The sequence below is a fragment of the Erythrobacter sp. genome (assembly GCF_024305245.1).
In the GTDB taxonomy this organism is placed as follows: domain Bacteria; phylum Pseudomonadota; class Alphaproteobacteria; order Sphingomonadales; family Sphingomonadaceae; genus Erythrobacter.
The window spans coordinates 1-56,684 of the sequence record NZ_JAMWYX010000009.1; the positions used below are offsets into that span (position 1 = coordinate 1).

The window sequence follows — 56,684 nt, forward strand, 5'->3', positions numbered from 1 at the left end:
TGCCCAGCCAAGGAAACCTACGGCAGAAAACTCTAGCCGCGAATGGTCCGGTTTTCAGGTGGCAGAGCACAGCGCGCCAAGCGGCCCTCGATCTGGAATCGCGCATAGGCGACAGCGCTTTGGCTCATCTGAACCATCGAGGTGTGGATCAGTCGCAGCACAATTTGCCGTAAGCTTTGGCTCTGCTCGAAGGCAGCCGCAAACCGGCCGGAATCTATCCGCAGCGCATGCGTGTCACCGATTTGCATGAAAGTTTCATGCGGGGAGCAGTTCGATCCGAGCACCTGCGAAAGGCCGGAGACACCTTCGAACCCGATCACACCAATCTCGGTCCGCTCGCCATCAGTCGAAAGCGCGGTCATCGATGCGACGCCGCCCTCAAGGAAATACATGTGCCTGATGTGTTCGTTCGTGCGCGCCAGCACGTCGTCACGTTCAAGCGGAACCCGCTCAAGATGGGGCGCCAACAGTTCCTGGTCCGGATGCGACAAGGCTTTGATTATCAGATTTGGGCTTTCAATCAGCGGATCGTGAGACACTTTCCTGCCCCTTGGTTGGGGCGAGAGTGCGAAAGCCAAACAGCCGCCCGCGCCCTGGTAGATCAGCGAACGATGCATTCGATGTGGCGATAAAGAGGTAGAAGGCAAGCAGTCGGCGACCTCCTCGAGACGCCCGAACCCGATTTTCTCTCCGACGAGCGCAATCCTCACCGCTACCCATCGTCTAGGTTCGCTATCGAACCGACAGCTTCTTTGTTGCGATTTATTCATCCTGCTAGAAGGCGGGTAAAAACCGTCATTGATGGTGGAGGGAAATCGCGGTGGAAAGCAGGATATCGGCCCTTGTGGTGGAGGACGATTTCTTCATTGCTCTCGAGCTGAAGGAGCATTTGGAGAACCGCGGGTTCGATGTCATCGGGCCGACTTCAAGTCTTTCAGCTGCTCGTGACATTCTCGCAAGACACTCGCCCGATGTCGTCCTGCTCGACATCAACATGGGAAGCGACGGGCTTTCATACGATTTTGCCTTGCATGCAAAACGCCTCGGAGTGCCGTTCGTTTTCATCACCGGCTATGATGCTGTCGCCGTCAATCATGCTGCGTTCGATCATACCCCGCTGATGGTCAAACCAGTCGATCTCGATCAGGTGGTGAAGCAGATCGAACTGGTGTGTTCCTGAGCATGGGGCTGGCAGATTGCGTGTAACCGGCCGTGCCTGCTGCCGCCGCATAACCTAGGAATCCGCCAACCAGCTTCGGCAGGTCAGTCCCCAGGATCCAAAATCTTGAAATGCGATCCGTCGGGGCTTTTCGGTCAACCATGAGCTTCCGAAGAGATCTAGCCGGTGCGAAACGGCCGCTCGATCGCTTGGTTTATAGCCTCATGAAGCGTTGCGGTGGTCCACGGTTTATCTACAACAGGCACCGCGGGTAATCTTTGCTGCACCTGTGACCGGCTGGAGGTGACGAACACCACAGGAACGGGCACGTCCGAGCAGATCGTAGCGATAGCTTCGGCTCCAGTCCCGCCGACGATCATGTGGTCGGCGATGATAAGATCAGGGCACTGCTGCTCGGCATAAGCAATCGCCTGCCGCATGCGAGTGGCCAAATCGAAAGTGGCATAGCCGAGTTCCCCCAGAGCCTCTTTCATTTCGACGGCAAGCCAAAAATCGTCTTCGATTATCAACGCGTGGGAAACGACACCGCTCCATTTTGCAGGGGGAGCACCATGTCTCTCAGCCATCAGCTCCCTGAAATTCGGCTGATGATGTAGCCTAGTTAACACGATACGGGCCAGATGTCCTCCCCCGTCGCTTTTCCACCCACATGCGGTCATAGCGAAATCGGTTGCTAGCCCCCAAAAGCAGACCAAGCGCAACGCTAGCCTATCTTCACACTGGCAATCGGGTTGGCCAAATTGAATCATTCTCTGCGCTATCGCTACGCCCCCGGATCAATTCCGGGGCGACATCGTTGACAAGCGGGTGAACGCCAAACCAACCCGGTTCCCGCCGCCACGATTGATAAATCCGATCTTCGCAATCGCAACAATCACCTTTTGTGCAGCGCAGAATACCCTATCTGGGCAGCATCAGTTTCAACCCTCTCTCTCAACCCCATCAAAAGGAAAATTCCCATGGGTATTATCGGTTCGACTCTCCAGCCGTTCAAGGCGACCGCGTTTCAGGCGGGCAAGGATTTCTTCGACGTCACCGACGCCGATCTCGCCGGCAAGTGGTCGGTGTTCTTCTTCTACCCGGCCGATTTCACCTTCGTGTGTCCGACCGAGCTTGAAGACATGGGCGAAAAGTACGGCCAGCTTCAGGCGATGGGCGTTGAAGTCTATGGCGTCAGCACCGACACGCATTTCAGCCACAAGGCCTGGCACGACACTTCGGACAAGATCGGCAAGCTGACCTTCCCGTTCCTGGGCGACCAGAACCACGTGCTGTCGAACCAGTTCGGCGTGCTGCGCGAAGGCGTTGGTCTGGCCGACCGTGCGACCTTCGTGGTCGATCCGGACGGCGTGATCCAGATCATGGAAATCACCTGTGAAGGCGTGGGCCGCAATGCCAACGAACTGACCCGCAAGATCAAGGCCGCGCAGTATGTGCGGGCTAACCCCGGTCAGGTCTGCCCGGCAGCGTGGGAAGAAGGCAGCGACACGCTGGCTCCCTCGCTCGACCTCGTCGGCAAGATCTGACGTAACAAGACCGGCCAGCGCGGGGGATCCCCTCCCCCCCTCGAAACCTCGCGCTGGCCGTAAAATCCCGATGGCGCCAAGCCCTCGGGTCGTAGCCGGGACCGGATGTGCCCGCCCACTCCCCCCCCCCCTTGTCGGGCAGGTGGCATCCGGTTCCGCGTTACCTCACCTACGAATTATCCCAGAATTCACGCGCGCCCGCCGCGCCCGGAGGACATCATGCTCGACGCCGCAATGCAGGCCCAGCTGAAGCAATATCTCGGCAATTTGCGCGAAGGGATCGAACTGGTCGCCTCGCTCGATGATAGCGAGAAGTCGCGCCAGACCCGCGCCCTGATCGAACAGATCGCCGCGCAGCACGATCTGGTGTCCGCACAGTTCGACGGCACCGATGATCGCAAGCCCAGCTTCGTGATCCGCCGCGCCAGCGACCCGGCCAAGTGGGTGCGCTTTGCCGGCCTGCCGATGGGGCATGAATTCACGTCGCTGGTGCTCGCGCTGCTGTGGGCCGGCGGCCACCCGCCCAAGGTTGACGCCGACCTGATCGAACAGGTGCGCGCGCTGGAAGGCGATTTCAATTTCGAGATGTTCTTCTCGCTCAGCTGTCACAACTGCCCCGACGTGGTGCAGGCGCTGACGCTGATGGCATTCGAAAACCCGCGCATCACCGTAACCCTGATCGAAGGCGGCACGTTCCAGGACGAGGTCGAGCGCCGCGACATCATGGCGGTGCCCGCGACCTTCCTGAATGGCGAACCGTTCTACGACGGCAAGATGGAACTAGCCGAGATCCTGTCCAAGCTTGACGTCAATGCCGATGCGCGTGCGGCGGAAAAGCTTGCCTCCAAGGCTCCGTTCGAGGTGCTGGTGGTGGGCGGCGGCCCTGCCGGTGCGGCGGCGGCGGTCTATACCGCGCGCAAGGGCTTCAGCACGGGGATCGCGGCCGAACGCTTTGGCGGGCAGCTGATGGACACGCTCGGGATCGAGAACCTGCCCGGCACCTCCTATACCGAAGGGCCGAAGCTGACCGACAGCCTGAAAGCCCACGTCGGTGAATACGAGATCGACCTGATGGATCTGGCCCGCGCGGTGGAATTGAAGCCCGCGAAGGACGTCGGCGGCTATCACGAAGTGGTGATGGCCAATGGCGCGACCCTCAAGGCGCGTTCGCTGGTGCTTTCCACCGGCGCGCGCTGGCGCAATCTCGGCGTGCCGGGCGAAGCGGAGTATCGCAACAAGGGCGTGGCCTATTGCCCGCACTGCGACGGCCCGCTGTTCAAGGGCAAGCGCATCGCGGTGATCGGCGGGGGCAATTCCGGCGTCGAAGCGGCGATCGACCTCGCCAAGATCGTCGGCCACGTCACACTGATCGAATTCGACACCAAACTGCGCGCCGACGAAGTGCTGCAACGCAAGCTGCGCTCGATGCCGAATGTCGAGATCATCACCAACGGCCAGACCACCGAAGTGCTGGGTGACGGCACCCGCGTGAACGGGCTGGTGGTGAAGGACCGTGCGAGCGGCGATGAACGCCGGATCACGCTCGAAGGCGTGTTCATCCAGATCGGCCTTGTTCCCAACACCGAATGGCTGCGGGAAACCGGACTTGAACTCAGCAAGTTCGGCGAGATCATCATCGACGATCACGGCGCGACCAACCTCCCCGGCATCTACGCCGCGGGCGATTGCACCACTGTGCCGCACAAGCAGATCGTGGTGGCGATGGGCGAAGGCGCGAAGGCCGGCCTCGGCGCGTTCGACTTCCTGATCCGCAACGAGCCGGTCGAGGATATCGCGCAAGCCGCATAATTTGTAGGGGCGCGCTCGCATCCGCGAGTGCGCTTCCTCGCTCACGCGACCTGAAGGTCGCATCGCTGCGGGCGGCCAGTCGGCCTTGCGGGCTCCCCTGCGGGAGCCCGTTTTTTCATCCCGCCACGGCTCGCTTGATCGCAACTTCGGCCCGCGAATGCGGACCGCAAGGGCGACTGCCCGCCCGCAGGCCCGCAAGGGCCGAGGATTTCGCACGCCGGATGGCGTGCGGAGTATAATCGCCTTACTCAATCAATCGCCGCGCATTAATCGATTGGACGCACCATCCTGAAAGCGTAATCTTCTCGCCATAGGCTCTCCCCCTCGGGGCGAGTCTGACAAAACAACGGCTGAGAGGAGACACGATCATGGATGCCAAGACCGGAGAAATGAGCGGCGGCTGCCCGTTCCACGGATCGAGCGAAATGCGCAACCTGCTGGGACGCACCAACCGCGACTGGTGGCCCGATGCGCTGCAGCTCGACATTCTGACCGAGCAGGGCAAAAGCGCCAATCCCTATGGCGAGGATTTCGATTATGCCGAGGCCTTCAACGCGCTCGATTACAATGCACTGAAGGCTGACCTGACCGCGCTGATGACCGATAGCCAGCCGTGGTGGCCGGCGGATTACGGCCACTACGGCCCGTTCTTCATCCGCATGGCGTGGCACGCCGCAGGTACTTACCGTACCGGTGATGGACGTGGTGGGGCTGGAAGCGGCCAGCAGCGGTTCGCTCCGCTCAATTCCTGGCCCGACAACGGCAACCTCGACAAGGCGCGCCGCCTGTTGTGGCCGATCAAGCAGAAATACGGCAGGAATATCAGCTGGGCCGACCTGTTCATCCTCACCGGCAATGTCGCCATCGAAAGCATGGGCGGCCCGGTGTTCGGTTTCGGCGGCGGACGCAAGGACGTGTTCGAGCCCGAGTCGGTCTACTGGGGCACCGAAGAGCAATGGGTCAACGAAGGCGTTGCCACCCGCATCCACCCCAAGGAAGGCCGCGCGCTCGAAAACCCGCTCGCCGCGATCCAGATGGGCCTGATCTACGTCAATCCCGAAGGGCCGCAGGGCAACCCGCATGACCCCGAAGGCATGGCCCGCGACATGCGCGAAACCTTCGCCCGGATGGCGATGAACGACGAGGAAACCGTCGCGCTCACCGCAGGCGGTCACGCCTTCGGCAAGTGTCACGGCGCGCACCCGGCCGATACCTTCGGCGGCGCTCCGGAAAGCGAAGACCTGCACCTGATGGGCTTCGGCTGGCTGAACGACGAGGAGGAGATCGCCAACGGCAACATCACCACCTCCGGCATCGAAGGCGCCTGGACCCCCAACCCGACCGCGTGGGGCAACGACTACTTCCGGCTGCTGTTCAAGTACGAATTTGAGCTGGTGCAGTCGCCTGCCGGGGCCAACCAGTGGACCCCGATCAATCCCGATCCCGAGGACATGGCCCCCGATGCGCGCGACCCTTCGAAGAAGGTGCCGACGATCATGACCACCGCCGACATGGCGCTGAAGCGTGATCCGGAATATCGCAAGATTTCCGAGCGTTTCCTCAACGATCAGGCGGCGCTGGACGATGCCTTTGCGCGCGCATGGTTCAAGCTGTGCCACCGCGATATGGGGCCGAAGATCCGGTACATGGGCCCCGAAGTCCCGGCCGAAGACCTGATCTGGCAGGACCCGGTTCCCGCCGGCACCGCGCCTTCGGATGCGGAGGTCGCCCGCTTCAAGGACGCGATCCTCGGCAGCGGATTGTCGGTGCGCGAACTGGTCAAGGCGGCATGGGCTTCGGCCTCGACCTACCGCAATTCGGACCACCGCGGCGGCGCCAACGGCGCGCGCGTCCGGCTGGAACCGCAGCGCGGCTGGGCGGTCAACGATCCCGAGGAACTGGGCAAGGTGCTCGACACCATCGAGGCGCATCGCGGTTCGCTGAGCATGGCCGACGCGATCGTGCTGGCAGGCTCGGCAGCGGTCGAGAAGGCTGCCAAGGACGCCGGGTTCGACGTGACCGTGCCATTCATGGGCGGGCGCGGCGATGCGACCGAGGAACACACCGATGCGGCCAGCTTCGAACCGATGGAGCCGCTTGCCGACGGCTTCCGCAACTACCTCAAGACCAAGGCCAGCGTGAAGACTGAGGAAATGCTGATCGACCGCGCGCATCTGCTCGGCCTGTCGATCCCGGAAATGACGGTGCTGGTCGGCGGGCTGCGTGCCTTGGGCGCAGTGAGCAAGCACGCGCATCACGGCTACAAGATCGGCGTCCTCACCGACACCCCGGGCAGGCTTACCCCCGATTTCTTCCGCAACCTGCTCGACATGGGGACCAAGTGGTCGCCCGTCGATGAAAGCGGGGACGAGGAATATGTCGGGGTGGACCGCGCCACCGGCGAGGAAAAGTGGCGCGCGACCCGCACCGATCTGGTGTTCGGATCGAACTCGCAGCTGCGCGCGCAGGCCGAGGTCTATGCCGAAAACGGATGCGAGGGCAAATTCGTGTGCGACTTCATCTCGGCCTGGAACAAGGTGATGAACGCGGACCGCTTCGATGTGAGCTTCGCAAAGTATCACGCGTAATACCTGATGCACCCTCATCCATCCTGACCTTCTCCTTGTGGTCAGGGTCGCAATCGGCCCCCGGCGCATTACCCATGCGCCGGGGGCCTTTTTCGTGTCTGTTTGCGATCCTGCGCCGTGCTTCTATGCTGGCAATCGGTCATGCGCCGGGGGAGGACATAATCGATGCAGATGGTCGGAGTTGAAACGGCAAGCGAAGGTCGCCGCGCGGCGATTTTGCGTACTATCACCCTCGGCTTCGCCACCGATCCGGTCGCGCGCTGGGTGTGGCCCGATCCGGCCCAATATTTCGAGATCCAGCCGCAATTCGCCGACGCCTTCGGTGGAAACGGGTTTGTGCATGGCAGCGTCTACGAGACCGACTGTCGGCGCGCCGCCGCGATGTGGTTGCCGCCCGAGGTCGAGCCCGATTCCGACCGCATGATGCTGCTCGCCGCGCAGAGCGTCGCGCCGGAACGGCTGGAGGAAATCGGCGCATTCATGGCGCAGATGGACGATTTCCACCCGAAAGCGCCGTGCTGGTACCTGCCGATGATCGCGGCCGATCCGTTCGCAACCGGACAGGGCCTAGGGGCCGCCCTGATGAAGCACGCCTTGACGGTCGTCGACCAGGCCGGTCTGCCCGCCTATCTGGAATCGTCGAACCCGCGCAACATCTCGCTGTATGAACGGCACGGGTTCGCGGTGATGGGCGAGATTCAGGCAGGTACATCGCCGGTCATGACGCCGATGTATCGCGCCGCGAGGGGTTAGGCACACGGCCTAAATCCAGCGCGCATCCTTCAGGTCGGCGACCTTGGCGCGGGCCACAGGCGCCTCCAGATCACGCGCCAGCTTCAGGCGAATATTGCGCCCGTCGCGCAGCACATCCTCCACCGCAGCGCGGGCGACCCACCAGCTGCGGTGGACCTGCATCCCTTCCAGATCGCCCAAAAGCTGCATCGCATCGCGCAGCCGCATCAGCACCAGCGCCGATCCCAGCGCAGTATGGACGCGGACATAATGATCCTCCATCTCCAAGGCGACGATATCGCTGCCCAGTTCCGGCGGCAGCTGGTCGTATAGCGGGTTGGAAGTGCTTGAAGACAGGCTCACCTGCGATGGCACCGGCGCGGCGGGCCGCCGCGGAATGCCTTCGGCGCGTTCCGCATACCGGCCCAGAACATTGAACAACAAGGTCACAGCGCCGCCGATAACGAAGACGTAGAAATAGCTCGTTAGCGCCTGCTCGGGCGTAGGCAGTGGCGGCAGGTCGGGCATGAACTGGATGAAATAGATCACCACGGTCATCGGCACGGTGCCGATCACGACAGCGACAAGCCACAAGGGCGCCTTTGGCAACGCCAGCGCATCGTGCGCCCGATCAACCCAGTACCCCATCGGCGAATAGATCACGTAGCCAAGGTAGGCAAAGGCGAGCCAGGTGAGCAGCCGAACCGGAAAGGGTTCGCCGATCGATCCGAACGGTCCGATGATGGCGAGGAAGACGGCAATCACAGTCATGATCGCGAGGTCGGTCAGCGTCCTGCGCCAGAACAGTGCACGATTGCTCATTGCCGGTTCGCCTGATCCCACTGCCATACTAACCCGAATGCCTGCCCATTCGCGCTTCGTAAAGTGGCAAAGGGGCACCGAACCACCGAACCGGCGTGCATTTCACGAACGGCCCGGCCGCATGGCGTAGTGAGCGTTGCTGGCGAACAGGCGCGCTTCATTGTGGCTCCAACAGCAATTCGCAACGGAGCTTTCGCCATGACCAGTGCAACCTTTTCCAACCCGATGGCCGCGTTCAAGCGCTTCAACCGCTCCGCCGGTGCGATGGACCTTGCGCCTTTCACCCGCTCGATCGTGCTGGTGTCAGGGACGGTGATGACAGCCGTGTGCATCCTTGCGGTTGCGCGGGCGCTGTTCGGTTTTGCGCCGGACTTACCGCATCTGGGCAATGCCGCGGTGATGTTCCATGTCGCCACCGTCATCCCCTGCGTGCCGCTGGGCCTGTTCCTCCTTGTCGCACCCAAGGGCACGCCCATGCACAAGCAACTCGGCAAGCTGTGGATTGCCCTGATGGTGATTACCGCGACTTCGACGTTGTTCATCCACGAAGGCATGGCGATGTCATGGATCCATATCTTCGTGCCCTTCACCTACCGTGCTGCGTGGCTGACGGTCCGCAAGGCGCGGGCGGGCGACATCAAGGGGCACAAGGCCGAGATCGTGAGCCTGTTCGTGGGCGCATTGATGATCCCCGGTATCTTCGCCTTTATCCTGCCCGGCCGCCTGATGAACGTGATGCTGCTGGGTTGAGCGCATTGCCGGGCCGGTGCCGCGCGCGACTTGTCCTGCCAGCCCGAAGCCGATAGCCTTCCGGTTCCGAGCATTAAGGGCTTTCGTCATGCATGTCCGGCTTGTGATCCTGATCGCGATGGCGATCGCGTGGCTGCCTTTGGCGCCTGCCAGGGCGGCCCAATCTGCTGTCTTGCCCGACGAACTGGCGCTGCCCGACGAACTGGCGCTGCCCGACGAACTGGCGCTGCGCGGCGGTGCCATTATCGAAGTCTTGCTGAACGGCGCGCCGGTCCAGCTTGAGGTCAGCGCCGAGGCGTTCGGCCCGCCGATCGTCAATCCCGATCTTGCCGCCCGGCTGCAACTGGTCGCGACGGGCCAGCGCGGGTGGCTGTTCGGCCCCGTCTCGGTACCCGGCTGGAGCGGCGTGGAAACGATCGATTTCGGCGCCGGGCCGCAGGCGATGACGATCAGCTGGGCGGATCGTCCAGTATCGACCCGCGCCGATGGCGTAATCGGCGTGCACAACCTGCCGCACAAGCGCATCACCTTCGAACTTGCGGCACCCGTTCCCGGCGAGCGGACACATATCTTCACGCTGGCACGGGCAGGCGGGCGCAATAATGCCCGGCTCGGCACCGAGGTGACGGTGGGCAAGAGGCGGCTGATGATGGTGTTCGTGCCCGAACGGGCCGAAAACCTGATCACCGCGCCCACTGCCAATTTCATCGCGACCCATCTCGACGGCGGGTTCGTGCCGGGTTCGGATGGCACCGCGATCATGGACTTCGCGGTCGAACGCCCGACCCGGACCATGCGTATCGCCCGGCCGCTGGAACTGGGCGAGTTGCTGATCGATACCTTCGCGGTGCGGGTGGAGGATTACGGTGACCCCAAGCGGGTGGGCGAGATCGGCGAAGACGATCCGCGCTTCCGGAAAGGCCAGATCCTCGTCAGCCGCCGCAAAGGGCGCGGCAAGCCCGATCTGCTGACCCGGATCGGCCGCGACCAGATCGCGCATTGTTCGCGCCTGACCTATGATGTCGAGCGGCGCGAAATCCGGCTGTTCTGCGCTGACCGGCAGGAATAGGGCGCCGGTCCGGCTCAGCCGCCACGTGCGATCCGGTAACGCCGCGCACGCGGGTCGCCGCCAGTGGTGGCCTCGACACAGCAGATGCAATCCTCGGCGACCAGACGCTGATAGAACCGCGTGAACACCGCCGCGTACCAGAGAAACAGGCTCTCTGGCGGCGGGATGACGTCACCGGCGGCGCTGCGATCTATGCTGAAACGCCACGCCCCTTGCGGCGCGAACACCCCCGCCCCGATGAAGGTCCACGCATGTTTGCGGATCGCCGCCATCAGCAGCGGTGCGGCAAGGCGCGCGGGCAGGTGCCGCAGCAGCCAGACGGCGGGTCCGGGGATGCGGTTGGCGATGATGTAATCGGCGGTGCGACTGCCCGCCTCCTCCGCGATGGTGAAACTACCGAGCGGATCGTGCAGCGCCAGCCAGCGGTGCAGCCTGAGCGCATGCAATTCGGGTATCATGGACTCGCCCGACGGCAGCAGGTCGATCTGCGCGTCGGCAAGGATCGCCAGCGTTTCGGCATGGCCCAGCCGTTCTTCCATCACCGTCACCGCCTGCAAGACGGCGTTCGGCCCAATCAGCGCTGCGGCAGGTGCGCCGCCCACATCACAGCTCCAGCCGGTCCTGTGCGCGTTCTTGCCCTCTGGCTTTCATCTGTGCCCGCACCGCATCGCGCCGTTCCTGCGCCTGCGCGGCCTTGTCGGCATTAGTTTCCCAATCGGTCGCGGCATCGGCCGCCGCTGCGCGGCTTTCGTCGAAGTGGAAATCGAGCCTTTTCGATGTCTGCGGCCCCCAATACCCGGCTTTGCCGAGATCGTAGAACGTCCGCTTGAACCCGGCCCTGAGGAAGGCATAGAGGCACCCTAGCAGGTACCGCCGCCGGAAGCCGGTGCCGCGCCACGGATAGTGGAACAGCGCCTTTTGCATATAGAACCGGCGGTAGTTCTTCATCACCCCGTTGAGCAGTTCCCCGCGCTCCATCGCTGCGGGCTTCATGATCGGGGTGACGAAATTGTACTTGCTGAAATCGTGGACCTCGACCTGATCCTTCAGTTCCTCGAACAGTGGGGTGTAGGGCCAGGGCGTGTACATCGCCCAATTGGCAAGATCGGGCTGCCAGTCCCACGCCATCTGGTAGGTTTCCTCCAGCGTCTCGGGCGTTTCATTGTCCAGCCCGACGATGAACTGGGCCTCGACGAAAATGTCGGCCTCGCGCAGCAGGCGGATTGCTTCCTTGTTCTCGCCGACCTTGGTTTCCTTGTTGAACCGGTCGAGCTTCATCTGCGCTGCCGCCTCGGTGCCGAGGCTGACGTGGACGAGCCCAGCCTTGCGGTAGAAGGACAGCAATTCCTTGTCGCGGTAGATATCGGTGACGCGGGTGTTGATGCCCCACTTGACCTTGTCGGGCAGGCCGCGATCAATCAATTCCTGACAGAACCTGATGAATGTCTTGCGGTTGATCGTCGGTTCCTCGTCGGCGAGGATGAAGAACCCGACGCCGTGCTTTTCATGCAGCTCCTGAATTTCGTCGACCACGTCCTTGGGATCGCGCACGCGGTAGTCGCGCCAGAACTTCCACTGCGAACAGAACGAGCAGGTGAAGGGGCAGCCGCGCGCCAAGTTAGGGATGGCGACGCGGGTGCCCAAGGGGATGTACTTGTACTGGTCCCAGTCGAGGATGTCCCAATCGGGCTTGATGCTGGCCATGTCCTTGATAGTGGGCGCGGCTTCGGTGGCGATGATCTGCTCGCCGTCGCGGTAGGCCAGACCCTGAATGTTGCGGCGGTCGGCAATCCAGCGGCCTTCCTTGATCGCGGTGAACAGCTCGACCGCGATCTCCTCGCCCTCGCCGCGCACGATCACGTCGATATGCGGGGCTTCGGCCAGAACCTGCCCGTACATAAAGGTCGCGTGGATACCGCCCAGCACCCGCACGGCCGTAGGCACGGTCAGCGCGGCGACTTCGAGCACGCGCTCGGCAGCGTAGATTGACGGGGTGATCGCGGTGGTGCCGACCACATCGGGTTGGAGCGCGGCAATGCGCGCCGCGAGGTCATCATCCGACAAGCCTTCGGTCATCGCGTCGATGAAGTGGATATCGTCGAACCCGGCGCGGCGCAGCGGGCCGGTGAGGTAGGGCACCCATGCAGGCGGCCATGTGCCTGCAATCTCTGCCCCGCCGGAACGGTAATTGGGATGAACGAACAGAATGCGCATGGGCCGACTCCCCCTCTTGGATGGTGCCAAGGTGGGGGAAGAAGCGACGGTGCGCTTTGCGTCAGATCAAATTAGCGCAACAGGCGATCAGCCCTGCTTTTCAGCATGTTCCTTGCGCGCCAGTTCATGCAGCCAGTCCGCGTGGCGGGGGGCTTTCTTGGTCTGCGACCATTCCTCCAGCATGACAGGCGCAACGCGGGCGAGTTCGGCATATTGTTCGTCCGTCCCGATATCGGCGGCGAGTTCCACGCGGTGGCCGTTGGGGTCGAAGAAGTAGATCGACTTGAAGATGCCGTGATGCGTCGGGCCGAGCACGTCGATGCCCTGCGCCTCGATATGCGCCTTGGCGGCCAGCAGCGCAGCCTCGTCCGGCACCTTCAGCGCCAGATGCTGCACCCATACAGGGGTATTGGCGTCCCGGCCCATGTCCGGCTGATTCGGCAGTTCGAAAAAGGCGAGGATGTTGCCGTTCCCCGCATCGAGGAAGATATGCATGTAGGGATCATACTCGCCCGTGGACGGCACGTGATCCTCCGCAAACGCGGTGGTGTAGGTCATGCCAAGCACGCGGGCGTACCACTCCACCGTCTCCTTCGCGTCCTTGCAGCGATAGGCGGCGTGGTGGATTCCGGCGAGATTAACGGGGTGGGTCATGTTCATTCCTCTCCTCTCGTCATTGCGAGCGCAGCGAAGCAATCCATAGACTGCCCTAGCGCCCGGATGCGACGGCAATCCATGGATTGCCACGTCGCCTTCGGCTCCTCGCAATGACGAAATCAGTTACTCCGCCGGTTCCTCGACATTCAGCACGCCGCGGATGATCTGGTCGCGTTCGAGGCTTTCGAACAGGGCTTTGAAATTGCCCTCGCCAAAGCCGTCATCGCCCTTGCGCTGGATGAATTCGAAGAACACCGGACCGACCTGCGCCTGCGCGAAGATCTGCAGCAGCAGACGGGGGCTGCCGCCTTCGGTGGTGCCATCGAGCAGGATACCGCGCATCTGAAGATTGCTCACGTCCTCGCCGTGGCCGGGCAGACGTTCGTCGAGCATCTCGTAATAGGTCGCGGGCGGCGCGGTCATGAAGGGAACGCCAAGCTTCTGGAGGCGGTCCCAGCACGCCGGGAGATCTTCGCAGATCAGCGCGATGTGCTGAATGCCTTCGCCGTTGAAGGCCTTCAGGAACTCGTCGATCTGGCCCTTGCCGCCTTCACCTTCCTCGTTGAGCGGGATGCGGATCTTGCCGTCGGGCGCGGTCAGCGCTTTCGAGGTCAGGCCGGTATATTCGCCCTTGATGTCGAAGAACCGGATCTCGCGGAAGTTGAACAGGGTCTCGTAGTAATCGGCCCAGTACTTCATCCGACCCGAATAGACGTTGTGGGTGAGGTGATCGATGGTGTGGAAGCCCGCGCCTTCGGGGTGCTTTTCGGCGCCGGGCAGGTATTCGAAATCGATGTCGTAGATGGTGAGGCCGTTGCCGCTTGCCGCACCGTCATAGCGGTCGACGAGATAGAGGATCGCGCCGCCGATTCCGCGGATCGCGGGAATGCGCAATTCCATCGGCCCGGGATCATTGGCGACCGGCTCTGCGCCCTGGGCGATCAAGTGGTCATAGGCCTTGGCCGCATCGCGCACGCGGAAGGCCATCCCGCAGGCCGACGCGCCATGTTCGCGCGCGAAATACCAAGCCGCGCTGCGCGGTTCGTAATTGGCGATAAGGTTGATGCCGCCCTGCCGCCACAGGTGCACGTCCTTCGACCGGTGCTGTGCCACGCGAGTGAAGCCCATCGCCTGAAAGACCGGCTCGAGCACGCCCTTTTCGGGTGCGCAGAACTCGACGAATTCGAACCCGTCGAGGCCCGCGGGGTTTTCGAACAGGTCTTTGGTGGGCGCATTCATGACAGTGATCCCCGCTGGCTGGCAGTTAGTTTCAATTGAAACCAAATACCCCAAATCGCCGGTTCGCGCAAGGGTGGGAGGGCTGGCTAGACGACCCGCCCGATGTTCCGCTTGCTGTCATCGCGGCTCACCGCCAGCTGCGCTCCGAATGGCTGCCCACCTTCGAACGCCGCTGCTGTGGCCGGATCAGCGAGGTCGGCATTGCCGCACACCCGCTCGCCCGCCGGATTGCGCCCGATGAAAATCGCCGCGTCACCCTTTGGCGAACGGTTGATGGTGTAGGTTTCGACCGTGGCTCGATCGAACGGTGCGGTGGCGACAGGAACGGCGTCACTTGCCTTCGGAAGCTTGGCGAAGCGGTCGTTGGCGCTCCAGTCGGCGGGCGTGGTGGAGTAAATGCCGGTGGCATATTTGCTCATCCACCCGCCATTCGCGCCGACCAGTGCGAAACTGCCCCGGTCGGCCCGCACCCGATGCACCGCCTCGGCGATGGCATGGGCCGAGTAGTTGTTCCCCGCCCCGCCGAAGAACGGAAGGCCGCCAGTCAGCGTCAGCCCGCGCGGGTCGTCGGCGGAAAGGCCGAAGTGGTCGCACTGATTGAACACGGGGATCGCGAAGCAGGAATAGAAATCGATGTAGCGCATGTCGGCCATCTCCTTCCCCGCCCGCGCCAGCGCCGCATCGACGCTGGCGATGGAGGCGGGGTTGGCCGCAAGATCGGGCCGCTCTGACAGCTTGAGTTCGGTGGCGGCGGTCACGGCGTGGATGTGCACCCACTTGTCCTCCGGCACGCCCAGCGCACGGGCCAATCCTGCGCTGGCGACGATGATCGCTGCCGCCTGATTCACCTGATCGCGCGCCACGGTCATGCGCGGATAGGGTTCGGCAACGATGCGGTTGCGGTCGGTAACCGTCGCCAGTTCCTCCGCGCTGCGCTCCACCGGCGCAGCGGAGTGCGGGTTCGCCGCCGCCACCTTGGTGAAGGGCGCGAATAGTGTGCCGATTTCGCGGCGGTAGTCGTCCAGTCCCAAGCCAAGCTTGGCCCGCCGTGCGTTTTCCGCCAGCGCATAAAGCGGGATCGCCCCGCTTGCGCCGTGGGCGAACAGCGCAGGCTCCAGCAATTCCTCCACCCCGAAACCCTGATCCTCAAAGTCCCCTGCGACCTCCTCCGACCAGTCGGGCTTTTCGCCCTTGGCCGACAGCGCCAGCACGGTCGAGATCGCTTCGGCACCGACGATCACCGCACATTGGCTTTCACCCGCCGCGATGGCCGCCGCGAATTCGCCGACCAATTGCTGGTTGGTCTGCCCGCCGGTGGTGGTCAGGATCGCCCGCTTGGGGTTCGCGCCGACGCGCTGCGCCAAGGCGCGCGGCACATTGTTGGGCGCGCCGAACGGCGGCACCCGATCCGGGCGCGACATTTCGAAGGCCCGGATCGCGGCGAGCGTATCGATCGCACCCGCCACGTTTCCGCTCGCTCCGGCATCGGCAATCGCCGCGGCCAGCGCCCGCCCGCCAAGGTCCATATAGGAGAGGGCGGCATAGCCAGGCTCGCCCACCCTCTCCGAATACTGGCCCACCCCGATGATCACCGGAGTGGAATCAGGCACCTCAGTCGACAAAGCCGTCGACCCGCTCGACGATGATCGCCGGCGCCATCCCGCCCGCCGCGCACATCGTCACGAGGCCATAACGCCCGCCGCGCCGTTCCAGCTCATCGACAACAGTGCCGATCAGGATCGACCCGGTTGCGCCAATCGGGTGGCCCAGCGCAATCGAGCCGCCATTGACGTTGACCTTGTCCCAATCGAGCCCGAGATCGCGCACGAACTTGGCGGCGACGACCGCGAAGGCTTCGTTGATTTCGAACAGGTCGATGTCGTCGGTGGTGAGGCCCGCCTTGGCCAGCACCTTCTTCGCCGCAGGCACCGGTGCATTCAGCATCAGCGTCGGATCATCGCCCATATTGGCGGTGGCGACGATGCGGGCGCGCGGCTTCAGCCCGTGCTTCTGGGCGTAATCCTTGCTGGTCACCAGCACGGCGGCTGAGCCGTCTACGACGCCCGAAGAATTGCCCGCATGATGGAAATGCTCGATCTCCAGATCGGGGTACTTCTGGTTGATCAGCTTGCGGAAGGTGGTGCCATTGGCGTCCAGCGGCACGTCGGCAATCTTGGTGAAGGCCGGTTCCAGCTTGCCCAGATCCTCCATCGTCGTCTGCGGCCGCGGATATTCGTCATGGTCGAGCAGCACGGTGCCATCATCCGCTACGACCGGCACCACCGACTTGGCGAAGCGCCCTTCGGCCATCGCTTCGGCAGCGCGCTGCTGCGAGCGGTAGCCGACTTCGTCCAGTTCGGCGCGAGTGAAGCCTTCCATGCTGGCGATCGCATCACCGCAAATGCCCTGGTGCGACTGCGGGTGCACCGCCTGCAGGCGTTCGTTGTAGCTGCCCATCATCGGCGGCTTCAATCCGGCCTGCATCTTGTCCTTCGCCATCGCGGCGGTGAGGCTCATCATTTCGGTGCCGCCGGCGACGACGCAATCCTCCATTCCGCTCATCACCTGCGCGGCTGCCAGCGCCACGCTGGTGATCCCGCCGCCGCAGAACCTGTCGAGCGTGGTGCCCGACGACGTGATGTCATAGCCTGCATCCAGCGCCGCCATGCGGCCCAGATCGCCCGCCTGCATCCCGTCTTGCGTGCTGACCGACCAGATCACGTCATCGACGGTCTTGGTGTCGAGATTGTTGCGATCCTTGATCGCCTTCATCACGGTCGCGGCGAGGTGCTGCGGGTGCTGCGCGGCAAGCGCACCCTTGCCCTGCTTGCCGATCCCGCGCGGGGTGCGCACTGCGTCGATGATGTAAGCGTCTGCCATGGTGATCCTCTCCGATCTATTGAAAATGCGGTTGACGCGTTCGTAAAGCGCCTGCACCACTCGCACAAGAATTGAGTTTCAATTCGAAATGCCAATTTCGATAGGGCCCAAGCTGTCAGGGCCAAGCCACCAAGGGAGAGAACCGTGAGCGAAACCGCCACACAAGAAGTTTTGACCGAAGTTCAGGACGGCGTCCTGATCGTCACCATCAACCGCCCCGAAGCCAAGAACGCCATGACCAAGGCCGCAGCCGAGGGAATCGCGGCAGCGATGGACCGGCTGGATGCCGAAGACGATCTGCGCGTCGGCATCATCACCGGCGCGGGCGGCACGTTCTGTTCGGGCATGGATCTGAAAGGCTTTCTGCGCGGCGAAACCCCCAGCGTCGAAGGGCGCGGGTTCGGCGGCGTGGTGCAGGCTCCGCCCGCCAAGCCGCTGATCGCAGCGGCCGAAGGCTATGCCTTGGCCGGCGGGCTTGAGCTGATGATCGCCTGCGATCTGGTCGTCGCGCACAAGGACGCAAAGTTCGGCATTCCCGAAGTGAAGCGCGGGTTGGTGGCAGCAGCGGGCGGTGTGATGATGCTGCCCGACCAGATCCCCGAACGGATCGCGCTCGAACTGGCGCTCACCGGTGATTTCATCGGGGCGGAGCGCGCTTACAGCCTCGGCATGATCAATGAGGTGACCGACGGCCCAGCACTCGATGCAGCCAAGGCGCTTGCCGCGAAGATCGCCGCCAACGGCCCGCTGGCGGTGAAGGTGTCCAAGGCGGTGATGAAGCAATCGCGCGGTTGGGCGATGGAAGACCGCTACGCCAAGCAGGGCGAATTAATCGGCCCCGTGTTCGTCAGCCACGACGCGCGCGAAGGCGCGGCGGCGTTTGCTGAAAAGCGCAAGCCCAACTGGACTGGCAAATAGCGCAATTCTCCGTTTGCCCTGAGCCTGTCGAAGGGCTGCCCTGCTCTTCTGCCAATGGTGCAGAAGAAGGCAGTGCTTCGACAAGCTCCCCGCGAACGGTTCTGTAGTCTGAGAGAGAGGAACCAAAATGCCCGTCATCGATGTGCCGCAGCCGGCCTTCATGGAAGAAGAAGAAATCGCCATCTTCGCCGACGCGGTCGGCAAGTTCTATCAACAACACGCGCCTGAAAAGCGCGTTCACAAATGGCGTGATGACGGGCAGGTCGAACGCGAATTCTGGCGCGAGGCGGGCGCGGCGGGTCTGCTCGGCGTGTCGGTTCCCGAAGCCTATGGCGGCCACGGCGGCGATTTCCGGCATGACATGGTGGTGATCGACCAGCAGGCCAAGCACGGCGTCGAAGGCTTCGGCGCGTCGCTCCACAACACCATCATCCTGCCCTATCTGGTGCGCCACGGCACCGAGGAGCAGAAGCAGAAATACCTGCCGCGCCTCGTCACCGGCGACCTCGTCAGCGCGATCGCGATGAGCGAGCCGGATGCCGGGTCCGACCTTCAGGCGATCAAGACCACCGCGCTGAAGGACGGCAACGGCTACCGCCTCAACGGCTCGAAAACGTGGATCTCGAACGGGCAACTGGCCGATTTCATCATCGTCGTCGCCAAGACCGATCCGGCGGAAGGTGCGAAGGGCATTTCGCTGCTGTTGCTCGAAACCGAAGGCGCGGAAGGCTTCGCACGCGGCAAGAAGCTCGACAAGATCGGGCTCGATGCGCAGGACACCAGCGAGCTGTTCTTCGACAACGTGTTCATTCCGGCCGACAATCTGCTCGGCGGCGTGGAAGGGCGCGGGTTCTACCAGTTGATGGGCGAACTGCCACAGGAACGGTTGGTGATCGCAATGAACGCCATTTCGGGGATCGAAAAGGCGCTCGACGTGACGGTCGAATACGTCAAGAACCGCAAGGCTTTCGGCAAGACGATCTGGGATTTCCAGAACACCCAGTTCGTGCTGGCCGATCTGAAGGCGCGCGGAACCGCGGCGCGGGTGTTCGTCAATGATTGCATTGCCAAGCTGCTCGAAGGCAAGCTCGACGTAGCGACTGCCAGCATGGCGAAATACTGGGTCACCGAATTGCAGTCCGAAGTGGTAGACAAGTGCCTGCAATTCCACGGCGGCGCGGGCTATATCAATGATTACGCCATCGCCCGCATGTACCGCGACACCCGTATTGCGCGGATTTACGGCGGATCGAACGAGATCATGAAGATGCTGATCGCAAGGAGTATGTGATTTGTTTGCGTGCCCGCCTCCGCGGGCACGTCCTCGCTAGACGTCCTCCGCTACGCTACGGACCCGCTGCGGGCGGGCGGTCGCCCTTGCGGTCGCTAAAGCGACCGTTACAGCGCCCAGTTCGAAGAATGGAAAGGCGGCCCCGCAGCGGGCCGCCTTTTTCGTGCCCACCTCAAGCCTTGCACGTCGCGGTGTAACGACGCCGAAGGCGTCGCAAGCGCGACTGCGCGCCCGCAGGTGCCCCGACGCAAAGCGGCGGAAACGCACCGAGGACGCACCCGCCGAGGCGGGTGAGAAAAACAAAAAAGACAAAGGGCAGCTCGCTTATCGCGAGCCGCCCCCTCTCCCGCTCCGTTTCGGAGCTAACTGGTTACAGCCGTCAGAACCTGGCGCGCAAAGTCACACCATACTGGCGCGGCGGCAGGGTAAAGGCCGAACGCGAGTTGGCCGCGCCCGAACCGCGCAAAGTGGTGTTGAACGTCACCCCGCGCACCACTTCATCGGTCAGGTTCGTCACCCAGCCTTCGATTGCATAGGCGCCATCAGCAAAGCGAAGTCCTGCGCGAAGGTTTACGAAAGCCTTGCCGTCCTGAATGTCGGCGATGATCGGCGGCGCGGTGTCGATCGCTTCCTGCAGGCCGCCCGCTGCGGCGATCTCTGCAGCACCGGGCAGAATGATCGCCTGGGTCGAGGTGCGCTGATCGTCTTCGATACGAACTTGTCCCGAGAGGAAGAATTCGGTCGAATCGTTGATCGGCTTCTCCCACAATCCACCCATCAGCGCGATCACGTGCGGCGCGTTGGTCAGATCGTTACCGCACAGCGCCAGCACCTGCACCGAGGTTTGCGTACCGGCGCAATCATCGGGATAGCTGGCCTTCAGGAACGTCGCCCCGAGGTTGAAGGTCAATTCATCACTGGGCCGGATGCGGCCTTCGATTTCGACCCCGCGCGTTTCTGCCACGGGCACGTTGAAGGTGGCGAACGCGGTTCCGGTGAATTCGAGCACCTGGAAGTTGCTGAACTCTTCATAGAACGCCGCGATATTGACCGTGGCATTGCCGTTTGCCGTCTGCGCCTTGAGCCCGATTTCATAAGCGTCGACCTCTTCCGAGAGGAAGGTCGGATCGGCCCCCGCCACCGCAGCGGTGGTATCCAGGTTGATCCCGCCCGCCTTGTAGCCGTGCGTGAAGCTGGCATAGGCATTGACCGAAGGACTGAATTCATAGCCGAGGTTGATCGTGTAGATCAGTTCCTCGTCGTCGAATTCAGACTGGAACGTGCGCACCAGCGGCAAGACGGCAGCTTGTGGTAGATCGGCCGGAGCGGTGAAGCCGAAGCAGCCCAGCCCGATGAAGGAAGGCACCAGCGCACCCGGAACCACGCCGGCTCCGATCGCACCCAGCGTCGCGGGGCAGATCTGATTGTTGCTTGCCGTCTGGGTGAACCCACCCGACTTTTCCTCCCACGAATAGCGCGCGCCCAGCGTCAGTTCGAGGCCGTCGGTAAGCTCGAGCGAATTGTGCGTGAAGATCGCGTAGCTCTTGGCGGACTGCTGGAACCGGTTGGTGTTGGTGGTGCCCGCCGGATCGACGCCGGTGAACACTGTCAGCGGGTTCGGCCCGAGCGCACCGCCGGTCGGCACAAACAGCAGCGCGCCGACGTTTTCACCGTAATCCTGACCCAGCGCAAAGCTGACCGACTGGTCGAGTTGTTCGTCCGAATAGAAGCCGCCAACCATGTAATTCAGCGCGCCGCCCATCGCTTCGCCCTGCAGGCGAAGTTCGGCCGTCCAGGTCTCGATTTCGAGGTCGAGCGCATCGACGTTGAAGATGTCGAGCCCGGTGAAATCGGAATCGTAAGCCTCGAAGCTTTGATAGGTGCGCCATGAACCGATGAAGATCAGGTCCGCATTGTCAGAGACCGGGAATTCGAGTTCGCCCGTGACGCCGTAATTGTCGACATCGGCGCGCGGCGCGAAGTTTGCCGAGACGATGCGGTCGTCGAGCGCCTGTTCGAAGGTGCCCTGATCGCGCGGTGTGGTGGAAACCGTCGGCTGACCGTTGCCGCCATTGGCGCCGAGCCCGACCGCGGCATAGGCACCGCCGGTGACCAGCGGCGACTGGTACAATTCAATCGCGCCGCAGCAGCTTGACTGGCTCTTGGAATAATCGGCGATGATGCGTCCGCGCAGGCCACTGTCCGTATCCCAGCCGAGTTGCCCGCGAACCAGCCACTGATCGACATCATTGGTATCGCCGACCTCGGCACCGGTCCGATCCACGACCGTCAGGAAACCGTCGCGCTGGCGGTAAGCGCCGGTGAGGCGCACGGCCACCGTATCCTTGACGATCGGTGCATTGATCGCGCCCTGCACGCTGATCTCGTCGAAATTGCCGTAGCCGGCATTCACAAAGCCGCCGAACTCGGTGACATCGGGGCGGACGTTGGTGATGGTCAGCGCGCCAGCCGACGTGTTGCGGCCGAACAGCGTGCCCTGCGGTCCGCGCAGCACTTCGACCCGCTCGACATCGACGAATTCGCTCAGCGCGACGCCGGGCCGCGACTGGTAGGCACCGTCGACGAAGATGCCGACCGCGCTTTCAAAGCCGATATTGTTCGACGTGGTGCCGATCCCGCGCACACGCAACACCACCGAGCCCGAGGCGAGCTGCGCCTGCGAGCTGGTGAAGCTGGGGGCAAGTGCCGAAATCTGCTGGATATTGACCACGCCCTGATTGTCGAGCTGCTGCGGCGAGATCGCCGTCACCGCCAACGGAATGTCCTGCACGTCCTGCGCGCGGCGGGTGGCGGTCACGATGATGACGTTGTCGTCCCTGACCTGCGGGGTCTCGGGTGCTTCGTCCTGGGCAAATGCGGGGGTGGTAAGCGCGCTGCAGGCCAAAAGGCCACCAGCAAAAGCTGAAAGCTTGCGTGTCATGTTGATCCTCTCTCCACAATCCAGCCGACTTCTCGCCGATCTCGGGTTTGTGGAGGGAGCCTATCAGGGTCCGGCAACCTAACAAGAGTCGCAGACAAGTTCTCGAGAATAGTAGCATAAATGCAACATACTTTGTTGCAGCGCAGCATCATGCCAGTGGCAGCACCGGTTTGTGAAGCATAGTTGCGCCAACTAGTCTTGCGGACGTTTGCTGCACCCGAAGGCGGGCCGCGTCGGCTTGGGGTGCAAAGTCAGTTGCAGTTTGCCATTCAAGACTCGCTTTTGCCCCGCCGGTGTGGTTACATCGCTGTCAATAAGGGAGAGAGAGGGCCATGCCAGCCACACCGCCAGATTTCGACGTGCTGATCGTCGGTGCCGGAATTTCCGGGATCGGAATGGCCGCGCACATGGAATTGAAGGCGCCGCACCATAGCTATGCCATTGTCGAGCGGCGCGACAATCTTGGCGGGACGTGGGATCTGTTCCGCTATCCCGGCATCCGTTCGGACAGCGACATGCACACGCTGGGCTTCGATTTCGAGCCGTGGCGGCATGAAAAGTCGATCGCCGATGCACCGGCGATCCTCGATTATCTCGACCGCATCGTGGACGAGCGCGGCATCCGCCAGCACATCCGTTTCGGCCACAAGGTCATCAGCGCCGATTTCCACCATGCCGACGCGCGCTGGCATGTCGAAATGGAACTGGCCGACGGGTCGCGCACCCGCATGACCGCGAATTTCATCTATCTCGGCTCGGGCTATTACGATTACGATGAAGCCTATGATCCGGGCTTCGATCTCGGGGAATTCGAAGGGCAGGTGGTTCACCCGCAATTCTGGCCCGAGGATCTCGACTACGCGAACAAGCGGGTGGTGGTGATTGGTTCGGGCGCAACCGCGGTGACGATCGTCCCGGCAATGGCCGAAAAGGCGGCGCATGTGACCATGCTCCAGCGCACGCCGACGTGGATGTTCACGCGCCCGGCCAAGGACGCGATCGCCAATTTCCTGCGCAAGGTGCTGCCCGAACAGCTGGCCTACCGGCTCACGCGGTTCAAGAATATCAAGATGCAGGATTTCAGCTTCAAGCTGGCGCGCGACAATCCGCAGAAGGTGAAGGACGCGCTCTACAAGAAGATCGAAGCCGCGCTCGGCCCCGATTACGACAAGGACAGCTTCACCCCGCCCTATAATCCGTGGGAACAGCGGCTGTGCCTGGTGCCCGATGAAGACCTGTTCCGGGCGATGAAAGCAGGCAAGGCCGACATCGTGACGGGCCACATCGCCAGCTTCGAAAAGGGCGGCGTAAGGCTTGCCAATGGCGAGTTTCTGCCGGCCGACATCGTCGTGACCGCCACAGGGCTGAAACTGGCCGTCGCCGGGAAGATCGCCATTCATGTCGATGGCGAGCCGGTCGCGTTCAACCAGCGGTTCTATTACAAGGGCTGCATGTTCTCGAACCTGCCCAATCTTGCGGTGGTGTTCGGCTATTTGAACGCCAGCTGGACGCTGCGGGCGGACATCAATTCGGATTACGTCTGCCGCGTGCTCGAACATATGCGCAAGACCGGCACCACCATCGCCACCCCGGTGCTGACTCCGGAGGGCGAGGCCGCCATCACCGAAGACGACGTGTTCGATTTCTCCAGCGGCTATATCCAGCGCGGCAAGCATATCATGCCGCGCAATTCGGTGTCCTATCCGTGGCGGCTCAATCAGGAATATGTGATCGACCGCAAGCAGATGAAGGATGATCCGCTGACCGACGGCATCCTGACCTTCACCCGCGCCGGGGCCAATGCGGCGACCACCGGGGAGCAGCTGGAAGCGGCGGAATGATTGCTGATCGTCGTTGCGGGGGATGTGTGCCTCGCAACGACGAATCTCTTTTGATTACGCCCGCCTTCGCCTAACCCGTCTGCATGACATCTCCCGAAAAGATCTGGACCGCCGCGCTTGTCGTGATCGGCGATGAAATCCTCTCCGGCCGCACGCAGGACAAGAACATCGCGCAGGTCGCAAGCTGGCTGCAGGTGCAGGGCATCCGGCTGGCCGAAGTGCGGGTCGTGCCCGATATCGAGGCGCGGATCGTCGCGGCGGTCAACGAACTGCGGGCCGCCAACGACTATCTGTTCACCACCGGCGGGATCGGCCCCACGCATGACGACATCACCGTAGACGCCGTCGCCGCCGCGTTGGGCGTTCCGGTGGTCATCCACCCCGAAGCACGGGCGCTGCTGGAAAACTACTACGCGACCAAGGGCGGGCTTAACGAAGGCCGCCTGCGGATGGCCCGCGTACCCGAAGGATCGGAGCTGATCCCCAACCGCATGTCGGGCGCGCCCGGCATCCGGCGCGGCAACCTGTTCCTGATGGCGGGCGTGCCGCACATCACGGCTGGAATGCTCGATGCGCTCACCGGCCAGCTTGAAGGCGGCGCTCCGCTGTTGACCGAGACCATCGGCTGCTGGGTCGCCGAAAGCGAGATTGCCGATCTGCTCCGGCAGGTCGAAATCGCGCACGAAACCTGCCAGATCGGCTCCTACCCGTTCTTCCGCGAAGGCCGGGTGGGCGCCAATTTCGTGGTGCGATCCACCAGTGCGGAGGATCTGAGGCGCTGTTGCGACAGCCTTGCCAGCGGGCTGGTCGCCAGCGGACATACGGTAACGCCCGGCGGAATCTGACCTTCGCGCCTGCCAAAGAGACATCATCACGCGGTCTTAACCCTTTGCCTTTAGTGGCTTTGCGCCATGACCCGCGTCTATATCACTATCGACACCGAGTATTCCTCGGGGCTCTATACCGGGCCGGGACCGGCTGACCGGGCGGAAAACTACGCCCGTTCGATCGCCTGCATCACGCCCCAGGGCGCTGCGGGCATTACCCACAAGATCGATCTGCTGAACGAATACGGCCAGAAAGCGGTGTTCTTTGTCGATCCCATGCCCGCGCTGGTGTGGGGCGTAGCGGCGATCGAGGATATTGTCGGCCCGCTCATCGCTGCCGGGCAGGACGTGCAGTTGCATTGCCATACCGAATGGCTCGGACTGGCGGGCAGCGCCAATCCGCTGCCGTCGAAACGGACCGGCCGCAACATCGCCGATTTTCCCTTCGAGGAACAATGCCAGATCCTCGAATACGCCCGCGCGACGCTGATGGCGGCGGGCGCGCCGGAGCCCGTTGCGTTCCGTGCGGGCAATTACGGAGCGGATGACAATACCTTGCGCGCGCTGGCGGCAATCGGCCTCGCCTATGATTCGAGCCATTGCCCGGCGCTCGCGGGCGGCGATTGCCGGATCAGCCTCGGCCCCGAAGACCGCGACCCCGTACTGCATCATGGCGTGATCGAGGTTCCCGCCGGCACCATCGGCACGATGAGCGGCGGGCAGCGCCACGCCCAGATCACCGCGCTGACCCTTGCCGAGATGCTCGCCGCGATCCGCCATGCACGCGACGGCGGGCAGGAAAGCTTCACGCTGGTCAGCCACTCCTTCGAACTCATCAATCGTCGCCGGATGGCGGTGAACCGCATCGTCCGCCGCCGCTTTGCCGGGCTGGTGCGCGCCCTCGCCACCATGCGCGGGGTTCAGACCGCCACCTTCGCCGATGACCCGCCGCCGCTGCCGGCACTTGGCGGCAATAGCCAACCGCTCCCCGCCAGTCCGATACGCACCGGCATGCGGTTGGCCGAGCAGATGGTCTCGAACTCGCTCTACGGCGCGCTTTAGGGCCGGACGATGGCAGAGGCGCGTCAGGTCGGGATTGATTTCACCATCGGTGCGCGCCGATTGGCCGTGGTCCCGCGCAGCCTTGCCACCTGGAGCTTCGGCCTCGAACAGGTGCTCGCCCGCGACCTCCCAGATCCGCCACTGCCCGGCCCGGACGGCGTGCGCGTGTTGTCGGCCCCGACCGAACGACTAGACGAACTCGCCGCTCGCCTCCCGGGCTTTGTCGCGGGGGGCCGGCAGGATTATCGCCGCCACTATATCGACATGGGGCAGAGCTTTGCCGATTACCTCGCGCAGTTCTCGGGCAAGACCCGCTCGACCCTGCGGCGCAAGGCGCGCAAACTTGCCGAAGAGACCGGCGGCTACACCATCACCGACCATCGCAGCCCGGCCGAGATCGAGCGCTTTCTGACTGCCGCCCTGCCCTTGTCCGCGCGCACCTACCAGGCCCGGTTGCTCGATGCCGGTTTGCCCGACACCCCTGTTGCGCGCCGCGCCATGCTGGAGGCGGCCGAGGATGACCGGATGCGCGCCTTCCTGCTCCACGCCAGGGGGCAGGCAATCGCCTATCTTGCGCTACCCGTGGCGGGCGAGACTCTGGTCTATGCCCATCTCGGCTATGATCCCGATCACGCCCGCCTGTCGCCCGGCACAGTGCTGCAGATGGACGCGCTGGAGCTGCTGTTTGCCGAGGAGCGTTACCGCTGGTTCGACTTCACCGAGGGCGAAGGCGCGCACAAGGCGATGTTCGGCACCCACTGCGCGGCCTGCACCAGCCTGATGCTGCTGCGCCCGACGCTGGCCAATCGCGCCTTGCTGATGTCGCGGGGGGCGTTTGACGCGGGGGTGGCGCAGGCCAAGGCGCTGGCGGTCAAATCCGGTGCGCTCGGGCGGATCCGGGCAGGCTTACGCGCCTGAGCGCGGATCGCGATCGGGGTTGGCCGCACGCCGACGATTGCTGATCTGCTTGCGAAACCGCTCCTGCATCGCCCGCCGTTCGGACGGGTACGCCCCGCCGAGCAGTCCGAACCGCAGCGCCAGATACAGCCACACCGCAGCGAACACGCCGAGCAGCGCGCCTGCCGCCAGGCCAAGGCGAAGATCGTAATGCAGGATCAGCGCAAAGGCAGCGATGGCGAAACCGATGACAAACCACTTGGGATCGAGAAACGACCCGTCGTCGGGGGAAGCGCCCATCCGATTATCCTTTTTATGAGCGCGCCGGGAGAGGATGCCGTGGCGCGAACTTGTCACCTAAGATGGTGATACAGTTCAGGAAAATCAATGGGTCAAACGGCCCCTTAGCGGGTGTCGTGCGCGCGTTCCTCGCGCTGGCGGTGGGTCGCTTCTTCCGCCTTGCGCAAGTTGGCGCGACTGGCGCGGCGGTTGACGATCCAGCCATAAAGCATGGCGATGAGCAGCAGGGCGGCACCGACCGGAGGGGCCAGCCGGGCATCGGTGAGATAGACCGCGACAAGGATCGCAATCGCGGCGACGATGATGACGGCTTTGATCATGGGATACTCCTTCCCTCTGATCAACGCGGCAGGGCGCGCGCATGATCCGGCTTCGAAGACCGCCCGTCGCGGCCCCGCCGCCGCCCGACGCAAAAGGGGCCGGACGCACACGGCATCCGGCCCCTGAATGCGCCGCAAGCGGCGCTGTAGGAAAGTGCTCCGATCAACTGACGCGCCTCTCGATCCCGCAGGGACCGCAAGGCCAACCGGCCGCCCGCCGCGATGCTGCCGTCAGGTAGCATGAGCGAGGAAAGGCGAGCGCGGATGCGCTCGCCTCCCGAACAGATTACGCTCCTTCGACCTCGGCGAGGTCGACCTTGAGGCCCGGGCCCATCGACGAGGTGAGCGAGATCTTCTGGACATATTTGCCCTTAGACCCGCTCGGCTTGGCTTTCACCACCGCCTCGGTCAGCGCCTTGAAGTTGGCCATCAGCGCGTCATCGGAGAAGCTCAGCTTGCCGATGCCGGAGTGGATGATGCCCTGCTTTTCCACGCGGAATTCGACCTGGCCGGCCTTGGCATCCTTCACCGCCTGTTCGACATTCGGGGTCACCGTGCCGAGCTTCGGGTTCGGCATCAGCCCCTTGGGGCCGAGCGTCTTGCCCAGACGGCCGACGATACCCATCATGTCGGGCGATGCGATCACGCGGTCGTAATCGAGGTTGCCCGCCATCATGTCTTCCATCAGGTCTTCCGCGCCGACCTTGTCAGCCCCGGCAGCCAGCGCCTTTTCAGCGTTGTCGCCGCGCGCGAACACGGCCACGCGCACGTCCTTGCCGGTGCCCGACGGCAGCGACACCATGCCGCGCACCATCTGATCGGCGTGACGCGGATCGACGCCGAGGTTCATCGCGACTTCGACGGTTTCGTCGAACTTGCGCTTGAACTGGCGCAAAGTGGCCAGCGCTTCCTCAACCGAATAGAGCTTCTCGCGATCGAGATTGGCCATTTCCTTGGCCTGCTTCGAAATCTTCACCATCGGATTAGCCCTCCACCACTTCGAGGCCCATCGAACGGGCGCTGCCTGCGATGATCTTCATCGCCTGATCAATGTCGTTCGCGTTCAGATCGGCCATCTTGGCTTCCGCGATTTCCTTGATCTGCGACTGCTTGATGGTTCCGGCCGAAATCTTGCTGGGCTCCTTCGAACCCGACTTCAGGCCAGCCGCCTTCTTGAGGAAGTAGGACGCCGGCGGGGTCTTGGTGATGAAGGTGAACGAGCGATCCGCATAGACCGTGATCACGGTCGGGATCGGCATGCCCTTTTCCATTTCCTGCGTCGAGGCGTTGAATGCCTTGCAGAATTCCATGATGTTCACGCCGCGCTGACCCAGTGCCGGGCCGATCGGCGGCGAGGGAGTCGCAGAGCCCGCGGGCACCTGCAACTTGATATAGCCTTCAATTTTCTTGGCCATGAGGCCTTACTCCTATCGCACTATTGCCCCGTTCTTTCGACCCGCCCGTCCTGAGCTTGTCGAAGGAGGCTCATGTTGAGCGGTCAAACGCCTCTGCTTGTGCATTGCAGCGGCTCCCGCACGGAATCGCTGCACCCGAGGGCCAGCGAAGGCGCGCGCATAGCGGTTTGGGGGCGGAATGCAAGGCTGCTCTGCCTGAACGGCGTTCAGCATTGCCGCTGGGTTGCCGAAGTAGGAGACACATGAGACACTGTCCAGGAAGCGAAAAGCTGCCCCCGATTTGGCGCTTCGGCGCACGCACGCCGTGACCACATCAAGAGAGCGGGGAACAAGACGTTCGATGCACATTCCTGCGCCTTATCGCCGCGCAGGCCGGTAGGAAAATGGTTGCGTCAGCGTGACCCGCCGCGACCGGCCGATGGCTTGTTATTCACTGCGTCTTCAATCATTAACTTCCATCATGCTACGCCAAACCGGTCAGGCCAGTCAGGGGCAATCATGATCACTATCGCCATTCGTGCACGCCAAATCGTTTCGAGCAATGTCGACAGCCTTGTCAGCAAGGCGGGCGAGCCGCGCAAGATGCTGCGGCTGCTGCAATCCGAGATCGAGGAAGCGCTGATCGCGCTCCACGGCGATGCCGCCAAGGCGCGCCGCCAGCAAACCCGCTTGCACGATACCGCCGCACGGTTAGCTGCCGGGGCCGAAGACTGGACCGGCAAGGCCAAGATTGCCGTCGATCACGGACGCGAAGACCTCGCCCGCGCGGCCTTGCTTACCCGCGAGGCCGAGCGCGCAAAGGCTGCGGACGCTACCGCCGCTGCTGCCGCGCTCGATTCGCAGATCGCGGACGCCAATGCCGTGATCGCCGAGCTCGAGGCCAAGCGCGCCGTGATCAGCGCCCGCATCGCCGACCTTGTTCAGCCCGAAACGTCGGAACGGCGCATGGCGGACGCCCAGCGCGAAACCCATATCGACAGGCGGATCGACCGGATCGAGGCGCTCGAACGCCGCGCCGGATTTGCCGATGTCCCGGCCGGCGCCCCCTCGCCCGCATCGCTGGATGACGAAATTGCCGGCTTGCAGCAGTCCAGTGCGATCGATGCGGAACTGGCAGCGATGAAGGCAGCGCCCGCTCCGGCAAAGAAGGCGGCGGGCAAGAAGCGCGGCTGAGGGGATTCGGTTCGCCAATCCGCTGACGCCATTTCCGGCAATCAAACTGCGCGCGGCACCCGCAGACCCTTTGTGCGGCTGGTGAGGTGGAACGCGCGGCACAGCGCGCACTTGTAGGCGCGCAAGGTGGTATCGGCCCGTAAAGCCACGGCATCGGCCTCCTCACGGGTGGCGAAGCGGCGCTTGCGCTGACAGATGCCGAGGCTGGTTTTCACGAACGGGTCATACCTAAGCCGTTTGGCGATTAACCGGCTTCGCCAGAAGTCGCGAGCGCACGCGCGCGAGCCGCAGGCGCTCTGGCGCGCAGCGCCAGAAACCGCGCCGAGGACGCGCCCGCGGAGGCGGGCGCGAAAAACCTACTTCGCCAGTTCGACCTGTTCGAAGTCCAACTCGACCGGGGTTGCGCGGCCGAAGATCGACACGCTGACCTTGACCTTGGCCTTGTCGAAATCGAGCTCTTCCACGATGCCGTTGAAGCTGGCGAAGGGGCCATCGAGCACCTTGACCGAATCGCCGATTTCGTAATCGACGCTGATCTCGCGCTTGGGCGTGGACTGGGCTTCGGCGACGCCGCCGAAGTAGCGCGCGGCTTCTTTTTCCGAGATCGGCTGCGGCTTGTTGCCCGATCCGAGGAAGCCGGTGACCTTGGGCGTGTTCTTGACCAGGTGATAGACATCATCGGTCATGTTCAGCTTGGCCAGCACGTAGCCAGGCATGAACTTGCGTTCGACCTGCACCTTTTTGCCGCGCTTGACCTCGGTGATGGTCTCGGTCGGGACCTGCACTTCCTCGACCCCTTCGGACAGGCCGAGCCGGTCGGCCTCGGAAATGATCGCGTCGCGAACCTTGTTCTCGAAACCCGAATAAGCGTGAATGATGTACCAGCGAGCCATGGATTGTCCTTGGAATGACGTCTGACGGGCAGCCCTGCAGGGGCGCGAATTACTTCAGCAGGCCGATCGCTGCGCCCACCAGCGCGGCAAAGGCGCTGTCGATGGCGAGGAAGAACAGCGACAGGATCACCATGAAGATGAACACGAAGATCGCCGTGCGCACCGTTTCGTCGCGGGTCGGCCACACGATCTTCGCGGTTTCGGCACGCACCTGGTTGACGAATTCCGCCACCGAGGTCTTGCGCTTCTTTTCTTCGGTCACATTCTTCTGCTCGGCCATCTGAGCCTCGTTCCTTCGGTAGTGCCTGCGTCTTCGCCGGTCGGCTTTCAGGTAGGGGGCCGCGCCGTCCGGGACAAGGTCTCGGAGGGGCTGGATGATTGCCGATGTCGGGAAGACCGCGCCCCTTTACGTCCGGCGCACAGCAAATGCAAGATGATGCTCGCATGCATCAGCCGGTGCGCCGATAGCGGAAAAGAGGGACGGCAGGGCTAGGCAAGGCGAAAGCGCGGCTCTAGCGTGCACGCCCTGACACATCACGGCTTCGGCAACGGGTTTGCATGAGGCCGCAACTTCGGGGATCACATCAACATGGCAGCAGGCAGCACGATGTCGCTGGGGGAGCGGCTGGTCGCGCCCGTCACCAATGTCTCGGACTTCATCTGGGCGGGCACGTGGAACGGGGTGGAACTGCTGCCCTTCCCGCCGATGACGATCATCCTGCTGGGCATCGGCCTGTGGATCATGGTCGGCCTGAGGTTCTATCCGATCGTCAAGCTGGGCAGCGCCTTTGCCGGGCTGTTCGCCAGCCGCAAGGGTTCGGGCGCGGGCGAGATCAGCCCCTTCGCCGCGCTCTCCACCGCGCTGTCGGGGCAGGTCGGCACCGGCAATCTGGCGGGGGTCGCCACCGCGATCGCGCTGGGCGGTCCGGGCGCGATCTTCTGGATGTGGATCACGGCCCTGTTCGGCATGGCCTTGGCCTTTGCGGAAGGCAGCCTTGCGATTCGCTATCGTGAACGCACCGCCGACGGCGTCTATCGCGGCGGGCCGATGACCTACATCATGATGGGCCTCGGTCCGAAGTGGACGTGGCTGGCGGTGGTGTTCTGTATCGGCACGCTGTTTTCCGCGCTGGTCACCGGCAATTCGATCCAGGCCAACGAAGTCGCTAGCGGCCTCAACGAATTGTTCGGGTGGGAACGCTGGTTCGGCGGCGCCGTGGTCGCGATTGCGGTGTTCATCGTCATCATCGGCGGGATCAAGTCGATCGGCACCGTCGCGGAAAAGGTCGTGCCGTTCATGGCGGCGACCTATATCGTCATGGCCCTGATCGCGCTGGCGCTGAACTTCGGCGATTTGCCCGAAACCTTCAGCCGCATCTTTGCAGGGGCATTCAACTTCCAGAGCGCTAGCGGCGGGTTCGCGGGCGCGGCGCTGATCCTCGCACTGCGCGCGGGGGTGGCGCGCGGCCTTTTCTCGAACGAGGCGGGTCAGGGTTCGACCGCGATGGCCCATGCCGTCGCCCAGACCGACGATCCCGAACTGCAGGGCCGCATGGCGATGATGGGCACCTTCATCGATACCATCATCATCTGCACCATGACCGCGCTGGTGATCCTGACCGTGCAGGGCGACTTCGCCTATCAGGGGCAAAGCGTCGAGCACGTGTGGCAGTCCGACCTCGGCACCACTGCGATGAGCGGGTTCGTGACGACATCCGGCGCGTTTGCCGCGGCGTTCCCGTTCCCGATCGCGGGCATCCCGCTGGGCACACTGGTCGCTTCGGTCGCGCTGATCCTGTTCGTGTTCACCACGCTGCTGACGTGGAGCTATTACGGCGAACGCGCGATCACCTTCCTGTATGACCGCATCCCGGGCGCAAGCCGCCGCGGCGAAAAGGCGCTGCATATCGGCTGGCGGGTGCTGTGGTGCGCAGGCATCTATGTCGGCGCGACTCAGCCTTCGCAGCTGGTCTGGCGGCTGGGCGACATCTCCAACGCGGCGATGGCGCTGCCCAACCTGCTGGCGCTGCTGATGCTGTCGGGCGTGGTGTTCGCGCTGTCCCGCGGGAATCGCACAGCCGGCAAGGACCATACCGCCGATGCGCCGGTGGAGCCGGCGGAATAGTAAAGGCCAAGACGGGAAGCGCTTGAACCCGCGGAGGCGGGTTCGCAAGAAAATGGCAGGGGTGTGCGGACTCGAACCGCAGGCCCTCGGTTTTGGAGACCGATGCTCTACCAACTGAGCTACACCCCTGCAGCGCGTCGGAGCGGTGCCTTTATCGAAGGCTCCCGGGATAGGCAATCCTCTTTGCAGGCCTCTTTGCAGGCTGGCCTCATCGCAAAGGGCTGACCTTCAGGCCTCTGCGTGCTGGCATCGCGGGCCGGTCGCATGTATTGTGGAGTGCAGCCATGCATGCCCCTCTTCGCCCTCCTATCCCGGTCGAAACCTTGCTGCTCGCCTATCGCAGCGGCATTTTTCCGATGGCCGACCGGCGCGAGGATACCGAAGTGTTCTGGGTCGAACCGCGCGAGCGGGCGATTTTGCCGCTGGACGGGCTGCATATCTCGAAATCGCTGCGCAAGGTGCTGCGCAGCGACGGCTTCACCGTCACGCTCGATCGCGCCTTCGAACAGGTCGTCCGAGCCTGCGCCGAGCCGCGCGCGGATCATCCCGAAACCTGGATCAGCGAGCGTATCGTGCAAAGCTATGTCGGCCTGCACCGCGCCGGCCATGCCCATTCGGTCGAATGCTGGGTGGACAGCGCGAGCGGCGAGCGCACGCTGGTCGGCGGGCTCTACGGGGTCAGTTTCGACCGTGTGTTCTGCGGGGAAAGCATGTTCAGCCGCGCGCCCAACGCCAGCAAGGTCGCGCTGGCATGGCTGGTGGCGCTGCTGCGGCAGGCGGGATTCGCGCTGCTCGATTGCCAGTTCATGACCGAACACCTGCGCACGATGGGGGCGATCGAGATCCCGCAGCGCGATTACCGTCGCCGCGTCGATCTGGCGCATGGTCGCCCCGCCACCAGTCTCGGCACGGCATGGCGATACTTCAGCGAGGGCGCAGGTTACGCGCCCGGTGCAGGAGCTGGGGTCGGCGATGCAGCGGGCCCGGCCGCAGCATCCTCGCCCGGCCAGCGCATCGCGCAATCCTTGACCCAGACATCATAGACCGGGTGTTCGACCACGTTGAGGCTGGGCGATTCGCGGAACAGCCAGCCGGAGAACACACGGGCATGGCTGTCGCTCCCGCGCTCAAGGATATCGACCTGCACGAACGCACCGGTTTCCTGCGGCAGTTCCCATGGCGCGGTGCGCTCGCAGGCGGACAGGCGGACGATCACCGGGCCAATCTCGGCGCTCTCGCCCGGCTTCAGGATGATGTCCTGCGAGACATTGTTGCGTTTGTTCAGCAGGCCGAGCGTCGCGACCCGCTGATCCATCGGGGTGGTGCCATTATCGCTCACCGCACCCTCGACCGGCGGCGCCGAAGGGGTGTCGACCGGCGAATCCAGCGGAACGTTCGCGGTTTCGGGCTCGCCAGCGCTATCGCACGCGGCAAGCGCCAATGCGCAGACCAGCGGCGCAGCAGAAAGCGAAAGCCGCATGGCCCGCGTCAGCCTTCGGTGCTGCCGGGCGTCCACGCCTCGTAATCGCCCACCGCGCGGGCGCGCTTGCCGCCGCGCTCCAATGCGCCTTGCGGGAAATAGGCTTGGCGTGTGCCGGTCGCGTTGGGGGTGTAATCCACTTCCCACACCTTGGGCGGGGGCAGATGGCTTTCGGGCACTTCGTCATAGGTGCCGTGCAGCCATCCGTGCCATTCGGACGGCACGCAACTGGCATCATTGACGCCTGCATAGATCACCCAGCGCTTTCCGCGTTGGGTGTAGGAGCCGTTATTCGCCCCGCCCTTCGCCTTGGCGCGGTAATATTTGTTACCCGCGGCATCGGTGCCGACATGCTCGCCGCCCGCGCGGCTGGCCCAGAGGTGCGTGCCGATGGTGGCACCGTCCCACCAGGTGAAGATTTTTGCGAGAATTCCCATGGCCGCAGCGCCTAGCGGAATTGGCGGAGAGCGCCAAGGAGGAAGATTAGCGAGGCAAGGCGTATTCGACTTTGTCCCCCGGCACGATCCCCAGTTCCGCTGCCCGCCCTGCGCGCAGTTCGAGCACTGCGGAGGCCACTCCCGAGGATGCCACCGAATCGAGCGAATAGGGCACCGTATTGGCTGCGATATTGGTGATCCGTCCGTCCGGCCCGACAAAGATGATGTCGAGCGAAAGCGGCGTATTCTTCATCCAGAAGCTGCGCGGTTGTGGCACCGCCGAAGGAAACAGCATCCCTTCATTATCGCCCAGCTCGGTGCGGAACATCAGCCCCTTGTTCTGCGCCTGCGGACTGGCGGCGAGTTCGACCTTGAACGGCAGGCGCTTGTCACCGCGCATGACCACCAGATCGATCACCTCCAACCCCGAGACCGGGTGGCGAGCGACCTCCGCGCTCGTGGCGGCAGCCGGTGTCTGCGCCCGTGCCGTGGCGGTTTCGCCCGGCGAACATGCCGCCAGCGTTCCCACCGCGATCAGTCCGACCGACTGCCTGATCATGCGCGTTACCATGTGCCTTCGATCCCTTCCTCGTCCGCGGCTTCTTCCAGCCATTGCGTGACATCCTCCTCCCGGCTTGCGGCAAGGATGAAACGCACGTGTTCATACTGGTGGCCTGCGCGCAGCATTGCTGCAACGGCTTTCTCGTGCGCCTTGCGCCGCGCCAGCGGGTCGCTGCTGACCTCGCGTCCGGCGCCCCACGGGCCGATTCGCTTTTTCTGCGCCATCAGCGCGGCGGCCTTGCGGTTCGCGCTTTCGCCGGGGGCGGTGTCTTGCCGGATGCCCTCGTCGACACCAGCGGCCCACAATGCTTGCTCGACCCGCCGTCCGCCATATCCGCGCGCGCCCAGATCGCGTGCCCGTGCGCGGGCATAGGCGGCATCATCGACATATCCCAGTTCGACCAGTCGGGCGATCAGAGCGGGAATGTCGATCCGCGCCTCGCGCCCATCCGCATCCGTCGCGGTGCCGCGCTCTCGCAATTTGCGCAGCAGATAGGCCTCCAACCGCGCCCCGGTGCTGGCGAAACGCGCGGCATAGGACAGCGCCAGATCGCGCAAGGCGGCCTCGTCCAGCGGCGGCTTGACGCGCTTTTCGCCCCGCACCCGGCGGGGTCGATCCTCTGCGGCATCACTACCGCGGGATGACGAATTCGCTTTACCTGAAACCATTTCGCCTTATTCGTGCCACTTTCCTTATCAATGCGGACAACTGGACAGGGCCGGATTATGCCCGGCACAACGGGGCAATGCCAGAGCGCAGCAGGAGAATTCCCTCGATAAGCGCCGCAACTTACGGGTATCGCGATAAACTATGACCGACGCCGTTTTGACGCCGACGCCGAATGATTGCGATCTGCCGCGGATTCGCGCGCAGTTCGCCACGTTCAACGATGCGATCGACTATGCCGCGAAAAGCCGCAAGGGGCTTAATTTCCACGATATGCGCGGTGAATTGGCGCGGGTCTATCCCTATGCCGAAATGCGCGAGGATGCGCTGGCGATGGCGCGCCGTCTGGTCGCAGCCGGGATCGGCAAGGAAGACCGCGTCGCGCTGATCGCGGAAACCGGGGCGGAGTTTGCCGCTTTGTTCTGCGCCTGCGTCTATGCCGGGGCGTGGCCGGTGCCGCTGCCACTGCCGACCACCTTCGGCGGCAAGGAAAATTACATCGACCAGCTGGCGGTACAATTGGTGAGCTGCGACCCCAAGCTGCTGCTCTATCCGGCGGAAATCACCGAAATGGCAGAGGCCGCCGCCGCGCGGCAGGGCTGCAATGCCGAAAGCTGGCAGGATTTCGCCGCCCGGCCTGCGCCCGATCACCCGCTGCCCGAAGCCAGCCCGGAGGACATCTGCTACCTGCAATATTCCAGCGGATCGACCCGTTTTCCCACCGGCGTGGCGGTGACCCACAAGGCGCTGCTGCACAATCTCTACGGCCACTCCACCACCATGGAACTGGGCGAAAATGACCGCTGCGTCAGTTGGTTGCCGTGGTATCACGACATGGGGCTGGTCGGCTGCCTGCTGTCGCTGATCGCCAATCAGGTGTCGGGCGATTACCTGAAGCCCGATGCCTTCGCCCGCCGTCCGCTGGCGTGGCTTGACATGATCAGCCGCAATTCGGGCAACACGCTCTCCTATTCGCCGACCTTCGGCTACGACATCTGTGCGCGCCGCATTTCCAGCCAGAGCCAGGTCGCCGAACGGTTCGACCTGTCGCGCTGGCGGATTGCGGGCAACGGCGCGGACATGATCCGTCCGGACGTGATGCAGAACTTCGTCAACGCGTTCGCGCCTGCCGGGTTCAAGGCTTCGTCCTTCACCCCGTCCTATGGTTTGGCCGAAGCGGTGCTGGCGGTGACGGTGATGCCGCCGGGCGAAGGCATCCGGGTCGAACTGGTCGAGGAAGAACGCCTGTCGGGCGCGCCGCGCGATCTGTCGCGTCCGGCCCGCTACCGCGCCATCGTCAATTGCGGCAAGGCGCTGCCCGACATGGAGGTGGCGATCCGCGGAGAGGACGGCCACAGCCGCACGGATCACCAGATCGGCAAGGTGTGGTGCCGCGGGCCGAGCGTGATGCATTCCTATTTCCGCAACGCCGAAGCGACCGAGGATTGCCTCGTCGACGATTGGCTCGACACCGGGGACATGGGCTACACCGCCAATGGCTATCTGTTCATCGTCGGCCGGGCGAAGGACATGATCATCATCAACGGCAAGAACCACTGGCCGCAGGATATCGAATGGGCGGTGGAACAGCTGCCCGGCTTCAACCACGGCGATATCGCGGCGTTCTCGATAGAGATGGAAAACGGCGAGGAAGCGCCCGCCGTGCTGGTGCATTGCCGCGTGTCCGATCCGGTCGAACGGGTGAAACTGCGCGAACAGATCGCCGACAAGGTGCGGTCCGTTACGGGCATGAGCTGCATCGTCGAACTGGTGCCCCCGCGCACCCTGCCACGCACGTCGTCAGGCAAGCTCAGCCGCGCCAAGGCGAAGAAGCTGTATCTGGCGGGCGAAATCGTGCCGATCCAGCTGGCGGCGTGAAGGCCCGGCCCGACCGGGTCTAGTCTAGGCCAGCTTGAACGGCTCCAGAAACACGCGCGCGGTCTTGGTCGGCTGCCGCGCCGACCAGATCTTCTCGGCGAATGACTGCGTGTGCTTGTGCTGGTCGGCGAGGAACGCATACAGCTGATCGTGCGGAACCAGAAACCAGTCCCGCCGCGCGGTGTGGTTCCACGGCGCATCGGGAAACAGCATCCAGGTATCGCGTTCGCCATAGCGGTGCCAATCCACGGTCAGACGGCTTTTCAATTGCACCGCGATCAGTTCCCCGTCGGCGCGGCGCAGCACCAGATCCTCACCCTCCACATCGGCTTCGGGGCGATAGACCCGGTAACCCGCGCGGATCAGCCGCGCGGTCGCCTCCGCGCGATTGGCCGCTTCGATGAGGGGCGATGGCAGAGTGCGCTTCACTCCGCTTCCGGCGCCCAGCGCGCACGAACCGGGCCGGAGCCGCTGAGCAGATCGACGGTGACGCCCTGTTTGCGAAGCTCGGCTTCGGCCTGTTCGGCCGCCTCTTCCTCGCCGGTCAGCACCACGGCGCGGTCAAGCCGCTGCGCTGCCCACGCGATCACTGCCAGGGCTTCGCTGCCCTGCGCGTTCGGCCCGTCTTCGCCGAACGGGACGGCCTCCGGTAACGCGGCTCTGGGCGGGATCAGCTCGATCGTCCATTCGGGCTCGGTCGCGCTAATCCGCTGTTCGAGTGTGCGATAGGCGGCAAGGCCCGCATCGCCGAGCCGCCGCGATCGCACCAGCGCGTGGCGGCGGCTGCGGTCGATCAAGACGTCGCTTTCGGGCACCCCGGCAGCGAGCGACAACCGGACGGCAAGCGATTTGAGGCGCTCGTCTGCGGCGGCCTGTTCGCGCGCGCGGGTCGCGGAAAGCTGCGCCCGCTGGGCCGCGCCTGCCCCAGTCTCGGTCTGCGTCTGGGTCAGGGTCAGCGCCACCGGGCGGCCCAGCCGATTGCTCAGCGCGCGGGCGATTTCACTTTCCGCATCGGGCCGGATCACCGGCGTGAACATGATCGCGCTGACATTCAGCGGTGCGGACGAGAAATCGATCTGCAGCGCATCGAGCTGCGCGGGCCCATCGAACCGCTCGCGAATGGCATCGCTGACGATCCGCTGGGCATTGGTTTCCCACGCGATCTGTTGCAGCGAAAAGCCCAATGGCACCGCCAGCCCGATGAACACCGTCAGCAAGGCGACGTTCTGGAACATCGTATTGCGCGCGCTCAGCGAGTTGCGGAAACCATACAGCTTGGCCATCACGAAGGCGGTGAGCGCAATGGTCAGCAAGTTGGTGACAAACAGCAGCAGCGATCCGGAAAACACCGTCCAGTTCCAGGTCGCAAGGCCAAAGCCGACCACCGCCAGCGGCGGCATCAAGGCGGTGGCGATCGCCACGCCCACGATGGTGCCTTCGCGCCCGCGGATCATCGCATAGGCACCGGCAAGCGCCGAGAACAGCGCCACGAACAGATCGAACAGATTGGGCCGCGTGCGGGCGGCGATTTCCTCGGTGATGGTCTGGATCGGCGAGAGATAGACCAGCGCGCCGCACAGCAGCACCGCCATCAGGCTGCCCAGCAGCAGCGTGCGGCCGCACTGCTTGATCCAGTCCCAGTCCCCGATGGCGAGCGCAAAGCCCAGCCCCATGATCGGCCCCATCAGCGGCGACAACAACATCGCCCCGATCACCACCGCAGGCGAGGACAACAGCAGGCCGAGCACGGCGATCCCGCCGCTCATCGCGGTCATGAACAGGTATCGTTCGGACAGCGAGCCATCCTCGCGCCGCCGCTCGATCACTTCGGCCTGATCGACTTGGCCGACGACCTTTTCCACCCACCGCGTGCGGACGAATTCGATCAGCTCGGTCAGCGAGGACTGGACATTGGCGGTTTCCGCAGAGCCGGAGCCGGAGCGTGCGGCGCCCTTCGAGGCTTCGTCCCGACTGCCGTTCGCGTCGGTTTCGCGTTCCCGGACGAGCGCGACATCCTCGGCGCCGATGTCGGCTCCCGGCTGGGGAGCGGTCTGGGAACGGGGCGTGTCGATCATCGGCGTGCCTTCATGAAATGCCTCAACACCATCGCCCTAAACCGCGGATGGATAATTGCCAATCGCCCCGCACTTTACCGCAACAGCAATGGACGCGGGACGCCGATCCGGAGTAGCGTGCAAGCCGAACTTGAAAGGTGTGTTTTAGATCACTAATACAGTCGATATCGTCCCGCGCGAACAGCGCCGGCTGACAGGGAGCACGAGACAGGCATGAGCACCGAAAACCAGACGGCGACAGCGACCGCCACCGCCAAAGAATTTTCGCTCACTCCGCCCGATCCGGTGCCGAACGTCGCGCCCGAACAGGCGATCGGGCTGGTGCCGGTTAGCACCGAACAGAAAAGCAAGCTCGACACCAAGGTCAATGCCTTCGTCGATGATCTGGTCTCGGCCGATGCCAATTCACCGGCGTTCGGCGAGAAGGTCGATCAGATCACCCGCATGGGACAGGAACAGATCCGCGCCGCATCGGCTATGTCGAACCGCTTCCTCGATCGTCCGGTGCGGGCGATGGACGGCGATGGCACCGTGGGCAAGGATCTGGCCGAACTGCGCCGCACGGTCGAAGATCTCGATCCGGGCCGCAAGGGCAAGCTGTCCGGCCCGCGCAAGATCCTCGGCATCATCCCGTTCGGCAACAAGCTGAAGAACTATTTCGACAGCTACACATCGGCGCAGGGGCATATTTCCTCGATCCTCACCCGGCTGGAAAGCGGCAAGAAGGAACTCCACCTCGATAACGCCGCGATCGATACCGAGCGGCAGAAGCTGTGGGCGGCGATGGGCGAGCTGGAGCAGATGATCCACATCGCCAAGACGCTCGACGCGCGGCTGGAGGCGAAAGCGCTCGAACTCGACAGCAGCGATCCGGCCAAGGCCAAGGCGCTGCGCGAAAGCGCGCTGTTCTACGTCCGCCAGCGCACGCAGGACTTGCTGACGCAGATGGCGGTGAGCGTGCAGGGCTACCTCGCGCTCGATCTGGTCAAGAAGAACAACATCGAACTGGTGAAGGGCGTGGATCGCGCCAGCACCACCACCGTTGGCGCGCTGCGCACGGCGGTGACGGTGGCGCAGGCGATGACCAACCAGCGGCTTGTGCTGGGGCAGATCACCGCATTGAACAAGACCACCAGCGACATCATCGATTCGACCAGCACGTTGCTGCGCGAACAGACCGCGCAAATCCACGAACAGGCGGCGTCCAGCACGATCCCGCTGGAAACGCTGCAACGCGCCTTCCAGAACATCTATGACACGATGGACGAGGTCGACAATTTCAAGGTGCGCGCGCTCGATTCGATGAAGCAGACGGTGACCACGCTGTCGGCCGAAGTCGAGAAGTCGAAGGGCTATATCGCCCGCGCCGAAGGACAGGCGCAGGCGCAGGCCAAGGTCGCCTCGCAGACCCCGTCGCTGCTTGCGCTGGATAAGTAATGCCCGACACGACCCGCGAATCCGACCGTATCCTGCGTGAGGCCAAGACCAGCCTCGCGGTGCAGCGAGATGGCGGCACGCACCGGCCTGCGCGCGGGAGCATCGGGCGCGGGTCGGCGGAGCTGAAGCGCAAGAATCTGGTGAAGCGCGCCAAGGGCTTGGGCGCAACACTGCTGGCGATCATCGCTGCGGTGATCGCAGCCGGGATCGTGATCGGCGGGATCGGGTTTGCCGGTGTGATGCTCGCGGTGGCGGCAGTGGTCGCGGCGGTGCTGTTCTTTGCTTTCGTACCCAAGGCGAAAACCCCCAAGCGCGCCGAACTCACCCTCGGCAACCCGCAGCAGATGGTGGCGCGTACCGAATTATGGCTGGAGGCGCAGCGCCCGGCCCTGCCCCCGCCCGCGCAAGGGATCGTCGATCAGCTTGGCGTACAGCTGGACGCGTTAGGGCTGCAATTGCAGACCATCGATGCCGCACACCCGGCGATGGCGGAAGTGCGCGAGCTAGTGGGCGAATATATCCCCGAGACGATCGATAATTACCGCAAGGTTCCGGCCCAGCTGCGTCAGGAGCAGCACGCGGGCCAGACCGCCGACGAGCGCCTGACCGCCAGCCTCTCCAAACTTTCGGGCGAAGTCGACCGCGTCACCCGGCGGCTGGCCGAAGGCGCGCTTGACGATCTGGCGATCAAGAGCCGCTATCTCGAATACCGCTATGGCGGGGCCGAGGCGCTGGAAGATATGCGCGAAACCGCGCCGGACACGGGCGTGCCGCTGCCGGATTTTTCGCCCGATCTCTCGGTCGCACCCAAGACGAAGCAGGAACGCTGAACGATGCGCGTAACGCTGACCCATGATCTCACCCGCGAAGAAGTGCGCCGCCGGATGCGCGCCCATGCCGATGAAATCGCAGGATTCTTTCCCCCTGGGCTGGCGAGCGTCACCACCACCTGGAGCAGCGAAGACCGGATGGATATCGCCGCCGAGGTGATGGGCTTCACGATCCCCGGCGGGGTCGAGGTAGGCGATAACGAGGTGGTGATCGAAATGGACCTGCCGATGCTGCTCAGCGTGATGCGCGGCCCGCTCGAACATGCGGTGAAGAAGGAAGGCAAGCGCCTGCTCGCCCCCTGATCGGCTGGCGGAGCCTATGCCGCCCGCACCAGTAACGTCACTTCGGCGCCGCTGAAATCGAGGCTGGCGAGGCTTTCCGCATACAGGCACTCCCCCGCTCCGGCGCGCGCCGGGCTATCCCGCGATGCCACTTCGCCCGCCAGCGGCAGCGCCAGCAGCGCGCCTGCAAAGGCGGCATGGGTCGCCGCATCGGGCGCACCTTCGACCCGGTCGAGCCGGAAATACGGCGCATCGAACAGCACCTGCCCGCGCTCCTTCACACGGCCGCGGTGTTCCGCGGCATAAGGCACGCCCCGTGCCACAGCCAACCCGCGTTCGAGATGCAGTTCGCGCGGACGGCCATAATCGTACAGGCGAAAGGTGGTGTCGCTGTTCTGCTGCACTTCGACCAGTGACAGGCCCGGCCCGATGGCGTGAACCGTGCCTGCGGGCAGATAGAACAGATCGCCCGCCTGCGCCGGATGCCACGTGAGCAGCTGTTCGATCGTCCCGTCCCGCGCGGCGGCATCAATCTCCTCCGGCGTCACCGTGCGCTCGAACCCGATCGCAAGCCGGGCACCGGGTTCTGCGTCGAGGATCAGCCAGCATTCCTCCTTGCCAGCCTCGCCCGGCAGAGCCTCGGCATTGGACGGATGCACCTGTACCGAAAGCTTCTCCGAGGTGAACAGATATTTGACCAGCACCTGCGGCAGTTCGGGCGGCGGTTCGAACCAGATTTCGCCGATCCGTTCGCCTTCAGGCGCGTTAAAGGCGTCAGGCAGATGCTCGCGGCCCCAGACCTTGGCGACCATGCGGGTGGGAAGCTGGCGGGCGGCCATCGTCACTGGTTCACCGCGCCTGGCAGTTTGCCGACACGCTGCGCGCCGTCCCGGGTGGTGACCAGCACTTCGTCGCCGGACACGATGATGCACAGGTCTTCCAGGCCCACCGCCGAAATACGCGGGCCGTCGGTCAGCGCAAAGACGCCGCGGCACTGATCGAGATCGACCGGCCCGCCGCGCGCGACATTGCCTTGCGCATCCGCCGTGTCCGCCAGCGCATCGGCGAGCGCGGCCCAGTTGCCGATGTCGGACCAGCCCATGCTGGCCGGCACCATCGCTGCGCGCGCGGTGTTTTCCATCACCGCGTAATCGATCGAATCCCCTTCGATCGCGTTAAAGGCTGCAGGTGCCGGGTGGAACCGTGCGCCATCTTCGCGCCCTTCGGCCACCGCCTGCTTCACCAGCCGCGCCATATCCGGGCGATAGGCGCCCAGTTCATCCAGCAGATGCCCTGCCCGAAAGGCGAAGATTCCGCCGTTCCAGCTGAACCGGCCGCTGGCGAGGTATTCCTGCGCGTGCGCCAGATCGGGCTTTTCGACGAACCGAGCGATGGCATTGCCGCCCGGCAACGGCTCCCCCCGTTCGAGATAGCCATAACCGGTTTCGGGCCGATCGGGCGCGATGCCGAACGACACGAGGTAATCCTGACGCGCCAACTCGGCCGCCGCCAGCGCAGCGGCGCGAAAAGCGGCAGAATCGGCAATGTGGTGATCGCTCGGGCACACCAGCATCACCGCATCCTCCGGCAGTAGCGCAGAGGCGAGCGCGATGGCGGGCGCGGTGTTGCGGGCGGAAGGCTCCACCACCAGCCGCGCGCCCGATGCATCGCCCAGCTGCGCCATGATCAGATCGCCATGCGCCGCGCCCGCCACCACCATCGGCGGGGCAAAGCGATCATCCCCGGCGACGCGGCGCACGGCCTGTTCGAACAGGGTTTCATCGCTCACCAGCGGCAGGAACGGCTTGGGCAGGGCCTTGCGACTGAGGGGCCAAAGCCGCGTGCCGCTGCCGCCGCACAGGATGACCGGATGAATGGCTGTCACTTGGGGATTCCTCGCTTTGCGTCGCTATATCAGATGACGTTCGGGAAACGAGTCTGCGCCGCCTCTTATTCCATGCCTAACGCCGAAACCGTCATCAGAACCACCGTTGACGCCAATAGAACGGCGCGGCAACCGGATTGCCTGCGCTGTCCATCGCCGGACGGAAGCCGAGCCGCGCCTCGACCAGCTGGCAGGTGAGGCGATCGGCCTCGGGGTCGGGACTCGGGCGATAGATGCTGCAATCGCGCGCGCGCCCGTCTGCCCCCACGATCACGCGCACGATCACTTCGGTGCCCTGCCGCGCGCTTCGTCCGCCCTCGGGCACCGGAAAATCGCGGGCATTGTCGATGCTGCCGGAAATGTGCACCGGCTTGCTCACCGCCACCCCGCCCTGCCCACCGCCGCGATTTCCGCTGCCGGTGCCCAACCCGCTGCCCGCAGCCCCGGTGCCTGCGCCAGCTTCGGTCGCGCCTGATCGGGTGGCGGTGCCGGTGGATGAGGCGCGCGGCCGGGGCGGTTCCTCACGCAGGTTTCTGGGCGGCGTTGGCTGCGTTACCGGCTGCGGCACGGCTTCGCGTCCGGGATCGCCCTGTGCGCCCTCGTCGGGCTCGGGCTGGTTTTCGGGCGGCGGCGGATCAGGCGGCGTGGTGACGGTAACGGTGAAGGCCGACACCACCCGATCCTCGACCGACGCGGTGAAATCGGGCGCGAATGCGCTGGCGAGACCATACAACCCGGCCACGTGCAGCAACACGATGCCCGCCAGCAAGGGCACGCTGGGACGGCGACGACGGCGACGAAAGCCGCTGCGCCCCGTCATTTGGGCATCCGGATCAATTGCGATTACCTCCGTTTCGGGCGAGGTTCTAACGGAAAACCGACGCGAAATCCTATAGTAGGCTAATGGATTTTGGCGATGGAGCCCAAGGATCGATCGCGCGACGACTCCTGTTCGGGGTGCGGGGCATGATAGCCCGGACACTATCAGCGATCCCGCAAGCCGGGATGGCGCGGCTGTGCGCCTGCAGCTCAAACATCTTGACGATCCGCCACATCTGCCCCTGTCCCCGCCGCAGCGTTCCTGGCTCGCTTCGCTGCGGATCGCGGCCGGACCGATCGATCGACCTGCGCTCATTGCAGCGCTGACCGGCGGCGCCGGCTTTTTCCTACTCGCCTGCATCAGCCTGATGCTGGCGCGCGGCGGAGACATGGTGACGCCGTTATGGCTGCCCAATGCGGTGGCTGTAGTCGTGCTGCTGCGCGTCCGGCTGAGCAATGAATGGCTGTTCCTGACGCTCACCTTCGTCGGCGGGCTGTCCGCCAACATGGTCGCGCAATTACCGGCGGAGATGGCGCTGGTGTTCTCCATCGCCAACACGGTCGAGATCGCACTGGTTCTGGCCCTGACCCGGCAAAGCGGGGGCAGGCCATGCGACATGAGTCGGCTGTCGGATCTGGCGCGCTTCGTCTGGGCGGGCGGGCTGGTCGGCCCGCTGATGTCGGGGCTGCTGGCCGCGCCGGTCATGGCCAGCGATCTTGCAGGATTGCGCGAAGGGGCGGTGACCTGGTTCCTGACCGACAGCATGGCGATGGTGCTGATCGTTCCCGCCTGCCTGCTGCTGATCGATCGGCTGCGCGGCACGCTGCCCCCGGCGCCCGCGCGCCCGCTGGAACAGTTCGCGCTGCTGCTGGGCGGCATGACCTGCGCGGTGCTGGTGTTCAATCAGGCACCCTACACGCTGATCTTCCTGATCCAGCCGATCACTCTGCTCCATGCGTTCCGGCTCGGCAGCCTTGGAACCGCCGTGCATGTGACCGGCGTCGCGCTGGTGGCGGCTGTGATGAGCTGGGCGGGGCTCGGCCCGATTGCAGCAGCTTCGGGCGAGGGTATCGCGCAGCTGCACCTGCTGCAGGCCTTCATCGCCGCCAATTTTCTCACCGGCCTGCCCGTCGCCGCGATCCTTGCCGGACGTGACCGGATGATGGCCCAGCTCGAAGCGGGTAAGCGGCAGGTGGATCTGCTGGCCGACAACATCACCGACGCGGTGCTGCGCTATGATCTTGACGGGGTGTGCACCTATGCCTCCCCCTCGGTGCGCGACGTGACGGGCGCGGCGCCCGAAGCGATGATCGGCAAACGGTTTACGGCCCGGCTGCATCCCGAAGCGCGCGACCGGGTGGTGCTGGCGTTCGGACGGCTACGCGACGGCACTTCCGACAAGGAGCGCGTGACCTACCGCCGGTTTCAGGACAGTCCCGATGGTACGCAGGTGTTTCTCGAAGCCGATTGCGCGGTCATCCGCAATCCTGAAACCGGGCTTCGCGAAGGCGTGGTGGTGGCCGCGCGCGACGTGACCGAGCGGGTCGAACTGGAATTGCTGCTGACCCGCGCCCGCCGCCTTGCCGAAGATGCGGCTCAGGCCAAATCGGACTTCCTCGCCAACATGAGCCACGAAATCCGCACGCCGATGAACGGGGTGCTGGGGTTTGCCGAGCTCCTGCTTCAGGGCGATCTCGACACCGATCAGCGGCGCCACGCCGATATGATCGTGCAATCGGGCCGGTCGATGATGATGCTGCTCAACGACGTGCTCGATTTCTCGAAGATCGAAAGCGGCCAGTTCACCATCGATCACGCCCCGGTCGATCTGCACGCCACCCTGGCGGAATGCGCTGCGCTGCACCGTTACGCGGCGCAGCAAAAGGGGCTGACGCTGGAATTCGCCTTCGACTGCGGCGACGCTGCCGATGGCCGCTTGGACGACGAGCGACGGCCTTGGATTGTTACCGATGGGCTCAGGCTGCGCCAGATCATGCTCAATCTGCTCGGCAATGCGATCAAGTTCACCGGTGCGGGCAGTATCCGCCTCACCTACGGCGTGAGCGAGAGCGAAGTGTGCATCACCGTTGCCGATACCGGCATCGGCATCGGCGCCGCCCGCTTGGAGACGATCTTCCAGCCGTTCATTCAGGGTGAAAGCAACATCGCGCGGCGTTTCGGCGGCACCGGGCTGGGTCTGTCGATCAGCCGCCAGCTGGCGACCCTGCTCGGCGGGCGTATCACGGTGACGAGCGAGCCGGGCCAAGGATCGCGCTTCACGCTTTCGCTGCCCGCCCGACTGGTCAGCCCGGATACCGCGTCCGAAAAGGTCGAACCGGCCGAACCGCGCAAGCTGCCCACCGCCGCCGCGCGCATCCTGCTGGTCGAGGATCACGATATCAACCGCATGCTGATGACCGATATGCTCGAAAGCTGCGGGCAGGAGGTCGAGATTGCGCATGACGGGAACGAGGCGATCGCCATGGTCATCGACAGCATGATGCGCGGCACGCTGTTCGATCTGGTGCTGATGGATGTGCAGATGCCCGGCTGCGATGGCTATGCCGCCACCCGCGCGATCAGGGCAGAAGGCATCGGTCCTGACCTGCTGCCGATCGTGGCGCTTACCGCCAATGCCTTCCCAGAGGATGTCTCTGCTGCCCGCGCGGCGGGGATGCAGGCGCATCTGGCCAAGCCGATTGCGCTGGCCGATCTGGCGCGGGCGCTGCAACGCTGGCTGCCGACCCGGATTGTCGAAACTCCGCCGAACGGCGCGGCTCTGCTGCCCAAACCCACGGCTGCCAGCAGGGTTTCGCCGCGGCTAGTCGCCCGGTGGGAAACACGCAGACATGAGGCGATCAAGGCGGTGCGACTGGCCCTGCAAGACGGGACACTGTCCGCTGAGCAGGCCGCGTCTCCGGCCGCGCAAAAGCTGGCGACGCTGCTGCACAAGCTCGCCGGCAGCGCAGGCATGTTCGGGGAACCGGGCTTGGGGGACAGCGCGGGCGCGCTCGAACGGGCGCTGACGAGCGGACAGAGCGGCGACACCGGCGTAGCGCTGGCGCGCGCGATGCTGGCGCTGGCCGACCGCCCCGATAATGCGCGGCCGCGCAAGGTCGGCAGCGCAGCAAGCTGAGAGGTGCGGGCGCGCTGCCTCGCACCCAAACGCCCCCAACACAGACGGCCCCGCCCAAACACCAACTTTCCAAATACAAACGGCGGAGCCCGAAGGCCCCGCCGCTCATGTATCCTGTCAGGCAGGCGACGAATTAGAATTCGTAGCGCGCACCCACCTGGATCCGCCATGCCGACGGTCCCGGTGCGATGAAGTTCTGATCATCGGGCGCGAAGCCGGTGATGATGTAGCGGCCCTGTGCATCCACACCGCCATCGACCACATCGACGAAGTCAGGGCGGCGACGCAGCACGTTCCAGTCATTGTCCACGAGGTTGAGGAAGTTCTGGAAGTCCGCAAACAGCGTGACCTTGTCCTGCTTGATGCCGGTGATCTTGCCAATGAACGGCAGTTCCTGCGCGAAACGCAGATCCATGTCGAAGTGCCAGTCGTTGCTGCAGGTGTTGCGCTCGATCGACGCGCCGGGAGTGAAATCGCACCCGCTGGCGTTGACGTAGTCGATCAGTGACTGAACCGCACCCGCGTTGGACGAAGGCGACACGTTCGGATCATTCACGCCGCTCGGGACATAGAGCAGCGCATTGTCCGTGCCCGAAGCCGAGTCGTTGAACACCGCACCACCATCGAAGGTCAGGCTGTAAGGCAGGCCCGAACGCGCCCGGAAGAAGATCCCGAAGCTCGTGTCGTACCCGTCGACGAATTCTTCACGCAGGTTGAAGGTCGCGGTGATGTTGTGGCGCACTTCGAAGTTCGAGGTCGACACCGCCGGGTTCTGCCGGTCGAACGCCGCGGTAACATCATACGACGAGGTTGCCGTCGACGAACCGTTGTTGCGGTTGTTCTGCGAATCGGTGAACGCGTAGCCGAAGTTCACGTTGAACGAACCGCCATCGGTCAGCAGGCCGCCCTGGAACCGCTTCGACAGGATGATCGAAGCGACGTGGCTTTCGTAGCTCGGCCCGTTGGTCAGCTGGATTTCGTCATCACGACCGGTAGCAAAGCAGGCCGCATTGACGTTGGTGTAGACCGGCGGAGTGCCGCCTGTGCCCTGCAATTCAGCAGTACAGCCAGCATTGTTGGCATCAATCGCACGATAGATCGGGCGACCATCCACGGTGAACCCGCCATCGGCCCGGCGCACGTCCGGGGTCTGCGACAGGTCAACGAAGTTCAGCGTGTCGTTGAACCGCGAGTAGATGTAATCGAGGTTCAGCTTCCAGTTGCTGAAGAACCCGGTCTCGGTGCCGAACGTGGTGCCGAAACCGATGTTTGCGCGCACGACAGTCGGCACGTCGAATTCCGGATCGGTCGACTGGATGTCGCCCAGACCGTTGGCTGCCTGATCGGACCCGGCAGCGGTGATGCAGCTGGGGAAACCGATGAAGTTACCCGATGCATCAAGCACCGACGGCTGGCCATCGGCATTGCGCGGAAGCTGGGCTGCCGAGCAGTTGTTCGATGTGCCGAGGCCGGTCGAGAAGCCGTTGTTCGAGAAGGCGTTGGAGAAATACACCACCGGATCGCCGCCCGAGAACACGCCGACACCGCCGGTCAGACGCGAATTCGAGAAGAAGCCGTCATTGTCGAATTCATAAGTTGCCGAAAGACGCGGCAGCAGAATCGGGTCGAGGCGGCTGAACGGCGTCGAATTGGTGAAGCCGTAGCGATTGAGGAACTGCGGGTTGGCGCGCGGCGTATCCCCATCGAACATCTGCACGCGGATACCGGCGTTGATCGCCAGCTGATCGGTCGCCTGCCATTCGTCCTGAGCGTAAAACGAGTAGACCTGACGGCTGAACAGCGCACCGGCTTCGTTGATGTCGCCGGTCGGAGTTGCGTTGATGTCCCCGGCGATTGCCACGCCGTCCACCACATCGTCCGCATCCGGGAAGATGGTTGTTCCGCCCGAAAGCAGTCCGTTGCGGAAATCGTCGAGGCTGGAGAAGTACAGCGAACCGGTCGCGTTGACAGCGAACAGGTTGAACACTTCCAGATCGTTGATTTCAGCGCCCAGCTTGAAGAAGTGGCCGCTGCCCGCATCGATGTTCATCTGGAAGCGGGCCTGATCGATCTTCGTGTCGAGCTGGTTGGCCGAACGGAAGATGCCCGGGCCGGTCGACAGGATGCCGTTCTGCGAAGTCTGCCCGGCAACCGGATCGAGACCGACGACAAGGCGAACGATCGGATTATCCGACTGGGCTTCCCCGCCGCCGAACGGCCCCTGCACGTCGCCCACTTCGGCGCGGCTGGCACGCAGTTCGGTCGAAACAGTGTCGTTCCACTCGGAATAGAGGCGGACCGAATAGTAGTTCGAGATCGTGCCTTCGTCTTCGAACGAGTTGAGGCCGGTCAGGTTCTGGCCGCCGAAATCGGATTCGACGTTGGTTTCCTCGAGCCGCTGGTAGGTGGCTTCGAGGCGGTGACCTTCGGCGAGAACGGCGTCGAGACGGCCGAAATAACGCACCGAAGCTTCGGGCAGCGCGGTCGGATAGCCGCCGATGTCCTGGCCATAAACATCGCTCGCAATCTGAGCGAATTCGTCGAACTGACCCTGGGTCACGAAATTGGCTTCGTTGACGAAGCCGCCGCCCGTGGGGCCGAACTCGTTGCCGTCGCCCAGATCGGTTTCTTCATAGCCGAAGCTGAAGAACAGGCGATCCTTGATGATCGGGCCGGAGAGCGTGGCGCCCCAGCGCTTTTCCTGGCTGCCGGTGTCGAGATCGCCGACCATGCCGCCATCGAAATAGGTGATGAAGGCCGAGCCACTGAACTCGTTGCCGCCGCCCTTGGTGACGACGTTCACGAGACAGCCGGTGAAATCCGAATATTCGACATCGAACGGCGCGAATTCGACCGAGACCTGATCGACCACGTCGAACGGCAGCGGCAGCGCGTTACGCGCGGCAAACGGGGTGCCATTGAGGCCGAACACGTCGGCCTGCACGATGCCGTCGACGGTGAAGGTGTTCGAACGGTCATTGCCGCCGAGGCAGGAAATGCGCTCCACGTCGTTCTGGTTGTCGAGCGCGACGCGCGGGTCGATGCGGATGATGTCGCGAATGTCGCGGGTGATCGACGGGAAGGATTCGAGCTCTTCCTGGCCGAAGGCGGTGCCCGGCCCGACAGCGACCTGGCTGACCCGTGCGCGGGCGCCAGTCACGACGATCGTGCTGTCGCTGCCGCCAGTGGCGGTCGAAGCGAGCGTGAAGTTGAACGCGGTGCGGCCGCCGATATTGGTGGCGACGTTTTCGACCGTCTGGCCTTCGTAACCGTCGGCAACCACGGTGATGTCGTATTCGCCCGGCTGCAGCGAGGTGATGCGGAAACCGCCGTCCGAACCGGTGGTGGTGGTGCGGCTCGCATTGGTCGAGGTGTTGGTGACAGTCACCACAGCGCCCGAGATGGCGTTGCCGCTATCGTCGGTGATCTGGCCTTCGACGCCCGAAGTGATCTGCTGGGCCGCCGCCGGCGCGACGAATGTGGTGGTAGCAGCAAGGCTGACGACGCTTGCTGCGAGAAGGTACTTAAGCTTCATGAAAGTAGCCCCTGATGACTATGGAGAGGGTGAATAGGAGAGGGTGTCGGGTCGCCCTAGGCCCGCCTGACTGCGGAAAAGCGACTGTTCTGTGACAGTTTGATGAAACCGGCCGCTCTCGCAATGCGTTTCCTGACGTAGCGTATCCCGCAGTGCACAAAATTACGCGCATTTCTGCGACTTCGGAAAACAGGTGTTGCATCCGTGCAACGAACAGAAGGTTTTTGGCGGCAAGGCTTTTTGGCGCTGCCGCACCCGACTCAGGCGAGGTTGATCTCGCGCAGACGCTGCATCAGGAAATCATGCGCGGAGATCGGCTCGGGCGGCGGGGCCTGATCGTCCGCGCCCACGCATTCGGGCAGCGGCTCGATCATGAAGTCGGGCCGGAAATGCAGGAAGAACGGCATCGAATAACGCGATCGCCGCGCCGCTTCTCCGCGCGGGTTGACGACCCGGTGGGTGGTCGACCGCAACCGGCCGTTGGTCTGGCGTTCGAGCATGTCGCCGACATTGATGACAAGCGCGCCCTCCGCCGCCGGAATGGGCAGCCATTCGCCCTGCCGGGTGAGCAGTTCGAGGCCCGCTTCCTCGGCCCCCAGCAGCAGGGTGATGGTGTTGATATCGCCATGCGCAGCGGCGCGAATCGCGCCTTCGGGTGCACCTTCGCCCAGCGGCGGATAATGCAGCAGGCGCATCACCGAATTGCCGTCCTCCACACTTGGCGCAAAGAAGTCGCGCGGGCGGCCAAGGTGTAGCGCAATCGCTTCCAGCACGCGCGCGCCCGCGGCCTCGAACGCGGCGAACAGCGCGCTCATCGTTTCGCGGAAGCCATCGACCTCATCGGGCCAGATATTGGGTGCCATGAATTCGGTGAGAGGGTGTCCGGGCGGCAGGCTGCGGCCGACGTGCCAGAACTCCTTGAGGTCGAACACCTCGGCGTCCTTGGCCTTTTCGGTGCCGAACGGGGTGTAGCCGCGCGCGCCGCCGCCGCCGTCGATCTTGTAGCTGCGCTTGACGCTGTCGGGCAGCGCGAAGAACGCCTTGGAGACCGCCTCGGCCTCGTCGATCAATTGCTGCGGGATGCCGTGATCGCGCACCACGGCAAAGCCGTATTCGGCAAAGCTGCGCCCGAGTTCGTCGGCGATGGTTTCAAGCGGCTGGGCAAGCGAGACGGATGCGATGTCGTTCATGCGCGCCCCTTACACCCGCGCCCGCGCGCCTGCCAAGAGGCACGCGGTCACGCACTTCGCGTTCACGCAATTACAGCGGCAGAAACAGGCTCGCCAGCGCGGCGCTCATCAGGTTGGCGAGGCTGCCAGCGGCGAGCGCCTTCAGCCCCAGCCGAGCGATCACCGGCCGCTGGTTCGGGGCAAGCCCGCCGGTCACCGCCATCTGGATCGCGATCGAGCTGAAATTGGCGAACCCGCACAAGGCGAAGGTAACGATGGCGCGGCTGCGCGCCGTCAGCTGGTCGCCGGTCATCGCGCCCAGATCGATGAAGGCGACGAATTCGTTGAGCACGATCTTGGTGCCGAACAACCCGCCCGCGATCCGCGCCTGATCCCAGTCGGGAATGCCGATCAGGAACATCACCGGCGCGAACAGGTATCCGAGCAGTTTCTGGAAGCTGAGGGTTTCGAACCACAGGGCGGTTTCCGGCCCCATCGGCGCTCCGAGCCCGGCGGAAAGAGCGACGACGCCCGATCCGATCCCGCCGAGCATCCCGTTGGCGAGCGCCACCAGCGCGACGAACACCATCACCATCGCGCCCACCGCGACCGCCAGCTTGACGCCCGTCTGCGTGCCCTGCGCCGCGGCTTCGATGATGTTGGCCGGACGATGGCCTTCCTCGAAGGTTTCGGCGGCCATCACTTCGTCGGACTTGCCGCTTTCAACCATTCCTGCAGGCCCGACAGCGCTGATCCGGGCTTGCGGCAATTCCACTTCCTGCCCGTTTTCGTCATACATCACCACGCGGGTCGCCTCCGCCACGGCGTTGGCCTTGCCCCGCGCGCGCATCACGGCGGCGGCGGCAACCGCATTGTCCTGCCCCGGTGCGACGGGCGCATCATCGGGCATGATGATCTTCGCCATCAGGATCCCGCCCGGCGCCGACATGAACGCCGCCGCCAACAGGAACGGGACGGCGTCTGTGCCGATAAAGCTGGCATATGCCGCCAGAATGGTCCCCGCCACGCCCGCCATGCCGACCACCATCAGCGTGAACAGCCGCGCGGGCGAGAGCGAAGCGAGATAGGGCCGCACCACCAGCGGGCTTTCCGATTGGCCGACAAAAATATTCGCCGCCGCGCCCAGCGCCTCGACCCGGCTGATGCCGGTGATCCAGCCGATCGCCCCGCCCACCCAGCGCACCAGCCGCTGCATGATGCCGAGGTGGTAGAGGATCGAGACGATCGCGGCGAAGAACACGATCACCGGCAATGCGGCGATCACGAAGGTGTTGGCGAAGGGATTGCTCTCCATCGGCCCGAACACGCTGGTGATGCCGACCTTGGAAAAATCGAGCAGCGCGATCACCCCGCCCGAAAGCCCGCCGATCACCGCCACGCCGATATCGGTGCGCAGCACGATCAACGCGGTGAAGGCCTGCAACGCGAACGCCGATCCGACCACGCGCAGATTGATCTTGCGCTTGGCGGAGGACAGCATGAAGGCGATGGCCAGAATGGCGACGACCCCTGCCAGGCTCAGCAGGATGGACGTGATACTCTCGTTCACGGCTGCGAATTGCCCCTTGTTGCGCGCAAAAGCGAACTGATCCCTTGCGGCACGCGGTGATTGGCTCTGCCGCTGCCGTGGCGCGGGCGTGGCAGTTTGCGCAGGCAGTTGCAAGCCGGGAACCGCAGCGCGATACGACATTGTGGTGACAGCGCGGCGTCCGGCGCTTTTCTTTTGCCGGTGTGCTGGCTACGCCTTTGTCGATGAACGACACCCAGCCTGCGGCGCCCTCCTCCGCCCTGACGATGCCCTTGGGCCTGTTCGTATTCACGCTGCTGTATGGCGGGATGACGGTGCTGGCAGGCGTGCTGGCGTTCAAGCAGGTGCAATTGTGGCCGACTGATCTGGCGGTGGAGAGCGGGATCTTCGCGTTCCTGCTGCTGGTGGTTATCTCGAGCACCCTGTCGCAGCTATACGGGCGCACATTTGCACAAAGGATGGTGTGGTGGGGGTTCCTGCCGCTGTTGATTTCTTCGTTGCTGATGGCGCTGGTGCTGAACCTGCCCGCCTCGACCGAGATGGCGGCAGACCGGGCCGATGATCTGATCGCGTTCGAACGGGTGCATTCGACCGTGTGGCGCGTCTGGGCGGCAGGCCCGGCGGCTTACATCACCTCGCTGCTGCTCAACATCTGGATTTTCGACCGGTTGAAGGGCGAAGGCGCGGAATCGACCATCGGCTTGATGGTCCGCGGCGCGGTGGCCTCGGCGCTCAGTCAGGCGGTCGATTCGGTGATCTTCATCACGCTGGCGTTTTATGGCCTGTTCCCGATCATGAATCTGCTGATCGGACAGGTGATCGCCAAGGTTGTGCTCAGCCTCGTTCTGGTGCCCTTCCTCATCACCTTCGGGGTGCGCGCAGCGCGCTGGCTGGATCGGCGGGGCAGCGATTCGGCGCTTTGAGCCGGCGCGGACGTGGGTTATCTTCCCGCCATAAAGGGGGAGAATGGCACATGAAATTCGCGATCACAGTCCTGCTTGCCGGCACCATCGCGCTCGGCGCGTGCAACGAAAGCGTCGGCGGGCCGGGCGCGAGCACCTATTATGATTGCGGCGGCGGAACGCGGCTCAAGGTCGATTATGTCGATGCAGGCAGCGTGATGGTGCAGATGAACGACAATGCCCCCGTCACCATCCCCGCCGAACGCGCAGCCTCGGGCGCGAAATACATGAGCGCGACCCACCAGTTCTGGTCGAACGGCAACGAGGCCATGTGGACGGTCGGCCGGATGGCCCCGATGACCTGCACCAAGGTGGCCCTGCCCCGCGGGATGTGAGGCAAGCCCATAACGCCGGAGTGGCACACCCGCCGGTCGCGCAGAGACGCGCCCGAAGGGCGCGCGAGCGAAGACGTCGCAGCCCGCAGGGGCAGCGGGAAACAATAATGGTGAGCCCGACAGGATTCGAACCTGTGACCCGCTGATTAAAAGTCAGCTGCTCTACCTACTGAGCTA

General features: G+C 64.0%; 52 protein-coding genes and 2 tRNA genes (1 of these 54 running past the window's edge). 23 read left to right on the forward strand and 31 right to left on the reverse strand.

Annotation, left to right across the window (positions count from 1 at the left end; translation table 11 throughout):
• Positions 1–32: 32 nt before the first annotated feature.
• Positions 33–539, reverse strand: a complete 507-nt coding sequence (locus tag Q0L48_RS12370; RefSeq protein WP_296721421.1) for a Crp/Fnr family transcriptional regulator — start codon at positions 537–539, stop codon at positions 33–35.
• A 281-nt stretch (positions 540–820) separates the two neighbouring features.
• On the opposite strand from Q0L48_RS12370, the gene Q0L48_RS12375 reads away from it, so the two are divergent.
• Positions 821–1,180 (forward strand): response regulator, encoded by a 360-nt coding sequence (locus Q0L48_RS12375; RefSeq protein ID WP_296721422.1) that lies wholly within the window; start codon positions 821–823, stop codon positions 1,178–1,180.
• Between the two features lie 158 nt (positions 1,181–1,338).
• Here the strand turns inward: Q0L48_RS12375 and Q0L48_RS12380 are convergent, their stop codons facing one another.
• The gene (locus Q0L48_RS12380) at positions 1,339–1,746 is read right to left on the reverse strand and encodes a response regulator (RefSeq protein ID WP_296721423.1); all 408 of its coding nucleotides are present in this window, start codon (positions 1,744–1,746) and stop codon (positions 1,339–1,341) included.
• 393 nt (positions 1,747–2,139) lie between these two features.
• Between Q0L48_RS12380 and ahpC the strand changes: the two genes are divergently transcribed.
• The 4 genes from ahpC (at position 2,140) to Q0L48_RS12400 (ending at position 7,856) form a co-directional block, all read left to right on the forward strand.
• A complete protein-coding gene (gene ahpC, locus Q0L48_RS12385) occupies positions 2,140–2,706 on the forward strand; it encodes an alkyl hydroperoxide reductase subunit C (RefSeq protein WP_296721424.1) in 567 nt (188 codons plus the stop codon).
• Between the two features lie 219 nt (positions 2,707–2,925).
• Positions 2,926–4,515: an alkyl hydroperoxide reductase subunit F gene (ahpF, locus tag Q0L48_RS12390; protein ID WP_296721425.1), complete on the forward strand. Its 1,590-nt coding sequence runs from the start codon at positions 2,926–2,928 to the stop codon at positions 4,513–4,515.
• A 368-nt stretch (positions 4,516–4,883) separates the two neighbouring features.
• Complete coding sequence (gene katG, locus Q0L48_RS12395) at positions 4,884–7,103, forward strand: catalase/peroxidase HPI (protein ID WP_296721426.1); 2,220 nt, start codon at positions 4,884–4,886, stop codon at positions 7,101–7,103.
• A gap of 165 nt (positions 7,104–7,268) precedes the next feature.
• Positions 7,269–7,856, forward strand: a complete 588-nt coding sequence (locus tag Q0L48_RS12400) for an N-acetyltransferase (RefSeq protein ID WP_296721427.1) — start codon at positions 7,269–7,271, stop codon at positions 7,854–7,856.
• A gap of 9 nt (positions 7,857–7,865) precedes the next feature.
• On the opposite strand, the gene Q0L48_RS12405 is transcribed toward Q0L48_RS12400, so the two are convergent.
• Positions 7,866–8,657, reverse strand: a complete 792-nt coding sequence (locus Q0L48_RS12405) for a LytTR family DNA-binding domain-containing protein (RefSeq protein ID WP_296721428.1) — start codon at positions 8,655–8,657, stop codon at positions 7,866–7,868.
• Between the two features lie 198 nt (positions 8,658–8,855).
• Here Q0L48_RS12405 and Q0L48_RS12410 point away from each other — a divergent pair, with 198 nt between their 5' ends.
• Together Q0L48_RS12410 and Q0L48_RS12415 are read left to right on the forward strand one after the other, a co-directional pair.
• Entirely contained in the window at positions 8,856–9,407 is a 552-nt protein-coding gene (locus Q0L48_RS12410; RefSeq protein ID WP_296721430.1) for a hypothetical protein, read from the forward strand.
• Positions 9,408–9,495: 88 nt separating this feature from the next.
• The gene (locus Q0L48_RS12415; protein ID WP_296721431.1) at positions 9,496–10,476 is read left to right on the forward strand and encodes a hypothetical protein; all 981 of its coding nucleotides are present in this window, start codon (positions 9,496–9,498) and stop codon (positions 10,474–10,476) included.
• Between the two features lie 14 nt (positions 10,477–10,490).
• Here the strand turns inward: Q0L48_RS12415 and bchJ are convergent, their stop codons facing one another.
• From bchJ to Q0L48_RS12445, 6 genes are all read right to left on the reverse strand, one after another.
• Positions 10,491–11,078, reverse strand: a complete 588-nt coding sequence (gene bchJ / locus Q0L48_RS12420; RefSeq protein WP_296721433.1) for a bacteriochlorophyll 4-vinyl reductase — start codon at positions 11,076–11,078, stop codon at positions 10,491–10,493.
• Between the two features lies 1 nt (position 11,079).
• Positions 11,080–12,690: a magnesium-protoporphyrin IX monomethyl ester anaerobic oxidative cyclase gene (gene bchE / locus Q0L48_RS12425; protein ID WP_296721434.1), complete on the reverse strand. Its 1,611-nt coding sequence runs from the start codon at positions 12,688–12,690 to the stop codon at positions 11,080–11,082.
• Positions 12,691–12,777: 87 nt separating this feature from the next.
• On the reverse strand, positions 12,778–13,344 hold the full coding sequence (locus tag Q0L48_RS12430; protein ID WP_296721436.1) for a VOC family protein: 567 nt from the start codon (positions 13,342–13,344) through the stop codon (positions 12,778–12,780).
• A 126-nt stretch (positions 13,345–13,470) separates the two neighbouring features.
• Entirely contained in the window at positions 13,471–14,586 is a 1,116-nt protein-coding gene (hppD, locus tag Q0L48_RS12435; RefSeq protein WP_296721438.1) for a 4-hydroxyphenylpyruvate dioxygenase, read from the reverse strand.
• Between the two features lie 86 nt (positions 14,587–14,672).
• Positions 14,673–16,196, reverse strand: a complete 1,524-nt coding sequence (locus Q0L48_RS12440) for an acetyl-CoA acetyltransferase (RefSeq protein WP_296721440.1) — start codon at positions 16,194–16,196, stop codon at positions 14,673–14,675.
• A 1-nt stretch (position 16,197) separates the two neighbouring features.
• On the reverse strand, positions 16,198–17,466 hold the full coding sequence (locus Q0L48_RS12445; RefSeq protein ID WP_296721441.1) for an acetyl-CoA C-acetyltransferase: 1,269 nt from the start codon (positions 17,464–17,466) through the stop codon (positions 16,198–16,200).
• Between the two features lie 144 nt (positions 17,467–17,610).
• Here Q0L48_RS12445 and Q0L48_RS12450 point away from each other — a divergent pair, with 144 nt between their 5' ends.
• Together Q0L48_RS12450 and Q0L48_RS12455 are read left to right on the forward strand one after the other, a co-directional pair.
• Positions 17,611–18,384: a crotonase/enoyl-CoA hydratase family protein gene (locus tag Q0L48_RS12450; RefSeq protein WP_296721443.1), complete on the forward strand. Its 774-nt coding sequence runs from the start codon at positions 17,611–17,613 to the stop codon at positions 18,382–18,384.
• 127 nt (positions 18,385–18,511) lie between these two features.
• Positions 18,512–19,675, forward strand: a complete 1,164-nt coding sequence (locus tag Q0L48_RS12455; RefSeq protein WP_296721444.1) for an acyl-CoA dehydrogenase family protein — start codon at positions 18,512–18,514, stop codon at positions 19,673–19,675.
• Between the two features lie 379 nt (positions 19,676–20,054).
• On the opposite strand, the gene Q0L48_RS12460 is transcribed toward Q0L48_RS12455, so the two are convergent.
• Entirely contained in the window at positions 20,055–22,616 is a 2,562-nt protein-coding gene (locus Q0L48_RS12460; RefSeq protein WP_296721446.1) for a TonB-dependent receptor, read from the reverse strand.
• A gap of 332 nt (positions 22,617–22,948) precedes the next feature.
• Between Q0L48_RS12460 and Q0L48_RS12465 the strand changes: the two genes are divergently transcribed.
• The 4 genes from Q0L48_RS12465 to Q0L48_RS12480 all read left to right on the forward strand — a co-directional run bounded on the left by Q0L48_RS12465 (position 22,949) and on the right by Q0L48_RS12480 (position 27,264).
• Positions 22,949–24,457, forward strand: a complete 1,509-nt coding sequence (locus Q0L48_RS12465) for an NAD(P)/FAD-dependent oxidoreductase (protein WP_296721448.1) — start codon at positions 22,949–22,951, stop codon at positions 24,455–24,457.
• An 83-nt stretch (positions 24,458–24,540) separates the two neighbouring features.
• Entirely contained in the window at positions 24,541–25,302 is a 762-nt protein-coding gene (locus tag Q0L48_RS12470; RefSeq protein WP_296721449.1) for a competence/damage-inducible protein A, read from the forward strand.
• Between the two features lie 66 nt (positions 25,303–25,368).
• Entirely contained in the window at positions 25,369–26,346 is a 978-nt protein-coding gene (locus Q0L48_RS12475; protein WP_296721451.1) for a hypothetical protein, read from the forward strand.
• 9 nt (positions 26,347–26,355) lie between these two features.
• Complete coding sequence (locus tag Q0L48_RS12480) at positions 26,356–27,264, forward strand: GNAT family N-acetyltransferase (protein WP_296721452.1); 909 nt, start codon at positions 26,356–26,358, stop codon at positions 27,262–27,264.
• Here the strand turns inward: Q0L48_RS12480 and Q0L48_RS12485 are convergent.
• The 4 genes from Q0L48_RS12485 to rplK form a co-directional block, all read right to left on the reverse strand.
• The gene (locus Q0L48_RS12485) at positions 27,253–27,543 is read right to left on the reverse strand and encodes a hypothetical protein (RefSeq protein WP_296721454.1); all 291 of its coding nucleotides are present in this window, start codon (positions 27,541–27,543) and stop codon (positions 27,253–27,255) included. The genes Q0L48_RS12480 and Q0L48_RS12485 overlap by 12 nt on opposite strands.
• A gap of 104 nt (positions 27,544–27,647) precedes the next feature.
• On the reverse strand, positions 27,648–27,863 hold the full coding sequence (locus tag Q0L48_RS12490; protein ID WP_296721456.1) for a hypothetical protein: 216 nt from the start codon (positions 27,861–27,863) through the stop codon (positions 27,648–27,650).
• Between the two features lie 286 nt (positions 27,864–28,149).
• On the reverse strand, positions 28,150–28,842 hold the full coding sequence (gene rplA, locus Q0L48_RS12495) for a 50S ribosomal protein L1 (RefSeq protein ID WP_296721457.1): 693 nt from the start codon (positions 28,840–28,842) through the stop codon (positions 28,150–28,152).
• A gap of 4 nt (positions 28,843–28,846) precedes the next feature.
• The gene (gene rplK / locus Q0L48_RS12500) at positions 28,847–29,278 is read right to left on the reverse strand and encodes a 50S ribosomal protein L11 (protein WP_296721459.1); all 432 of its coding nucleotides are present in this window, start codon (positions 29,276–29,278) and stop codon (positions 28,847–28,849) included.
• A 498-nt stretch (positions 29,279–29,776) separates the two neighbouring features.
• Between rplK and Q0L48_RS12505 the strand changes: the two genes are divergently transcribed.
• On the forward strand, positions 29,777–30,451 hold the full coding sequence (locus Q0L48_RS12505) for a PspA/IM30 family protein (RefSeq protein WP_296721460.1): 675 nt from the start codon (positions 29,777–29,779) through the stop codon (positions 30,449–30,451).
• A 41-nt stretch (positions 30,452–30,492) separates the two neighbouring features.
• Here Q0L48_RS12505 and Q0L48_RS12510 read toward each other — a convergent pair whose 3' ends face one another.
• The 3 genes from Q0L48_RS12510 to secE form a co-directional block, all read right to left on the reverse strand.
• Entirely contained in the window at positions 30,493–30,666 is a 174-nt protein-coding gene (locus Q0L48_RS12510; RefSeq protein ID WP_296721461.1) for a hypothetical protein, read from the reverse strand.
• Positions 30,667–30,807: 141 nt separating this feature from the next.
• On the reverse strand, positions 30,808–31,344 hold the full coding sequence (gene nusG, locus Q0L48_RS12515) for a transcription termination/antitermination protein NusG (protein WP_296721463.1): 537 nt from the start codon (positions 31,342–31,344) through the stop codon (positions 30,808–30,810).
• Between the two features lie 49 nt (positions 31,345–31,393).
• Positions 31,394–31,624 (reverse strand): preprotein translocase subunit SecE, encoded by a 231-nt coding sequence (gene secE, locus Q0L48_RS12520; RefSeq protein WP_296721464.1) that lies wholly within the window; start codon positions 31,622–31,624, stop codon positions 31,394–31,396.
• Between the two features lie 309 nt (positions 31,625–31,933).
• Between secE and Q0L48_RS12525 the strand changes: the two genes are divergently transcribed.
• A complete protein-coding gene (locus Q0L48_RS12525) occupies positions 31,934–33,469 on the forward strand; it encodes a sodium:alanine symporter family protein (protein WP_296721466.1) in 1,536 nt (511 codons plus the stop codon).
• 53 nt (positions 33,470–33,522) lie between these two features.
• Here Q0L48_RS12525 and Q0L48_RS12530 read toward each other — a convergent pair.
• A tRNA-Trp gene (locus Q0L48_RS12530) sits at positions 33,523–33,598 on the reverse strand.
• A 155-nt stretch (positions 33,599–33,753) separates the two neighbouring features.
• Between Q0L48_RS12530 and aat the strand changes: the two genes are divergently transcribed.
• A complete protein-coding gene (gene aat, locus Q0L48_RS12535; protein WP_296721468.1) occupies positions 33,754–34,512 on the forward strand; it encodes a leucyl/phenylalanyl-tRNA--protein transferase in 759 nt (252 codons plus the stop codon).
• On the opposite strand, the gene Q0L48_RS12540 is transcribed toward aat, so the two are convergent.
• The 4 genes from Q0L48_RS12540 to Q0L48_RS12555 are packed head-to-tail and all read right to left on the reverse strand — an operon-like array spanning position 34,410 to position 36,550.
• Entirely contained in the window at positions 34,410–34,949 is a 540-nt protein-coding gene (locus Q0L48_RS12540; protein ID WP_296721470.1) for a DUF2155 domain-containing protein, read from the reverse strand. The genes aat and Q0L48_RS12540 overlap by 103 nt on opposite strands.
• A gap of 8 nt (positions 34,950–34,957) precedes the next feature.
• Positions 34,958–35,386, reverse strand: coding sequence for an NADH:ubiquinone oxidoreductase subunit NDUFA12 (locus Q0L48_RS12545; RefSeq protein WP_296721471.1), 429 nt, complete (start codon positions 35,384–35,386; stop codon positions 34,958–34,960).
• 46 nt (positions 35,387–35,432) lie between these two features.
• The gene (locus Q0L48_RS12550; RefSeq protein ID WP_296721473.1) at positions 35,433–35,957 is read right to left on the reverse strand and encodes a DUF192 domain-containing protein; all 525 of its coding nucleotides are present in this window, start codon (positions 35,955–35,957) and stop codon (positions 35,433–35,435) included.
• Positions 35,951–36,550: a RecX family transcriptional regulator gene (locus tag Q0L48_RS12555; RefSeq protein ID WP_296721475.1), complete on the reverse strand. Its 600-nt coding sequence runs from the start codon at positions 36,548–36,550 to the stop codon at positions 35,951–35,953. The genes Q0L48_RS12550 and Q0L48_RS12555 overlap by 7 nt, the downstream gene beginning before the upstream one ends.
• Before the next feature lie 208 nt (positions 36,551–36,758).
• On the opposite strand from Q0L48_RS12555, the gene Q0L48_RS12560 reads away from it, so the two are divergent.
• Positions 36,759–38,492 carry a fatty acyl-AMP ligase gene (locus tag Q0L48_RS12560; RefSeq protein ID WP_296721476.1) on the forward strand — a complete coding sequence of 578 codons (1,734 nt, stop codon included), beginning with the start codon at positions 36,759–36,761 and terminating at the stop codon, positions 38,490–38,492.
• A 24-nt stretch (positions 38,493–38,516) separates the two neighbouring features.
• Here the strand turns inward: Q0L48_RS12560 and Q0L48_RS12565 are convergent, their stop codons facing one another.
• Both Q0L48_RS12565 and Q0L48_RS12570 read right to left on the reverse strand, forming a co-directional pair.
• Positions 38,517–38,921, reverse strand: a complete 405-nt coding sequence (locus Q0L48_RS12565; RefSeq protein ID WP_296721478.1) for a hypothetical protein — start codon at positions 38,919–38,921, stop codon at positions 38,517–38,519.
• Positions 38,918–40,567, reverse strand: coding sequence for a DUF389 domain-containing protein (locus Q0L48_RS12570; RefSeq protein WP_296721479.1), 1,650 nt, complete (start codon positions 40,565–40,567; stop codon positions 38,918–38,920). The genes Q0L48_RS12565 and Q0L48_RS12570 overlap by 4 nt, the downstream gene beginning before the upstream one ends.
• A 213-nt stretch (positions 40,568–40,780) precedes the next feature.
• On the opposite strand from Q0L48_RS12570, the gene Q0L48_RS12575 reads away from it, so the two are divergent.
• Genes Q0L48_RS12575 through Q0L48_RS12585 form a run of 3 tightly spaced genes read left to right on the forward strand, consistent with a single transcriptional unit; the run spans position 40,781 to position 43,137 of the window.
• Positions 40,781–42,004: a toxic anion resistance protein gene (locus tag Q0L48_RS12575; RefSeq protein WP_296721481.1), complete on the forward strand. Its 1,224-nt coding sequence runs from the start codon at positions 40,781–40,783 to the stop codon at positions 42,002–42,004.
• Positions 42,004–42,834 carry a hypothetical protein gene (locus Q0L48_RS12580; protein ID WP_296721483.1) on the forward strand — a complete coding sequence of 277 codons (831 nt, stop codon included), beginning with the start codon at positions 42,004–42,006 and terminating at the stop codon, positions 42,832–42,834. The genes Q0L48_RS12575 and Q0L48_RS12580 overlap by 1 nt, the downstream gene beginning before the upstream one ends.
• 3 nt (positions 42,835–42,837) lie before the next feature.
• On the forward strand, positions 42,838–43,137 hold the full coding sequence (locus Q0L48_RS12585) for a polyhydroxyalkanoic acid system family protein (RefSeq protein ID WP_296721485.1): 300 nt from the start codon (positions 42,838–42,840) through the stop codon (positions 43,135–43,137).
• Positions 43,138–43,151: 14 nt separating this feature from the next.
• Here Q0L48_RS12585 and Q0L48_RS12590 read toward each other — a convergent pair whose 3' ends face one another.
• The 3 genes from Q0L48_RS12590 to Q0L48_RS12600 form a co-directional block, all read right to left on the reverse strand.
• Positions 43,152–43,955 (reverse strand): class I mannose-6-phosphate isomerase, encoded by an 804-nt coding sequence (locus Q0L48_RS12590; protein ID WP_296721650.1) that lies wholly within the window; start codon positions 43,953–43,955, stop codon positions 43,152–43,154.
• Positions 43,956–43,957: 2 nt separating this feature from the next.
• Positions 43,958–45,001, reverse strand: coding sequence for a mannose-1-phosphate guanylyltransferase (locus Q0L48_RS12595; protein WP_296721486.1), 1,044 nt, complete (start codon positions 44,999–45,001; stop codon positions 43,958–43,960).
• 94 nt (positions 45,002–45,095) lie between these two features.
• Positions 45,096–45,821 (reverse strand): TonB family protein, encoded by a 726-nt coding sequence (locus Q0L48_RS12600; RefSeq protein WP_296721488.1) that lies wholly within the window; start codon positions 45,819–45,821, stop codon positions 45,096–45,098.
• Positions 45,822–46,017: 196 nt separating this feature from the next.
• Here Q0L48_RS12600 and Q0L48_RS12605 point away from each other — a divergent pair, with 196 nt between their 5' ends.
• The gene (locus Q0L48_RS12605) at positions 46,018–48,957 is read left to right on the forward strand and encodes an ATP-binding protein (RefSeq protein ID WP_296721490.1); all 2,940 of its coding nucleotides are present in this window, start codon (positions 46,018–46,020) and stop codon (positions 48,955–48,957) included.
• Positions 48,958–49,090: 133 nt separating this feature from the next.
• Here the strand turns inward: Q0L48_RS12605 and Q0L48_RS12610 are convergent, their stop codons facing one another.
• From Q0L48_RS12610 to Q0L48_RS12620, 3 genes are all read right to left on the reverse strand, one after another.
• Positions 49,091–52,492: a TonB-dependent receptor gene (locus Q0L48_RS12610; RefSeq protein WP_296721492.1), complete on the reverse strand. Its 3,402-nt coding sequence runs from the start codon at positions 52,490–52,492 to the stop codon at positions 49,091–49,093.
• A 260-nt stretch (positions 52,493–52,752) separates the two neighbouring features.
• Positions 52,753–53,682 carry a 2-oxoglutarate and iron-dependent oxygenase domain-containing protein gene (locus tag Q0L48_RS12615; RefSeq protein WP_296721494.1) on the reverse strand — a complete coding sequence of 310 codons (930 nt, stop codon included), beginning with the start codon at positions 53,680–53,682 and terminating at the stop codon, positions 52,753–52,755.
• Positions 53,683–53,752: 70 nt separating this feature from the next.
• Positions 53,753–55,231 (reverse strand): nucleoside transporter C-terminal domain-containing protein, encoded by a 1,479-nt coding sequence (locus Q0L48_RS12620; protein WP_296721495.1) that lies wholly within the window; start codon positions 55,229–55,231, stop codon positions 53,753–53,755.
• 203 nt (positions 55,232–55,434) lie between these two features.
• On the opposite strand from Q0L48_RS12620, the gene Q0L48_RS12625 reads away from it, so the two are divergent.
• Both Q0L48_RS12625 and Q0L48_RS12630 read left to right on the forward strand, forming a co-directional pair.
• The gene (locus Q0L48_RS12625; protein ID WP_296721497.1) at positions 55,435–56,133 is read left to right on the forward strand and encodes a queuosine precursor transporter; all 699 of its coding nucleotides are present in this window, start codon (positions 55,435–55,437) and stop codon (positions 56,131–56,133) included.
• A gap of 50 nt (positions 56,134–56,183) precedes the next feature.
• The gene (locus Q0L48_RS12630) at positions 56,184–56,507 is read left to right on the forward strand and encodes an MliC family protein (RefSeq protein WP_296721499.1); all 324 of its coding nucleotides are present in this window, start codon (positions 56,184–56,186) and stop codon (positions 56,505–56,507) included.
• Positions 56,508–56,615: 108 nt separating this feature from the next.
• On the opposite strand, the gene Q0L48_RS12635 is transcribed toward Q0L48_RS12630, so the two are convergent.
• Positions 56,616–56,684: transfer RNA gene (locus Q0L48_RS12635), tRNA-Lys, on the reverse strand; it runs 7 nt beyond the window's last position.

Excerpts from the sequence above, each read along its gene's own strand:
- Q0L48_RS12380 (WP_296721423.1), bottom strand. The coding sequence starts at position 1,746 with ATGGCTGAGAGACATGGTGCTCCCCCTGCAAAATGGAGCGGTGTCGTT.
- ahpC (WP_296721424.1), top strand. The coding sequence starts at position 2,140 with ATGGGTATTATCGGTTCGACTCTCCAGCCGTTCAAGGCGACCGCGTTT.
- ahpF (WP_296721425.1), top strand. The coding sequence starts at position 2,926 with ATGCTCGACGCCGCAATGCAGGCCCAGCTGAAGCAATATCTCGGCAAT.
- katG (WP_296721426.1), top strand. The coding sequence starts at position 4,884 with ATGGATGCCAAGACCGGAGAAATGAGCGGCGGCTGCCCGTTCCACGGA.
- Q0L48_RS12400 (WP_296721427.1), top strand. The coding sequence starts at position 7,269 with ATGCAGATGGTCGGAGTTGAAACGGCAAGCGAAGGTCGCCGCGCGGCG.
- Q0L48_RS12405 (WP_296721428.1), bottom strand. The coding sequence starts at position 8,657 with ATGAGCAATCGTGCACTGTTCTGGCGCAGGACGCTGACCGACCTCGCG.
- Q0L48_RS12410 (WP_296721430.1), top strand. The coding sequence starts at position 8,856 with ATGACCAGTGCAACCTTTTCCAACCCGATGGCCGCGTTCAAGCGCTTC.
- Q0L48_RS12415 (WP_296721431.1), top strand. The coding sequence starts at position 9,496 with ATGCATGTCCGGCTTGTGATCCTGATCGCGATGGCGATCGCGTGGCTG.
- bchE (WP_296721434.1), bottom strand. The coding sequence starts at position 12,690 with ATGCGCATTCTGTTCGTTCATCCCAATTACCGTTCCGGCGGGGCAGAG.
- Q0L48_RS12430 (WP_296721436.1), bottom strand. The coding sequence starts at position 13,344 with ATGACCCACCCCGTTAATCTCGCCGGAATCCACCACGCCGCCTATCGC.
- hppD (WP_296721438.1), bottom strand. The coding sequence starts at position 14,586 with ATGAATGCGCCCACCAAAGACCTGTTCGAAAACCCCGCGGGCCTCGAC.
- Q0L48_RS12445 (WP_296721441.1), bottom strand. The coding sequence starts at position 17,466 with ATGGCAGACGCTTACATCATCGACGCAGTGCGCACCCCGCGCGGGATC.
- Q0L48_RS12455 (WP_296721444.1), top strand. The coding sequence starts at position 18,512 with ATGCCCGTCATCGATGTGCCGCAGCCGGCCTTCATGGAAGAAGAAGAA.
- Q0L48_RS12460 (WP_296721446.1), bottom strand. The coding sequence starts at position 22,616 with ATGACACGCAAGCTTTCAGCTTTTGCTGGTGGCCTTTTGGCCTGCAGC.
- Q0L48_RS12465 (WP_296721448.1), top strand. The coding sequence starts at position 22,949 with ATGCCAGCCACACCGCCAGATTTCGACGTGCTGATCGTCGGTGCCGGA.
- Q0L48_RS12470 (WP_296721449.1), top strand. The coding sequence starts at position 24,541 with ATGACATCTCCCGAAAAGATCTGGACCGCCGCGCTTGTCGTGATCGGC.
- Q0L48_RS12475 (WP_296721451.1), top strand. The coding sequence starts at position 25,369 with ATGACCCGCGTCTATATCACTATCGACACCGAGTATTCCTCGGGGCTC.
- Q0L48_RS12480 (WP_296721452.1), top strand. The coding sequence starts at position 26,356 with ATGGCAGAGGCGCGTCAGGTCGGGATTGATTTCACCATCGGTGCGCGC.
- Q0L48_RS12485 (WP_296721454.1), bottom strand. The coding sequence starts at position 27,543 with ATGGGCGCTTCCCCCGACGACGGGTCGTTTCTCGATCCCAAGTGGTTT.
- Q0L48_RS12490 (WP_296721456.1), bottom strand. The coding sequence starts at position 27,863 with ATGATCAAAGCCGTCATCATCGTCGCCGCGATTGCGATCCTTGTCGCG.
- rplA (WP_296721457.1), bottom strand. The coding sequence starts at position 28,842 with ATGGTGAAGATTTCGAAGCAGGCCAAGGAAATGGCCAATCTCGATCGC.
- rplK (WP_296721459.1), bottom strand. The coding sequence starts at position 29,278 with ATGGCCAAGAAAATTGAAGGCTATATCAAGTTGCAGGTGCCCGCGGGC.
- Q0L48_RS12505 (WP_296721460.1), top strand. The coding sequence starts at position 29,777 with ATGATCACTATCGCCATTCGTGCACGCCAAATCGTTTCGAGCAATGTC.
- nusG (WP_296721463.1), bottom strand. The coding sequence starts at position 31,344 with ATGGCTCGCTGGTACATCATTCACGCTTATTCGGGTTTCGAGAACAAG.
- secE (WP_296721464.1), bottom strand. The coding sequence starts at position 31,624 with ATGGCCGAGCAGAAGAATGTGACCGAAGAAAAGAAGCGCAAGACCTCG.
- Q0L48_RS12525 (WP_296721466.1), top strand. The coding sequence starts at position 31,934 with ATGGCAGCAGGCAGCACGATGTCGCTGGGGGAGCGGCTGGTCGCGCCC.
- aat (WP_296721468.1), top strand. The coding sequence starts at position 33,754 with ATGCATGCCCCTCTTCGCCCTCCTATCCCGGTCGAAACCTTGCTGCTC.
- Q0L48_RS12540 (WP_296721470.1), bottom strand. The coding sequence starts at position 34,949 with ATGCGGCTTTCGCTTTCTGCTGCGCCGCTGGTCTGCGCATTGGCGCTT.
- Q0L48_RS12545 (WP_296721471.1), bottom strand. The coding sequence starts at position 35,386 with ATGGGAATTCTCGCAAAAATCTTCACCTGGTGGGACGGTGCCACCATC.
- Q0L48_RS12550 (WP_296721473.1), bottom strand. The coding sequence starts at position 35,957 with ATGGTAACGCGCATGATCAGGCAGTCGGTCGGACTGATCGCGGTGGGA.
- Q0L48_RS12560 (WP_296721476.1), top strand. The coding sequence starts at position 36,759 with ATGACCGACGCCGTTTTGACGCCGACGCCGAATGATTGCGATCTGCCG.
- Q0L48_RS12570 (WP_296721479.1), bottom strand. The coding sequence starts at position 40,567 with ATGATCGACACGCCCCGTTCCCAGACCGCTCCCCAGCCGGGAGCCGAC.
- Q0L48_RS12575 (WP_296721481.1), top strand. The coding sequence starts at position 40,781 with ATGAGCACCGAAAACCAGACGGCGACAGCGACCGCCACCGCCAAAGAA.
- Q0L48_RS12580 (WP_296721483.1), top strand. The coding sequence starts at position 42,004 with ATGCCCGACACGACCCGCGAATCCGACCGTATCCTGCGTGAGGCCAAG.
- Q0L48_RS12585 (WP_296721485.1), top strand. The coding sequence starts at position 42,838 with ATGCGCGTAACGCTGACCCATGATCTCACCCGCGAAGAAGTGCGCCGC.
- Q0L48_RS12590 (WP_296721650.1), bottom strand. The coding sequence starts at position 43,955 with ATGGCCGCCCGCCAGCTTCCCACCCGCATGGTCGCCAAGGTCTGGGGC.
- Q0L48_RS12600 (WP_296721488.1), bottom strand. The coding sequence starts at position 45,821 with ATGACGGGGCGCAGCGGCTTTCGTCGCCGTCGTCGCCGTCCCAGCGTG.
- Q0L48_RS12610 (WP_296721492.1), bottom strand. The coding sequence starts at position 52,492 with ATGAAGCTTAAGTACCTTCTCGCAGCAAGCGTCGTCAGCCTTGCTGCT.
- Q0L48_RS12615 (WP_296721494.1), bottom strand. The coding sequence starts at position 53,682 with ATGAACGACATCGCATCCGTCTCGCTTGCCCAGCCGCTTGAAACCATC.
- Q0L48_RS12625 (WP_296721497.1), top strand. The coding sequence starts at position 55,435 with ATGAACGACACCCAGCCTGCGGCGCCCTCCTCCGCCCTGACGATGCCC.
- Q0L48_RS12630 (WP_296721499.1), top strand. The coding sequence starts at position 56,184 with ATGAAATTCGCGATCACAGTCCTGCTTGCCGGCACCATCGCGCTCGGC.